Annotated in this window: 49 protein-coding genes, 1 tRNA gene and 3 pseudogenes (1 of these 53 only partly in view); 18 read left to right on the plus strand and 35 right to left on the minus strand. The window is 37.5% G+C overall.

What is annotated here, in order from left to right:
- Positions 1-213 precede the first annotated feature (213 nt).
- Positions 214-1,389, minus strand: a complete 1,176-nt coding sequence (locus tag FTU34_RS02630; protein WP_180034638.1) for a YbfB/YjiJ family MFS transporter — start codon at positions 1,387-1,389, stop codon at positions 214-216.
- Between the two features lie 231 nt (positions 1,390-1,620).
- A complete protein-coding gene (locus FTU34_RS02635; RefSeq protein WP_078189059.1) occupies positions 1,621-3,051 on the minus strand; it encodes a pyridoxal phosphate-dependent aminotransferase in 1,431 nt (476 codons plus the stop codon).
- Positions 3,052-3,279: 228 nt separating this feature from the next.
- Between FTU34_RS02635 and msrB the strand changes: the two genes are divergently transcribed.
- The 3 genes from msrB (at position 3,280) to FTU34_RS02650 (ending at position 4,806) form a co-directional block, all read left to right on the plus strand.
- The gene (gene msrB / locus FTU34_RS02640; protein ID WP_078194371.1) at positions 3,280-3,699 is read left to right on the plus strand and encodes a peptide-methionine (R)-S-oxide reductase MsrB; all 420 of its coding nucleotides are present in this window, start codon (positions 3,280-3,282) and stop codon (positions 3,697-3,699) included.
- Positions 3,696-4,184, plus strand: coding sequence for a glutathione peroxidase (locus FTU34_RS02645; protein WP_111885907.1), 489 nt, complete (start codon positions 3,696-3,698; stop codon positions 4,182-4,184). Before msrB ends, FTU34_RS02645 begins: the two co-directional genes overlap by 4 nt.
- A gap of 100 nt (positions 4,185-4,284) precedes the next feature.
- Entirely contained in the window at positions 4,285-4,806 is a 522-nt protein-coding gene (locus FTU34_RS02650) for an energy transducer TonB (protein ID WP_180034639.1), read from the plus strand.
- A gap of 366 nt (positions 4,807-5,172) precedes the next feature.
- Here FTU34_RS02650 and dapC read toward each other — a convergent pair whose 3' ends face one another.
- From dapC to FTU34_RS02680, 6 genes are all read right to left on the minus strand, one after another.
- On the minus strand, positions 5,173-6,342 hold the full coding sequence (dapC, locus tag FTU34_RS02655) for a succinyldiaminopimelate transaminase (protein WP_180034640.1): 1,170 nt from the start codon (positions 6,340-6,342) through the stop codon (positions 5,173-5,175).
- A gap of 24 nt (positions 6,343-6,366) precedes the next feature.
- Complete coding sequence (glnD, locus tag FTU34_RS02660) at positions 6,367-9,033, minus strand: [protein-PII] uridylyltransferase (RefSeq protein ID WP_180108278.1); 2,667 nt, start codon at positions 9,031-9,033, stop codon at positions 6,367-6,369.
- A gap of 29 nt (positions 9,034-9,062) precedes the next feature.
- Entirely contained in the window at positions 9,063-10,277 is a 1,215-nt protein-coding gene (gene purT / locus FTU34_RS02665; protein ID WP_180034642.1) for a formate-dependent phosphoribosylglycinamide formyltransferase, read from the minus strand.
- 158 nt (positions 10,278-10,435) lie between these two features.
- The gene (locus tag FTU34_RS02670; protein ID WP_180034643.1) at positions 10,436-11,053 is read right to left on the minus strand and encodes a hypothetical protein; all 618 of its coding nucleotides are present in this window, start codon (positions 11,051-11,053) and stop codon (positions 10,436-10,438) included.
- Between the two features lie 116 nt (positions 11,054-11,169).
- Positions 11,170-11,517 carry an L-valine transporter subunit YgaH gene (gene ygaH / locus FTU34_RS02675; protein WP_078189050.1) on the minus strand — a complete coding sequence of 116 codons (348 nt, stop codon included), beginning with the start codon at positions 11,515-11,517 and terminating at the stop codon, positions 11,170-11,172.
- A complete protein-coding gene (locus FTU34_RS02680; protein ID WP_078194362.1) occupies positions 11,514-12,266 on the minus strand; it encodes an AzlC family ABC transporter permease in 753 nt (250 codons plus the stop codon). Before FTU34_RS02680 ends, ygaH begins: the two co-directional genes overlap by 4 nt.
- Before the next feature lie 103 nt (positions 12,267-12,369).
- On the opposite strand from FTU34_RS02680, the gene FTU34_RS02685 reads away from it, so the two are divergent.
- Together FTU34_RS02685 and FTU34_RS02690 are read left to right on the plus strand one after the other, a co-directional pair.
- Positions 12,370-12,849, plus strand: coding sequence for a hypothetical protein (locus FTU34_RS02685; RefSeq protein WP_180034644.1), 480 nt, complete (start codon positions 12,370-12,372; stop codon positions 12,847-12,849).
- A gap of 436 nt (positions 12,850-13,285) precedes the next feature.
- Complete coding sequence (locus FTU34_RS02690) at positions 13,286-13,444, plus strand: hypothetical protein (RefSeq protein ID WP_180133541.1); 159 nt, start codon at positions 13,286-13,288, stop codon at positions 13,442-13,444.
- Between the two features lie 96 nt (positions 13,445-13,540).
- Here FTU34_RS02690 and FTU34_RS02695 read toward each other — a convergent pair whose 3' ends face one another.
- Positions 13,541-14,248 carry a Crp/Fnr family transcriptional regulator gene (locus tag FTU34_RS02695; protein WP_180034645.1) on the minus strand — a complete coding sequence of 236 codons (708 nt, stop codon included), beginning with the start codon at positions 14,246-14,248 and terminating at the stop codon, positions 13,541-13,543.
- Positions 14,249-14,348: 100 nt separating this feature from the next.
- Between FTU34_RS02695 and FTU34_RS02700 the strand changes: the two genes are divergently transcribed.
- The gene (locus FTU34_RS02700) at positions 14,349-14,888 is read left to right on the plus strand and encodes a DUF962 domain-containing protein (protein WP_180034646.1); all 540 of its coding nucleotides are present in this window, start codon (positions 14,349-14,351) and stop codon (positions 14,886-14,888) included.
- Positions 14,889-14,953: 65 nt separating this feature from the next.
- Here FTU34_RS02700 and FTU34_RS02705 read toward each other — a convergent pair whose 3' ends face one another.
- A complete protein-coding gene (locus FTU34_RS02705) occupies positions 14,954-15,388 on the minus strand; it encodes a hypothetical protein (protein WP_257226204.1) in 435 nt (144 codons plus the stop codon).
- A gap of 231 nt (positions 15,389-15,619) precedes the next feature.
- Positions 15,620-16,711, minus strand: a complete 1,092-nt coding sequence (ychF, locus tag FTU34_RS02710; protein ID WP_078189045.1) for a redox-regulated ATPase YchF — start codon at positions 16,709-16,711, stop codon at positions 15,620-15,622.
- 269 nt (positions 16,712-16,980) lie between these two features.
- Here ychF and FTU34_RS02715 point away from each other — a divergent pair, with 269 nt between their 5' ends.
- Positions 16,981-17,745, plus strand: coding sequence for a glutathione S-transferase family protein (locus FTU34_RS02715; protein ID WP_180034647.1), 765 nt, complete (start codon positions 16,981-16,983; stop codon positions 17,743-17,745).
- An 81-nt stretch (positions 17,746-17,826) separates the two neighbouring features.
- On the opposite strand, the gene FTU34_RS02720 is transcribed toward FTU34_RS02715, so the two are convergent.
- A complete protein-coding gene (locus FTU34_RS02720) occupies positions 17,827-19,155 on the minus strand; it encodes a hypothetical protein (protein WP_180034648.1) in 1,329 nt (442 codons plus the stop codon).
- 482 nt (positions 19,156-19,637) lie between these two features.
- On the opposite strand from FTU34_RS02720, the gene FTU34_RS02725 reads away from it, so the two are divergent.
- Positions 19,638-20,108, plus strand: coding sequence for an Lrp/AsnC family transcriptional regulator (locus FTU34_RS02725; protein ID WP_067763303.1), 471 nt, complete (start codon positions 19,638-19,640; stop codon positions 20,106-20,108).
- An 89-nt stretch (positions 20,109-20,197) separates the two neighbouring features.
- Here FTU34_RS02725 and FTU34_RS02730 read toward each other — a convergent pair whose 3' ends face one another.
- From FTU34_RS02730 to FTU34_RS02740, 3 genes and pseudogenes are all read right to left on the minus strand, one after another.
- Positions 20,198-20,950, minus strand: coding sequence for a YebC/PmpR family DNA-binding transcriptional regulator (locus FTU34_RS02730; protein ID WP_180034649.1), 753 nt, complete (start codon positions 20,948-20,950; stop codon positions 20,198-20,200).
- Positions 20,951-21,250: 300 nt separating this feature from the next.
- On the minus strand, positions 21,251-21,820 hold the full coding sequence (locus FTU34_RS02735; protein ID WP_180034650.1) for a 1-acyl-sn-glycerol-3-phosphate acyltransferase: 570 nt from the start codon (positions 21,818-21,820) through the stop codon (positions 21,251-21,253).
- Positions 21,821-22,505: 685 nt separating this feature from the next.
- Positions 22,506-23,428 (minus strand): annotated as a pseudogene (locus FTU34_RS02740) (IS5 family transposase); the annotation flags it as partial.
- Positions 23,429-23,548: 120 nt separating this feature from the next.
- Between FTU34_RS02740 and FTU34_RS02745 the strand changes: the two are divergent.
- The 4 genes and pseudogenes from FTU34_RS02745 to FTU34_RS02760 all read left to right on the plus strand — a co-directional run bounded on the left by FTU34_RS02745 (position 23,549) and on the right by FTU34_RS02760 (position 26,405).
- On the plus strand, positions 23,549-23,752 hold the full coding sequence (locus FTU34_RS02745) for a hypothetical protein (protein ID WP_180034651.1): 204 nt from the start codon (positions 23,549-23,551) through the stop codon (positions 23,750-23,752).
- 2 nt (positions 23,753-23,754) lie between these two features.
- Positions 23,755-24,505: pseudogene (locus FTU34_RS02750) on the plus strand (putative type VI secretion system effector).
- Positions 24,505-25,257, plus strand: coding sequence for a putative type VI secretion system effector (locus FTU34_RS02755; RefSeq protein WP_180034652.1), 753 nt, complete (start codon positions 24,505-24,507; stop codon positions 25,255-25,257). The pseudogene FTU34_RS02750 and the gene FTU34_RS02755 overlap by 1 nt, the downstream one beginning before the upstream one ends.
- 158 nt (positions 25,258-25,415) lie before the next feature.
- Entirely contained in the window at positions 25,416-26,405 is a 990-nt protein-coding gene (locus tag FTU34_RS02760; RefSeq protein ID WP_180034653.1) for a hypothetical protein, read from the plus strand.
- Between the two features lie 406 nt (positions 26,406-26,811).
- Here the strand turns inward: FTU34_RS02760 and FTU34_RS02765 are convergent, their stop codons facing one another.
- The gene (locus FTU34_RS02765; RefSeq protein WP_180034654.1) at positions 26,812-27,837 is read right to left on the minus strand and encodes an SUMF1/EgtB/PvdO family nonheme iron enzyme; all 1,026 of its coding nucleotides are present in this window, start codon (positions 27,835-27,837) and stop codon (positions 26,812-26,814) included.
- Between the two features lie 308 nt (positions 27,838-28,145).
- Between FTU34_RS02765 and FTU34_RS02770 the strand changes: the two are divergent.
- Positions 28,146-29,092: pseudogene (locus tag FTU34_RS02770) on the plus strand (IS5 family transposase).
- 656 nt (positions 29,093-29,748) lie between these two features.
- Here FTU34_RS02770 and FTU34_RS02775 read toward each other — a convergent pair.
- The 13 genes from FTU34_RS02775 to FTU34_RS02835 all read right to left on the minus strand — a co-directional run bounded on the left by FTU34_RS02775 (position 29,749) and on the right by FTU34_RS02835 (position 45,113).
- The gene (locus tag FTU34_RS02775) at positions 29,749-31,986 is read right to left on the minus strand and encodes a YfjI family protein (RefSeq protein ID WP_180034655.1); all 2,238 of its coding nucleotides are present in this window, start codon (positions 31,984-31,986) and stop codon (positions 29,749-29,751) included.
- Positions 31,983-32,189 (minus strand): AlpA family transcriptional regulator, encoded by a 207-nt coding sequence (locus FTU34_RS02780; protein ID WP_104500627.1) that lies wholly within the window; start codon positions 32,187-32,189, stop codon positions 31,983-31,985. The genes FTU34_RS02775 and FTU34_RS02780 overlap by 4 nt, the downstream gene beginning before the upstream one ends.
- Before the next feature lie 107 nt (positions 32,190-32,296).
- Positions 32,297-33,271, minus strand: coding sequence for a hypothetical protein (locus FTU34_RS02785; protein WP_168398649.1), 975 nt, complete (start codon positions 33,269-33,271; stop codon positions 32,297-32,299).
- A 35-nt stretch (positions 33,272-33,306) separates the two neighbouring features.
- Complete coding sequence (locus FTU34_RS02790) at positions 33,307-36,183, minus strand: type I restriction endonuclease subunit R (RefSeq protein ID WP_180034656.1); 2,877 nt, start codon at positions 36,181-36,183, stop codon at positions 33,307-33,309.
- 32 nt (positions 36,184-36,215) lie between these two features.
- The gene (locus tag FTU34_RS02795; protein WP_180034657.1) at positions 36,216-37,349 is read right to left on the minus strand and encodes a PD-(D/E)XK nuclease family protein; all 1,134 of its coding nucleotides are present in this window, start codon (positions 37,347-37,349) and stop codon (positions 36,216-36,218) included.
- A 16-nt stretch (positions 37,350-37,365) separates the two neighbouring features.
- Positions 37,366-37,734: a DUF4431 domain-containing protein gene (locus FTU34_RS02800; protein ID WP_180034658.1), complete on the minus strand. Its 369-nt coding sequence runs from the start codon at positions 37,732-37,734 to the stop codon at positions 37,366-37,368.
- A gap of 30 nt (positions 37,735-37,764) precedes the next feature.
- The gene (locus FTU34_RS02805; protein WP_180034659.1) at positions 37,765-38,616 is read right to left on the minus strand and encodes a hypothetical protein; all 852 of its coding nucleotides are present in this window, start codon (positions 38,614-38,616) and stop codon (positions 37,765-37,767) included.
- 61 nt (positions 38,617-38,677) lie between these two features.
- Entirely contained in the window at positions 38,678-39,910 is a 1,233-nt protein-coding gene (locus tag FTU34_RS02810) for a restriction endonuclease subunit S (RefSeq protein ID WP_180034660.1), read from the minus strand.
- Positions 39,910-41,478: a type I restriction-modification system subunit M gene (locus tag FTU34_RS02815; RefSeq protein WP_180034661.1), complete on the minus strand. Its 1,569-nt coding sequence runs from the start codon at positions 41,476-41,478 to the stop codon at positions 39,910-39,912. Before FTU34_RS02815 ends, FTU34_RS02810 begins: the two co-directional genes overlap by 1 nt.
- Before the next feature lie 909 nt (positions 41,479-42,387).
- Positions 42,388-42,945: a hypothetical protein gene (locus FTU34_RS02820; RefSeq protein WP_180034662.1), complete on the minus strand. Its 558-nt coding sequence runs from the start codon at positions 42,943-42,945 to the stop codon at positions 42,388-42,390.
- Between the two features lie 54 nt (positions 42,946-42,999).
- The gene (locus FTU34_RS02825) at positions 43,000-43,497 is read right to left on the minus strand and encodes a hypothetical protein (RefSeq protein WP_180034663.1); all 498 of its coding nucleotides are present in this window, start codon (positions 43,495-43,497) and stop codon (positions 43,000-43,002) included.
- Between the two features lie 11 nt (positions 43,498-43,508).
- Positions 43,509-44,135, minus strand: a complete 627-nt coding sequence (locus tag FTU34_RS02830; RefSeq protein ID WP_257226206.1) for a hypothetical protein — start codon at positions 44,133-44,135, stop codon at positions 43,509-43,511.
- A gap of 255 nt (positions 44,136-44,390) precedes the next feature.
- A complete protein-coding gene (locus tag FTU34_RS02835; RefSeq protein ID WP_180034665.1) occupies positions 44,391-45,113 on the minus strand; it encodes a hypothetical protein in 723 nt (240 codons plus the stop codon).
- A 127-nt stretch (positions 45,114-45,240) separates the two neighbouring features.
- On the opposite strand from FTU34_RS02835, the gene FTU34_RS02840 reads away from it, so the two are divergent.
- Positions 45,241-45,579, plus strand: a complete 339-nt coding sequence (locus FTU34_RS02840) for a helix-turn-helix transcriptional regulator (protein ID WP_180034666.1) — start codon at positions 45,241-45,243, stop codon at positions 45,577-45,579.
- 31 nt (positions 45,580-45,610) lie between these two features.
- Here the strand turns inward: FTU34_RS02840 and FTU34_RS02845 are convergent, their stop codons facing one another.
- The 3 genes from FTU34_RS02845 to FTU34_RS02855 form a co-directional block, all read right to left on the minus strand.
- Positions 45,611-46,609 carry a hypothetical protein gene (locus FTU34_RS02845; protein WP_180034667.1) on the minus strand — a complete coding sequence of 333 codons (999 nt, stop codon included), beginning with the start codon at positions 46,607-46,609 and terminating at the stop codon, positions 45,611-45,613.
- A gap of 1,679 nt (positions 46,610-48,288) precedes the next feature.
- Positions 48,289-49,509, minus strand: coding sequence for a tyrosine-type recombinase/integrase (locus FTU34_RS02850; RefSeq protein ID WP_180034668.1), 1,221 nt, complete (start codon positions 49,507-49,509; stop codon positions 48,289-48,291).
- 194 nt (positions 49,510-49,703) lie between these two features.
- Positions 49,704-49,780, minus strand: a tRNA-Ile gene (locus FTU34_RS02855).
- A gap of 368 nt (positions 49,781-50,148) precedes the next feature.
- Between FTU34_RS02855 and FTU34_RS02860 the strand changes: the two genes are divergently transcribed.
- Positions 50,149-52,353, plus strand: a complete 2,205-nt coding sequence (locus FTU34_RS02860; protein WP_180034669.1) for an OsmC domain/YcaO domain-containing protein — start codon at positions 50,149-50,151, stop codon at positions 52,351-52,353.
- Positions 52,354-52,890: 537 nt separating this feature from the next.
- Complete coding sequence (locus tag FTU34_RS02865) at positions 52,891-53,115, plus strand: hypothetical protein (RefSeq protein WP_180034670.1); 225 nt, start codon at positions 52,891-52,893, stop codon at positions 53,113-53,115.
- A gap of 125 nt (positions 53,116-53,240) precedes the next feature.
- Here the strand turns inward: FTU34_RS02865 and bioB are convergent, their stop codons facing one another.
- Positions 53,241-54,233, minus strand: a complete 993-nt coding sequence (gene bioB / locus FTU34_RS02870; protein ID WP_168379635.1) for a biotin synthase BioB — start codon at positions 54,231-54,233, stop codon at positions 53,241-53,243.
- A gap of 277 nt (positions 54,234-54,510) precedes the next feature.
- A complete protein-coding gene (gene queG, locus FTU34_RS02875) occupies positions 54,511-55,605 on the minus strand; it encodes a tRNA epoxyqueuosine(34) reductase QueG (protein WP_111885754.1) in 1,095 nt (364 codons plus the stop codon).
- Between the two features lie 20 nt (positions 55,606-55,625).
- Between queG and FTU34_RS02880 the strand changes: the two genes are divergently transcribed.
- Together FTU34_RS02880 and FTU34_RS02885 are read left to right on the plus strand one after the other, a co-directional pair.
- Positions 55,626-57,113, plus strand: a complete 1,488-nt coding sequence (locus FTU34_RS02880; RefSeq protein ID WP_180034671.1) for an NAD(P)H-hydrate dehydratase — start codon at positions 55,626-55,628, stop codon at positions 57,111-57,113.
- Position 57,114: 1 nt separating this feature from the next.
- Entirely contained in the window at positions 57,115-57,390 is a 276-nt protein-coding gene (locus tag FTU34_RS02885) for an acylphosphatase (RefSeq protein WP_180034841.1), read from the plus strand.
- Positions 57,391-57,419: 29 nt separating this feature from the next.
- Here the strand turns inward: FTU34_RS02885 and ruvC are convergent, their stop codons facing one another.
- A protein-coding gene (ruvC, locus tag FTU34_RS02890) for a crossover junction endodeoxyribonuclease RuvC (protein WP_078189034.1) crosses the window boundary here: on the minus strand, positions 57,420-57,671 show its final stretch. The gene runs 294 nt beyond the window's last position; 252 of the gene's 546 nt are visible here — the last part of the coding sequence; its start codon lies off the right edge, out of view; the stop codon is at positions 57,420-57,422.

Raw genomic sequence — 57,671 nt, forward strand, 5'->3', positions numbered from 1 at the left:
GATGAATTTGTCTAAGAAAACCAAATCACTTAAAAAGGAAATTAAAGCGAGGTTGAACAAAATTTCAAAGCATAATTCTGCTTTGAAAAAGTTAAAGAAAAAGCTGAAAAAAGCTTAGTCCATTCACGATTTATCAAAAAGAAAAGACCTATTTAAATAGGTCTTTTCTTTATATACATGATTGGTGATGTAGTTGAATGTCTTGTGATCTACCTAGACGAGATGCTTACTTAATTTTGCAGTGCGAGTAAACCAAAAGAGTTGTAGTGTTCCAATGCAGAGCAAGCATGCGGCCAAAATAAATTGCTGTGAATAATCAATACCAATTCGCTGTAAAAAACTAAAGCTTATACCGCCAATCAATTGAATAGATGCAAAGCACAGGGTTGCAATACTCCAGAGCTTTTTATAGGCGCTACCATAGATTTGCAGAATGGTATAAGAGGTGAGAAAAACCACTGCCGGATTGAGCAAGCCTGTAGCAAAAGAAGATAAAAAAGTAAAAAGTGGATGGATATTAATGATCGCTATAAAAATCGCGAAGACATAGCAGCTATATAAAATTTTAAGAGCGCTGATATTTCCCAGTTTTTGTGCTAGGCAGTAAGCAGCAAATGCCCCTAAAGCACTCCCCAGACCATATAAAATCCAATTGAAATTGATCCCGATCGGGCTTAGGTGTAGGGTGTGAGTTAAATAGTCAATCCAAAATAATGAATGGGGCACGTAAGCAAAAGCACTGGTGCTATACACAATTAAGAGACAATAGAAAATTCCATCGACTTTATGTTCTACTGCTGGAACCGCGGTGAGTGTTGTGAGCTGTAATTTAAAACTCTTCAAAAGGACGCTGAGTAACATACAAATCAGGCTTGAAAAAGCAAACAAAATCAACCAAGCCCACATTGTCGAAATTTGTTGGATGTAAGGCAAAAATAGCGTTGCCATTAACACCCCTAAGCCAATACCACTGAAACCAATAAAGTTGATTTTAAAGCGGTCTTGAAGCTGTGAACATTGGGCCACGACACTTGGGGAGAGGATCATTAGTAAGCCGCCGCTGATCCCTGAAATAACGCGCCAAGTGCTATACCAAAGTTCTGAAAAACCTGAAAATGCACAACTGAGTAAACTGAGTGTCCCTGCAATAGCTGCGAGTTGGATATAATTCACCATGCTTTTATTTTGGGGTAATTTCATGGCCCAAAATGCACCGATCAAGTAGCCGAGCAAATTGGCACTGCCTAAGATGCTGGCAAAACTTGGGCTCCAACCAAATGCTTCACGGGTTGAAGGGAGTAGTGCGGTATAGGAAAAACGTAAGATCCCGATGCCAAGGCACATACTTAGACAGAGAAATAAGCTCAGTTTAATTTTGTTTGAGAACATCCTGTACTCATGTATTTTTATGATTGGTTAAAAAATAACATGAATATGCTGTAGAAAAATCAACAGATCTTAAAGTTTTGACTAAGGTCTAAGCTAAAAATTAATTCTTAAAAATTTAACTATTCAAAAAGATAGCTGTGGTGTGCGTACAGTAAGAAATCAAATTTAAAGATACAGTAATAAAAAAACCGTACATGGCGTACGGTTTTTTATTTTTAAAGCACTTATGAATTAACGCATTTTCGCCAAGAAACGACCTAAACGAGTGAGTGCTTCACGTAGTTCATTTTCAGCAGGCAAGAACACCACACGGAAATGATCAGGTGTCGGCCAGTTAAAGCCCGTACCTTGAACCAAAAGCACTTTTTCAGCACGGAGGAAATCTAGCATGAATTTCTCATCGTCTTGAATTGGGTAAATTTCAGGGTCCAGTTTAGGGAAGCAGTACATAGCACCCTCTGGTTTCACACAAGACACACCTGGAATATCATTCAACATTTCCCAAGCAATGTTACGTTGTTCATATAAACGGCCGCCCGGACGGATGAGATCATTAATTGATTGATAACCGCCTAAAGCTGTTTGAATCGCATATTGCGCTTGGTGGTTGGCACAGAGACGCATCGACGCCAACATGTCTAAACCTTCAATGTAATCTAGCGCGCGTGATTTATCGCCTGTAATTGCCATCCAGCCTGAACGGTAACCGGCAATTCGATACGCTTTAGATAAGCCATTGAAAGAAATACACAGCTGATCGCCCGCCAATGACGCAACAGAAACATGTTCAATACCGTCATAAACGATCTTGTCGTAAATTTCATCAGCAAACAAAATTAAGTCGTATTTCTTCGCAAGAGCCACAATTTGCTCAAGCACATGACGTGGGTAAACTGCACCTGTTGGGTTGTTCGGGTTAATCACCACGATACCGCGAGTATTCGGAGTGATTTTACTTTCCATGTCGGCAATATCTGGATACCAGAAATTTTCTTCATCACATTTATAGTGAATAGCTGTACCGCCAGAAAGGTTAACTGCTGCTGTCCAAAGCGGATAATCTGGCATAGGCACTAGCATTTCGTCGCCATCGTCGAGCAAGCCTTGCATTGCCATCACGATCAGTTCAGATACGCCATTACCGACATACACGTCGTTCACGTGCATGTTTAAGATGCCTTTTTGTTGATAATACTGACAAATCGCTTTACGCGCAGGGAAGATGCCTTTTGAGTCGGTATAACCAATTGCATTAGGCAGGTTGAGTGCCACGTCGTTAATAATTTCTTGAGGTGCTTCAAAACCAAAAGGAGCAGGGTTACCAATATTTAATTTAATAATTTTATGGCCAGCTTCTTCCATCTCATTGGCCGCTCGTAACACAGGTCCGCGAATGTCGTAGCAAACATGCTCGAGCTTAGACGATTTCTTAATTTCGCGGGGGGTGTTAAACGTATTCGGCATTTTTATATTCTCGGAAAGAGTGGAGGTCACTTTTGCATAACGGTATAAATAGCTTTTAAATGTCTCGGTCGTTACTAAATCGAGATGATGTTCGTCTCTGAGTAAAGCAACTATTTTTTCATGCGTAAACCCTGCCTGTTGATATTGTTTGATCACGGGCAGCAGATTTTTAAAAATTACGCTCTTTTTCTGCGACATTTTTTTATCCTGAGCAAGAGTAGCGCTAAGATTATCACTAAAGGTGCTCACAAAAAAGCATTTAATTTTGTATTTTGCTCACCACGATTTTATGTTTGCTTACTTTTTGCTTTTTGGGTCATTATATAGATTTTGTAAATTGTTGAATAAAGACTAGAAATTTAAGATTGAATGACGTAAATATAGGATTATCCTATTTTAAATACCACGATATAAAGGGACGTCATCATGGGAAAACTCAATAAAACAGAAAGAGAATGGCAAAGAGAATTGTCACCAGAAGAGTTTCGCATAACGCGTCAGAAAGGCACGGAGCAAGCTTTCACTGGAAAATATTGGAATACGAAACAAGCTGGCACGTATGTATGTCGATGTTGCGGGGAGCCGCTTTTTTCTTCTGAAACCAAATATGATAGCGGTTGTGGTTGGCCAAGCTTTTATAAGCCGATTGAACCTGCTGCAGTAGAAGAAAATGTAGATACGACACACGGTATGGTCAGAACAGAAATTGTTTGTCATCATTGTGACGCACATTTAGGGCATGTTTTTACTGATGGCCCACAGCCGACTGGATTACGTTATTGTATTAATTCGGCATCCTTAGAATTAGAAACAAAAGAAAAAAATGATGAGGAAACTTATCCATGACCACCATTCACCAGTTTGAAGCAGAATTACTGGACGGAAGTAATAAATCCTTTGCAGATTATGAAGGCAAGGTTTTATTAATTGTAAATACCGCTAGTAAATGTGGGTTTACTCCTCAATTTGCTGGTTTGGAGAAAATTTACGAACAATATAAAGATCAAGGTTTTGAGGTTTTAGGTTTTCCATGCAACCAATTTGGCGGACAAGATCCGGGTTCAAATGATCAAATTGGCGCATTTTGTCAAAAAAACTATGGCGTATCTTTCCCGATGTTTGCCAAAGTGAATGTAAAAGGCCCTGAAGCGCATGTGATTTTCCGTTATTTAACCAATAACTCGAAAGGCGTATTGGGTAATGGTATTAAATGGAACTTCACCAAGTTTTTAATTGGCAAAAATGGGCAAGTTATTAACCGCTATGCACCTACGACCAAGCCTGAAACATTGAATGAAGATATTGAAAAAGCTTTAGCTCAGTCAAAATGAAGTGAATTATTGGCCGAACTGAGGTTGATATAAAGGCGCGGAAGCGTCTTTATTTTTTGGATGTTTTATACTGAAGTGTCTTTATTTGAAGGTCATAACATTGTTTAAGCAGATGGTTAAACGTCGAATTTGTGTTTTAACGTTTTTTTTACTCGTATGTGTGGGCTTAGCTTGGGCAGATAACGCTCCAAGTGCATCTGAACCTACAAAAATGTCTGTTGTTGCAAGCAATCTAGACCGTACTACAGATGCTCGGGTCAACGCATTATTGCAATTGTTAAAAACACCTATAGAAGAATACCAACCTACGCGTGTTGCAGATGTAATTGATCCACATGTAAAACCGAAAATGTATGAAGTTTCTTGGGTAAATGCACCGCAATATGTGCTGTCTGCGTCTGAGATGAAAACATATAAACAACCTGTCAAACTACAGCTCACTGTGATTGCTGCAACAGGCTATATTGGTGGCTCAAAACTCATTGCAAGTTCAGGCTCTAAAAACTTTGATCAAAAAGTACAAAAATCCTTATTAGTTGCGCGACTTGAACCTATTCCGATGGTCGATAAAAATCTCAGTTATACCGTTGAACATGAATTTTCTCTTCATCCACCTCAATAAGCTCATAGCAGAAGGCAAATTTTGAGTTCCATAAATGATCTGTTATTAATGGTAGATCTAATTGATAATGAAAGATATTACTTTGCAACTAGCTAAAACCTTTCAGATGTCTGCTTATCTATTCGCTTTACAACAATCTGTTATGACCATACTTATTTTTTATACAGCGTTTAACAGTGAGAGAACCTCGAACATTTAAATTGAGTGCTACATTTGATTTCTAATGGTTTTCAATGATTTCTCAATGATTGTTTATAAGTAATTATTGCTAGATGATTAGCTCTGAATGATTGTTAAGAAATGACTTAAATAAAAATGCCCCAAATCTGGGGCATTTTTTGTTTTAAGCAGAACGCTTTAAATCAATTAAAGTACTGCTTTTAAGCGACGAATCACTTCTTCACATTGGGCAATATCGGCAACGAGGGCTAAACGGACATGGTTTTCACCCGGATTCCCTTGTGCTGTATCACGTGATAAATAACGGCCTGGAAGCACTTTAACGTGTGCTTTTTCCATCAGCATTTTGGCAAAAGTTTCATCATTATCCACTTTTAACCAGTAGTAGAACCCTGCATCAGGTTTTTGTAATGGTAGTAGGTGACCCAGTTCGCGTTGGAATAATTCAAATTTTGCACGGTACTGGACGCGGTTTTCTTCGACGTGTGCTTCGTCATCCCAAGCTGCAATTGAAGCCAACTGGTGTTGAACAGGCATCGCAGCGCCATGATAAGTACGGTATTGTAAATAGGGTTTTAAAAGCGCAGCATCACCTGCCACAAAGCCAGAGCGCATACCCGGTAGGTTAGAACGTTTAGACAGTGAGTGGAATACCACGCAGTTTTTATAGTCATCACGGCCCATTTCAGCACAAACTTCAAGCAGACCAACAGGCGCTTCATCAAACCAAAGCTCTGAGTAGCATTCATCAGATGCAATCACAAAATTATATTGGTCAGACAGAGCAATCAGTTTTTTAAACTGTTCTTTAGTAAGTACCGCACCTGTAGGATTACCCGGTGTGCAGACAAACAATAAAGCGGTTTTTTCCCAAACTTCAGCTGGCACAGCGTCAAAGTCGCCAAGGTAGTTATTTTCTTCTGTACAGTTGATGAAGTAAGGTTCTGCACCCGCAAGTAAAGTTGCGCCTTCATAGATTTGGTAGAACGGATTTGGCATCACCACATAAGGGGCATCTTCACGTTTAACCAAAGCTTGTACAAACGAGAAGATCGCTTCACGCGTGCCTGACACCGGCAGGACGTTGGTCTCTGCACTGATGTTATTGAGTTTAAAGCGACGGGTTAACCAATTTGCAATACTTGTGCGAAGCTCAGGTAAACCCTTGCTGTTTGGGTAAGTGGATAAATGCTGAAAATTATCAATAATGGCCTGTTTCACAAACTCCGGTGCAGGATGCTTTGGTTCACCAATCGATAGGGGAATCAAAGGCAAATCTGCGGGTTTCACATCCTGAAATAGCTTATTTAGCTTTTCAAATGGATAAGGGTGCAATAATGACAAACTGGAGTTCATGGAATGGATACCGATCAATTTAAGTTAATGATGACTACAAACCTGATTCGAAGCTTCATCGAGTGCTGACTTTAACTGTGCAGCAAACGTTTCCGCTTCTGAATCACTCATAGGTGAGCCATCTTTTTTAGTGACATAGAAAATATCTTCAGCACGTTCACCGAGCGTCGCAATTTTCGCAGAGTGAATATCTAGGCCTTGCATCATAAATAAACCACCGACTTTAGCAAGTAAGCCCGGATGGTCAAGTGTCGCAATTTCAACCATATTTTGTTGAAGTGCTTCATTAAAAGAAATACTCACGGTATTTTCAATATCAAAATGACGCAGTTGACGTGGAATACGACGCTGCATTAGGCCTGGGTATTTGTCAGATTGGCTTAAGGCTTTTTTGAGCGCTTCAATAACGGTTTGCTCACGCTCTGGATCTGTCAATAAGGTGCCAAAACGGTCAAGTACAACATAGGTGTCCAAACTAAATGCAGTGGATGCAGTAATAATCCGAGCATCCTGAACGTCTAAGTTCATTCTGTCCAAAATTGCCACTGTGGTCGCAAACAAGTTAGGCTGATCTTGTGTGTAAATAAAGATCTGTACCGCATCTTGTGCAAATTTACGATGTGCTCGCATCATCACCAATGGTTCTGCATTATTGCCATGTTTTAAAATGGCGCGCGTATGCCATGCGATTTCATCGGCAGATTCTTTTAGGAAATATTCATCACCGAGTTCTTGCCAAACAGTTTCTACATCGTAGAGCGAAAAATCGTTGACTAATAGTTCACTGGCCGCAAATTTAGTGTCTTCGATCAGCATTGGATAATCTACAGGACGCCCCAAACCTGAACGAATCACATCACGTGCTTGTGTATACAGTTGACGCATGAGTGATGCACGCCATGTATTCCAAAGCGTCGGATTGGTTGCGTTGATATCGGCAACTGTTAAGGTGTAGAGATAGTCGAGATGCTCCATATCGCCCATTTTCTCAGCAAATTCTTTCACCACATCTGGATCGGAAATGTCCTTTTTCTGAGAAGTGACAGACATCAGGAGATGGTTTTGAATCAACCATGCGACAAGGTTACATTCGCGTTCGGTAAACCCATGGGTACGGCAGAAATCAATTGCATCCGCTGCACCAAGTTCACTGTGGTCACCACCACGACCTTTGGCGATATCATGGAAAATTGCCGCTAAATAAACAATGTCACGGCGCGCCAGTCGTTGGAATACAGAGCTAACGACAGGGAAGTCCTTAGCAAATTCAGGCTCTTTAAAACGGTTTAAATTACGCAGTAATAATAGGGTATGGGCATCGACAGTATAAATATGGAACAAGTCGTATTGCATGAGTCCCATGATTTGCCCAAAGGCAGGAATATAGTTGCCGAGCACACCATACCGTTTCATCGCCACCATGGTGTCATATAAACGGTAGGGTGAGCGAATGATCGCCATAAATAAGGCTTGATGTGCAGGATTGTCACGGAAGTTTTGATCAATACGTTTTGCCGCAAGAGACAATAGACGTAAAGTTCGGGCACGAATCCCTTCAATTTCAGGACGATTCGCCAAGAGGTAGAAAATTTCTAAAATAGCACTTGGATTTTCAGAGAAAATTTTATGATGCTGCACAGCCAATTTACCATCAACTAATTTGAAATTGGCATTGATCTCTTCAATCTTACGTTCATAGTCAGGTAAGCGTGGCGTAATGACAGATTCATTAAAATAAGCCAAGAGCATTTCATTTAACGTCGTCACTTGCTGAGCGCTACGATAGTAACGTTTCATGAACTGTTCGATTGGATAATTCGGTGATTTACCTTCTTCGCGCTGATAGCCAAATTTAGCAGCAATGTCACGTTGATAATCAAACAATAATCGGTTTTCGTCGCGCTTGGTTAAGCGATGTAAATGATGACGAATTTCCCAAAGAAAGCTTTCTGTTTCTTCAAGAACACCCAGTTCAAACTCTGAAATAAAACCTAAATGTACAAGGTCATAAATGCGATTGACACGGAAATGACGCTTAGCAATCCATCCGATTTGGTTGATATCACGGATCCCGCCGGGCGCATTTTTAATATCGGGTTCTAAGTTGCTTTCGGTATTGTTATGTTGAGCATAGCGTTTGGCTTGCTCTTGCATTTTGGCATCATAGAAGGTTTTATCCGTCCATGTCTGTGACACGATACGGCGTGGCCATTTAGCTAGGTGTTCATTGCCCACAATCAAACGTGCTTCGATCAGGGCTGTTGCCACGGTTAAATCATTGGTGGCTTGAGCAACACAATCGTTAATAGTACGTACACTGATGCCCGGTTTGAAATTACCAACATCCCAAAGAGTTGAAATAAAGCTGGAGATGAGTTTTTCTTGTTCTGGGCTGATTTCATCTTCGGACAAAATCATGATATCGACGTCGGAGTAAGGCAGCATTTCGCGGCGACCATAGCCACCGACAGCAAATAAACCGAGATCGGTTTGGTCGAGTTCAGCATGTGTCCATAAGAACTTTAAGGCTTCATCGATTAGATTCGAACGAGCCAAAATTACATCACGAATCGACTGTCCATTTTCAAAGCATTCCTGTAACTGATTTTCAACATCTGAGCGCCATTGGTTAATCGCCTGAATGTCGTGGTTACTTTTAATGTAATTCAGCAGAGGAAGCGTATTGATCATGAACAGTGGTCCGTTAAGGTGTTACAAACTTAGTTTTGTTGAACACTGACTTGTTGTGCAGCATGTTGAGCAAGTTCACGCGCGTGATCTGTGGTTTCAGCGCGTGCTGTTGCTACGCCCATACGGCGACGTTTAAAGCCTTCTGGTTTACCAAAGAGGCGTAAATCGGTGTTTGGATTAGCCAAAGCAAGATTTAAGCCAGTAAATGATAAATTGGTATCATCCACGCCTGCATAGATGACTGCGCTTGCAGCAGTACTGTGTCGAGCAGTATTCACAGGCAGACCAAGAATGGCACGTGCATGCAGTTCGAATTCGCTTTGGAATTGCGATGCAAGAGTGACAAGGCCTGTATCGTGTGGACGAGGTGATACCTCACTAAACCATACTTTATCGCCTTTGACAAACAGTTCCACCCCAAAAATGCCACATCCACCTAATGCAATGGTTACTTTATTGGCAATACGCTTGGCTTCTTCTAAAGCAAGAGCAGTCATGAGTTGTGGTTGCCAACTTTCTACATAGTCACCAGCGTCTTGGCGGTGGCCAATTGGATCGCAAAATGATGTTTCAATTTCACCTGTTTCTGCATTTTTAGCACGAACAGTCAGCAGGGTGATTTCAAAGTCAAAGTCAATTTGTGATTCTACGATCACTGTACCTTGATTTACACGTCCACCTGTTTGTGCATATTCCCAAGCAGCATCGACTTCATCAAAGCTTTTTACACGTGACTGTCCTTTACCCGAAGACGACATGACAGGCTTAACAAAGTTTGGATAACCAATGTCATCGCATGCAGCACGGAACGCTTCAAGGGTATTGGCAAAGCGGTAGGCTGAAGTCGGGAGTCCAAGCTCTTCGGCAGCTAGACGGCGAATCCCTTCACGATTCATTGTCAGGTTGACAGCTTTTGCAGAAGGAATGACAGTGGCAATATTTTGTTCTTCAATCTCGACTAAAACTTGAGTCGCAATAGCTTCAATTTCAGGAACAATCAAATGAGGCTTCACTTGAGAAATTAAAGCTTTAAGTGCCTCAGGATCTGCCATATTTAAAGTATGAGAAAAATGTGCAACTTGCATGGCAGGAGCATGGTCATAACGATCGGCAGCATGAACTTCTACACCCAAACGTTGCAATGAAATCACAACTTCTTTACCGAGTTCACCAGAACCTAACAGTAAGACTTTATACGCTGAAGACTGAAGTGGAGTACCAATAGTGACGCTCATGTAAATCATCCATGCTTGATTTTATGGGAATTTAAGCATAGCAGAACTTGTTCGAGAGATAAGAGAGTGTTCACATAAATAAATGATATTGTCCAACAATTTTTTTTATATCTTTATGGGGGCGTTCGCTTAATTATGTACCTGCGAAAATCTTTAAATAGTGGTGTTTATTTGTTTTTATTTAAATTCACTTTAAATATGCCAGCATTTTTTACAGATGCAGGGAATGGCTCAATATCCAAATTTGCACATTGAAGCGCACGAAGCTGCACAGATGTTTGACGGAAGTTGGGCCAGTACAGCAATCCGAGCAGTGGTACGGCGCATATGCATAAAATCAATATTAAGCTAATTAAAATGGCAGTGAAATAGAGCGCGTCTGCAGCTACCGATAGAAGGTGAAATGATGAATTGAGCCATGCGCCAATGCTGAAAATACACAATAGAAAAATCAATAAGAAGTCGGTCAGCTGCAGAAAATTGCTAAACAAGCGGGGTATTGATATGTGTGAAAACATCAGGCGACGCGGATGTAAGTGCAGAATCTGCTGTGTGTAGTTATATAAGCCCACAATCGTCTTTTGCTGATTTTTCTCTATATAAATGGCGCGGATCTGATCTGCAGTTTGGTAATGTACAGCGCAGAAATTACCACTGAACAGCTGGCTTTGAATGAAGCATTGAAAATATACGCTTTCGATGGGTTTTTGCAGTCCCCAGCTTAATTCAGATGGTTGTCTAGAATGAATATAAATTTTGCCTTGAATACAATGGTGCTTTGCCATCTATTGGTTTTCGCTAGATTTTTTATGTTATGCGTTGACTATCTCATAAATATTGCTAATTAAAAGGCACAGGCTGAAGAAGCTTGTGCTTGAGGGGGATTGTCGCTGTCTCGGCTTTAGAGATGAAAAGGTATATAGGTATAGACTAAGCCGTAAGTCAGTGCCGCAGTCAGTGTAGCAGGGACAATTTTTTTAAACTTAAAATACAAGCCTGCAAGCACCGCAAATCCAACCAACATGGCAAAGCTTTTATTTGGGGTTTCAAGCAGAGGCGGTAAGGTTGCAACCACCAACATTGAACTAATTGCGGCAATGCCAATCGAGCCCAAAGCGATTTTGAGCCATAAAGAACCACGCTGTTGTGAACCTTGCTGAAATTTTTGAATAACAAAAAATGGCCCAAACCGTGATGCAAAATTCGCAATTCCGACCAAGATCCCGACCAAGATAATTTCTAGATTCATGATGCTTCACCCATATGTTCAGGATCAGGTTTTTTTAAGACATAATGTTTGAATAAACCGGCAAAAATACCAGAAGAAATACCGATAAAAATCGCAGCAGACAAGTCGATAAAGTAACAAGCAATCGCAGAAACAATAATTGTAACCGTGACCACAAATGTATGTTTTTTCTCAAATGCTGCGAGTAAAAAGCTTAAAAACAATGCAGGCAGTAGGAAGTCGAGTGCAGCTTGTAAAAATTGTGGAAGGTTGCTGACTTGATCGGCAAATAAACCGCCTAAAAATGAGCCTGTTGCCCAAGACAGCCAACTAAATAAGCTGAGTCCTAACATCCAAGATTCTGACCATTCTTGACGACGTTGCGACAGTTTGATCATACCTGATGCAAAAACTTCGTCGGTTAAACCCCAAGCCCAAACTGCCGTTTTCTTTAAATTGAGTCGGTCTTGAATCAGGTTTTGTAAAGCAGGACCGTAGAGCAAATGGCGTATATCGAGAGCAATCACAGTGAGTGCAGTCATCCAAATGGATGTTCCACTTCCCAGTAACGCAACGACGAGAAACTGACTGGCACCGGCATACATAGAGCAAGATAAAAATAAGGCTTCCCACGCAGTGAAACCAAATTGAGTCGCAGAAACCCCAAATGCAAAAGAAACAGGAAGATAGGTAAAGATAATGGCTTGACTATCTTTAGCACCTTGCCAAAAACCCGCAGGCTGAACTGTAGGAAGTTTGTGCTCAGACACGACACACCTTTGAAAGAGTTGAACAACAGGTCAAATGATGATTGAGTATTGTACTCGAATTCACTAGCATATTGCCGAATATGTTTGCTGAAATGAGCTGGATATGCAGAGGTTAAAGATGCGTGGGATACTGATTGTTTCATTATTGAGCAGCACGGTGTTGTTGCAGGCCTGTGGTAATGATGGAGCTGAACAAGCTCAAGTCGAAATTAAAGCAGCACCTAAATTAACCAATGATGCAACGGAGTATGCTGCCAAAGCTTGGGCGTTTATCAATGAAGCCGATCCGATTGTTTATGCAAAGCAAGTCGATCAGATGGAAGAGAAAGTTCGTATTCCAGCGCGTAAATTGAGTACGGAATGGCGGATCAATGTCAAAATGACCGATTCTGTGACTGAAGGGAAATATGCACTATGTCGTAAGGCATTAACAAGTCTGGAAATTTGGGCACGTGAAAGTATTGATCAGAGTTCGACTGTTGCACAGAAGCAAGCAGATTATGAGCGTGATAAAAATCAATGCAAAGGTGCGATTGAAAACCCTGAACTCGGAAATACCGATCCGAAAAAAGTAGGCATTTAACCCGATCAAAGCAGTGAATTTTCACTGCTTTTTTTTTGGAAAATATCAAAAAACAAGAATAAATCTATAATAGAAGATTGGAAAATCCTCCTAAAATCATCGCTATTTCATATAAAAAATTAAATCAGTGCGCTGCCGTAGTATTGAGCTAAATTCCAAATTGCATGGTTGTTTTCTGAAGTTAAATAGATAAAAAGCATTGATTATTAAGTACATAATTATTTTTTATAAAGATTCATTGATAAAAAACACTCCATTTTAGAATGCTAATCGTCTGTCTTTTTCTTTAATTAATATCTTTAAAATATTAATAATATAAAGTATGAATAATGTGATAAAAAATTAAAATTATCATTATTTGATAAAATATGTAAAAATTAATGCGTAAAAGATGAAGTATGTAAGTTAAATTAAAGATGTTGAATAGGTGATTAAGATGAAAAAAACATTAATGATGTTATCGGTTTTGGCTGTTTTGACTACAGCGGTCAATGTACAAGCAGCGACTGAAGACAAATCAGAAGCATCAACTCAAGAAGTTGCAGCATGTACAAATGGTTTTGACAGTGTAAATGTTTGCCAATTATTGTCGTGATCAAAACTCGATAAAGCGAAGTGCCACAAATAAAAGCAAAATAACTATAAAGAATCATTCTGGTGCAATTAAATGCACTTATTTAAATCACAAATGTCAGACATCATGCACAGGAAGTGCATGAGCAATCTGATGTAACTGCGCTAGATCTAAAATTTCAATTTGTTTAAACGCTACACGAAGAACCTGCATTTTTTCCAACTGCTGAAGCTCTTGATTGACTGATTGTCTTGAGCAATTCATCAGTTGCGCGAGTTGTTCCTGTGAGATGTGTATGGTGTGTTGCTCAATTTCCAAATGATTTCCATATCCATTTAAAATAAACAGCAGACGCTGTGCGAGACGTTGACTTAAACTTTGCGTTTGTAAGGCAATGAGTTCCATAAAGGCATAGCGAAGTTTTTGACTGGTGAGCTGGGCAATATGAAACCAAAACTCAGGGTGTCGTTGTAATAATTGCTGAATTGCTTGAGTCGGTAAGTGTAATAAGGTGGATTTTTTGATACAGATGGCATCGTGAGAGCGTGGTAATTGGTCAACCAAGGATATTTCGCCAAACCACATAATCGGCTCAGCAATGGCGGCAATCGCTTCTTTGCCATGAATATCAATATAGCCTAAGCGAACTGCGCCTTCTAAGACAGCATACATACCATTAAAACGCTGTCCTGATAAAAAAACACGTGCGTCTTTTTCGAAAGTTAAGGTTAGGGCATGGCGGCAGATAAAGTCTTGGAAGGAAACTTTTAAGCCTGAATACCATACATTTTTATTGAGTTGATGCACATATTGAGCGTCCAGCACAGCATATCCTTATTTTATGGTCTAACTTGTCTATTAGCTGACAACTTTATTGATGCATTTTTTATATAGTGAAATGAGTGAATGAACAAGGAGTAAGTTAATGAGCAAACTTGAAAGATTGCTAAGCCAATATGCAGCATATCATTTAGATCGAAAAAATGTGCTAACGCATTTTGTGGGTATTCCGCTTATTGTGTTTTCGATTATGTGTCTAACCGCACGAGCAGGGCTGATGATTTCAGGTTTTGAACTGACCCTTGCATTGTTGTTGATTATTGCCAGTGTCATCTATTACCTGAGTTTAGATAAAATTTTCGGTTTGATCATGCTTTTGGTGTTTGCAATCACATATCCCTTAGCCTTAATGATCGCAAAAATGAGCCTTATGTCTTGGCTGATCTGGAGTGTGGGGATCTTTGTAGTGGGTTGGATCATCCAGTTTATCGGTCATTATTATGAAAAGAAAAAGCCTGCGTTTATGGATGATGTCATTGGCTTGGCAATAGGGCCTTTATTTGTTCTAGCTGAGTTTGTGTTTCTACTAGGCTTTCGTAAAGAGCTTGAACAACGCATGCTGACAGAAGCAAGAAGACAGCGCGCAGAGATGGATGCAAAAGCATTACATACTGCTCACCCATAAATGATTTAAATAAAAAAGCCGAATAATTCCAGCTTTTTTTTTACGATGTGTTAATTCTCAACTGTTTAGGATTTAACAGCTGCTTTATGTTGTTCCGCAGCGACCTTTTGTGCAGCGATTTTTGCTTTTGCGTCAGTATTTGCAGCTTTGGCAGCATGGGCTGAAGTTTTAGCTTCTGATTTTGCTTGTGTTGCAAGATGCTGTGCTTGAGCTGCATCATGTTTTGCTAATTTTTGATTATGTTTCACTTTACTCTGAGCCAATTGGCTGGCTTGTTTTGCATCGTGTCGAGCGACTTTTGCATCATGCTGCGCAACTTGTGCTGCATGTGTAGCAGTACGTTCCTGATGTTTTGCATCTTTAGCAATGGAAACACAAGTACCACCTTTATGGTTTGCACCTGTACCACCTGTAAGTGTGGTGCCTTGTGGACATGCAAACGCAGTTGCACTAAGCATTGTAAAGATACCTGCTGTTAGAATTGTGCTGATTTTTTTCATTGCTATTGTTCTATGAAAATAGGCATTAGTGCCTATGGGTAAATTTATAGCAGAACGGTAGAGATTTAAGTCGTTGCACTGTGGTGACTCAGCAACCAAATCATGTATTCGTGTCGATATAATTTTGTTTTTAAGCAGGTTTTAAGTTTTTAAATATGCTTATTTTTTGGCTTGGGCTTTTGCCTAAAATTAAAAAAGCCAGCAAATTGCTGGCTTCTTATGAGTACTGTCTTATACGTTAAAACGGAAGTGTAGAACATCGCCATCTTGAACGATGTATGTTTTACCTTCTAAACGCCATTTACCTGCTTCTTTAGCACCAGCTTCACCGTTGTATTGAACGAAGTCGTTGTAGGCAACACATTCAGCACGAATAAAGCCTTTTTCGAAGTCAGTGTGAATCACACCAGCAGCTTGAGGTGCAGTTGCACCAATTTTCACTGTCCAAGCACGAACTTCTTGTACACCCGCTGTGAAGTATGTTTGAAGGCCGAGTAAGCCATAACCTGCACGAATAACTACGTTTAGACCAGGTTCTTCCATGCCTAAAGCTTCAAGGAATTCCGCACGATCTTCATCTTCAAGTAATGAAATTTCTGCTTCGATTTGGTTGCAAAGTGGAACCACAATCGCATTTTCTTCAGCAGCTAATTTTTGCACTGCTTCTAAGTGAGGGTTATTTTCGAAACCATCTTCTGCAACGTTGGCAATATACATGGTTGGTTTAAGGGTTAAGAACCCATAACCACGCACCAATTTACGTTCATCTTCATCAAGGTCAGCTGCACGCGCAGGTTTACCTTCATCCAGTAAAGGTAAGATTTTGTCTAAAACAGCTTTGGTCGCAATCGCTTCTTTATCGCCACCTTTTGCAGATTTTGCTAGACGTGTAATTGCTTTAGAAACAGCTTCTAAGTCAGCAAGTGCAAGTTCAGTGTTGATTGTTGCGATATCGTCAAGTGGATCAATTTTGCCATTTACGTGAATGACATTCTCGTCTTCAAAACAACGTACAACATGTGCAATAGCATCCGTTTCACGAATGTTGGCTAAGAATTGGTTACCAAGGCCTTCACCTTTAGATGCACCAGCAACGAGACCTGCGATATCCACAAATTCCATCGTGGTTGGGACAACACGTTGTGGGTTTACAATTTCAGCAAGTTTATCCATACGTGGGTCAGGTACAGGTACGATCCCAGTATTTGGCTCAATTGTACAGAATGGGAAGTTTTCAGCAGCAATCGCAGCTTTGGTTAATGCGTTGAAAAGCGTTGATTTACCAACGTTCGGCAGGCCGACAATACCACAGTTAAAACCCATGAAATAACTCACAAAGTATTATAAAAAAATTGTGGATGATTTTACATGAAAGCCATAATAAAGTCAGGTGATATGGGAAGGAGAATGTATAACTTATTGAATCGCGCTGAGATCGAGATGAATTCACGTCTGAATAAAGCTTGAGTTGCACTACGGATGCAGAATAGGTGCAAAAATGACATTGTGTTTCAATAACACAGTGACTAAAGTATCCCTATAAAATTACTGGGTTTTATAAACCACAGTTACAACAAAAACTTGGAGCATTTATGCGAACTCTCTACCAGTTTCCACTCTCACATTTTTGTGAAAAGGCGCGCTGGTTACTCGATCATAAAGAGTTGGATTATGTGGCTCATAATTTAATGCCGGGTGTACATCGTGCATTTGCACAGCTTAAAACAGGGCAAAACAAATTACCGATTTTACGTGATCAAGATCATTGGGTTGCAGATTCAACTCAAATCGCCTTTTACTTGGATGCGACCTACCCCGAACATAGTCTGATCCGTCCAGATGTCAAACTGCGTGAAGACGCTTTAGAAATTAATGAACTCTCCATTGAGTTAGGCCAACATGTGCGCCGTTGGGGGTTGGCACATGTATTAAATGAAAGTGAAGAATCACTTGATATTTTAATTGGTGAAAAGGGATATTTACGTCAGTTTGAAAAATATTCCAAGCCCATTATAAAGGCACTGGTTTCTAAAGGTTATCAATTAGATACGGATAAGGTTGCGGCATCGCGTGAACGATTGGAGGAAATTGTGGTTGATTTAAATCAACGTCTGATCGAACAAGGTGGGCGTTATTTTGTAGGCGACCGATTAGGTTTGGCTGATATTGCTGTGTGTTCAATGTTGGCGCCGATATTGGAGATTGTCGGAACGCCGTGGGAAAAAGAGCATGGCGAAACCTTGTCAGAAGAGTTTAAAGCTTACAAAGCCTATTTGAGCGATTTGCCTTTAGGTCAATATGTGCAACGTATATACCAAACAGAACGTAACGCACGGGTAGATTGGCGTGGTGTATAAGCTCTTTATATGAAAACTTTGCGTCATACTGCTTTAAAAAAGCGCGCCTAACAGCGCGCTTTTTCATCAGACATTCAATCCTTAAATATAGCTTTGTTGTTGAATATCCAAAATATTCAGTACTGGACTGATACTATCGGCTTGTAAAGTATTCAGCGGCATAACAGGGTAGAAGATATTGCCTAGCGCATCCTTAATACTTGGGATGATGGTGGAGATATCAAAATCACCTTGAGCAGAACCTAAATTTTCCAATAGGTCATTAATATTCGGTAATTGGCCCGTGAGGTTTTCAGTCAATTGGTTGAACTGATCCGTGATAGAACCAAGATCAATTTTTTCAGGAGCAAGATTGCCAAGTAAATCGCCAAGATCTGGAATGGTCAGTTGATCGAGGAACTGAGTCGCTTCACCATTACTGTCCATCAGAGCAATGACTGGTTTCAATGAATCAATCACTTGATTTAATTCAGTTGAAAGCGTCAGTAAGGATGGATTGTTGACCACATCCAAAATGGTGCTCACGCTATTTAATACATCATAAATCGCTTTGACGGTTTGAGCCTGATCCGTATCGATGACATCGCTTTTTGCCAGTAAATCTAGAAGCGGATTAAGTCCTTTGATCACCCCTGAAATGGTCTCAGGGACATTCCCTTGGTTGGCTGATGAAATGGCGGTCACTAGATTGGTCACACTTCCAATCACTGTCGGTAAAGCATGACTCAACTGTTCCATATCAATAGTTGAGTTATCTTTATTGATTGAGGCTAATAAAGGCAGGAGGGCAGTCGTTGCACCTTGTGCAATTTGCCCAAAGTCGATGTTTCCAGAAGACGAGCTCCCAATCATCTGAATAATGGGTTGCGCATATTCTAAAACTTGGCTGAGTGTATTGATAATTTGTGTTGCATCCGTTGACCCTGTTGCGCTTCCAAGCATAGCAAGCAGTGGTTTGATGGCATTTACAGCGCTACTAATATTGTCAGGAAGATTGGCTTGATTATTGGTGCTACTCAGTAAACTTTGCAAGCTGTTGACAATGGTAGGTAAGGATTGAACCAACTGATTCATCTCTGTCGAGCCAGCGTTGCTACCTAAGTTTTGTAGGAGTGGTTGCAGAGTTGTCATCAATGTCTTGAGTGCATCCGAATTTGAACCGTTATTAGATGTTAGACTTTGAATCGTGCTAATCAGTTGGGGCAGCGTTTTAGTCAGTGCGCTAAAATCAAAAGACTTTGTCCCACCTAAATTATCTAATAATCCTGTCAGCGTATCCGTGATGTTTGTTGTAGGTTTAAGCGGGCTAAGTAGGTTACTGACCGTGCTGCTAATTGTACTGAGCTGTAGGGAAGGACTAAGTACAGAACTTAATTTTGAGCTGAGTGAACTCAGTGATTTAATTGCCATGTTTATTCTTCCGTTTTTGTTTTTTTGTATATTTATGAACCGCCGCTATTTTTTAATGTAATTACCAAACCAAGTAAATAAGTGAAAAAAATGAAATGTGACATAGAGCGCACATTGAAAAATAAAGTAAAAATAAAAAATTGAAAAATATAAATAAAATATCTTTCCCTTTTATCAGAAATTGATTTATTCAGATCAATGGAATGCATCGAGAAGCTTTATTGGTAGGTTGTCTAAAGACGTTATTTAGAATATAAAAACTAAACTTTGATGAAAAAACATTCATTTAAACACGATATTTATGCAAATTATTATGTTCATAATGCATATGAGCTTTATTATTTTTAATAAATCATGCTATACATGAGAAAACTTGCACATAAATGCTGATTTTAAAATTTAAAATAACATTGAAAATGACAACAGGTGTTTGATGAATCTGGATCATCAGCACTGTTTTCAAAAATGGCTGGAGTAGACTGATGGAACTAGACCGTTTTGATAAACAAATTTTAGAAATTTTGACCCATGAAGATGTCAATTTAAATGAACTGTCAGAGCGGGTGAATTTATCGGTCAGTTCAGTTCATCGTCGGATCAAACAATTGATTGATCACAATATTATCAGTGGTCTAAAACGTGAAATTAATTATCAAAAATTGGGCTTTAGTTTGCATGTGCTGCTACAGGTGTCCTTAAGCAAACATGATACAGATACTTTTGCTAAATTTTTAGAAGAATTAGAAAGTATTCCAGAAGTCATTAATGCATTTTTAGTGACAGGGCAGTCGGCAGATTTTATTGTTGAAGTCGTTGCGCGTGATATGGAGAATTATAGTGAAATTTTACTCAAACGTATTGGTAAAATTGAACATGTGGTTGCATTACATTCAAGTTTTGTAATTAAGCAATATAACGTTTTTAACTGTAATGGATTGTTAAATAAGGTTTAAATACAGCTCTCATATATAAACTCAAACAGTTGAAAGCTAGGCAATAAAAAACGCACCGATGGGTGCGTTTTATACTTCAGTCGATTGAATTATAGAGCTTCTAACTCAGCCATTACTTCATCGGTGAATTCAACGTTGGTATACACGTTTTGAACGTCGTCTAGATCTTCAAACATATCAATCATTTTGATGATTTTTTTCGCTTGTTCGATATCTGAAATCAACGCTTTAGTTGAAGGGTTCATGACCACTTCGGCGTTATCAGATTTTAGACCTGCTGCAGCAAGTGCATCCTGAACTTCACCGAAAGTTTCTGGTGTAGTGATAACTAGAATTTCTTCTTCGTCCACTTCGATGTCTTCAGCACCTGCTTCTAAAGCGATGTCCATGATTTGATCTTCTAAAGAAACATCTTCAAAAGTAATCTCACCACGTTTGGTAAACATATAAGCCACTGAACCTGCAGTACCTAAATTACCATCAGTTTTCGAGAAGCAATGACGAACGTCAGGAACAGTACGGTTTAAGTTATCCGTCATTGTTTCAATGATGACTGCAACACCACCAACGCCATATCCTTCGTAGGTTACTTCTTTTAGATCGGTATTTTCTTCACCGCCCACACCACGTTGGATCGCACGGTTAATGGTGTCACGTGTCATGTTTGCAACTAATGCTTTTTCAACAACAGCACGTAAACGTGGGTTAGACGCTACATCACCGCCGCCTAAGCGTGCAGCTGTCACGATTTCACGGATAAATTTTGTGAATACTTTAGCGCGGCTTGCATCTTGTTTTGCTTTACGATGCTTAGTATTAGCCCACTTGGAATGACCCGCCATGCGAAATATGCTCCTTGTAGATTGGCCTTATGCCTATCAAATTGAGCAAATTCTACCATAATGGCTTTTTTGTGTGAAAGTACTGGATTTCATGAATTGAGTAGTTGAAAAAAAAATATCCAAATTTGAGAAAATAATGCGAAATGTCTAAACGCCCGTACTGTAATTTTTCTTATGATGAGAATCGGGCTAAAAGGGGGAGTCTGATCCTGTTATAACAGGAAGATATAAATGTACAATGCGTGGAGCACGATACATTTATATCTTTAAATACGTAGTTCGTTAAAACGTGAATTGCGCTTAGTGTTTATTTTTAGGTTCAGGGATCACGATATCTAAACCTACTTTATCTTTATAGAGCTGCTTGATTAAGGCTAAATCGTGATCGAGCTCAGTCGGGTAAATCTTACCGAAAATACCACCTTGTTTGGTTTTTGAGTTGGCATACATTAATACAATCGGCACACCTGCTGCTTTAGCAATATACCAAAAGCCTGTACGAATTGGTTTTCGTGCTTCACCACGTACTGCACGGGTCGCTTCTGGAGCAATGACTAAATTAAATTTTTCGCTAGCTTCAAAATGCTTAACCATTTGAGTCACTATGTCTTTATTGGCTTTACGGTCTACAGGAATACCGCCAATCGCTTCAAGAACAGGTTTAAATGGACCTTTAAAGAGTTCTTTTTTAATCAGCGTGTGAATTTTGATGTCGTAAATTTGGCAAAGGGCCAATGAAAGAACAGCATCCATCATTGAGGTGTGTTCAAAGCCGACGATCACTTGTTTATTTTCTAAAACATCAGGTTCTACGTGGTATTTCCAGCCTGCCAATTTAAATGCAGATTCGCCAATAAACTTTTTCAACATAGTCGGTGATACGGTGATTTTAAAAAGGTGTAATTTCTGCTTGTTTGGATCATGAGTCAAGAGGATTTAAGTGAGCTTTGATCTGAATTGTGCATATATTACAAATCGGAATAAGAAGGGGGATTGAAGACTGATACTTTTTAGCAATAAATCGGCTAAATTTTATATGGTAAAGCTATCATCATAGATAAAAATACTCTTAAAAATTTGCTAAATATGGCTAGGCACCGTCAGAAATTCTTATTAGACTTTTGTCGTAGGTTAAAACTTTTAACCTGTTGGTCTTAACTCGTTTTCTAACGGAGAACTCAAGCATGATTTATTTAACTGCTGTGTTATTCGCTGTTGCAATGTTTGCTTTGATTGTTATTTGGTCAATTATTGAGTTTTATTTGGACTTAAGAAAGCCTGAACAGGTTGAGTCTTAATATTGGCCGAAATTTATAGGCCCCGTAGTTGATTTATTAATACCATATATTTTATATAATAATTATGTTTAATTAATAGTAAAAAGATATTAATGTGGTTTTGTTATTGAGTCTTGAGCTTGTATCTCAATAGATATTTTTTAGATTTTCAATATTAGATATTCTTGAGCAGGTTTCAGAAATGGCTATTCCTTGTTGTAAAAGGCTTTGATGCATAAACCTTCAAAGGGTGAGTTATCCCCAATCCATTTAAATTTAGTGACAACTTGGGTGTGAGGTCTACCTAATTCCGTAAACCTATTCAGAACTGCCACTCGCGCATAAATTTCATTAACCTGACTTTGAAAATGTCTTGCCGTCAGCTTATCTCCTAATTATTTGATGCAATGCATCTTGGTTTCCACCAAACTGCGACGGTGATAGCCTGACAGTTTTCCATAGAGTTCTGCCTAAATGTTTAACCGTTTGAAGTAACTTATTTGCTCTAACGAGCTAGCTTTTTATCTTTCCATAGCTTTGCATTTTTCTTAGGTGGAATCACTGCATGTGCTTGACGATCTAAATTCACTTGTCTGCAGCACTTCGTGTCGTACGCCCCATTGGTATAGACAGAATCTATTCCCTCATCTAGTGGTATTTGTTCCAGAAAATCACTAAGTACTTGTGAATCACTGACATTATTTTTCGTAAGCTGAACAGCACGTCTTTGAAGCGTTTCAGCATCAATACCAATATGCAGTTTATGCCATTGCCGACGTTATTCAGGCTGATGCTTTTTACGCTTCCATTCGCCTTCACCTAAAAATTTTAAACCCGTAGAGTCGACAAGTAAGTGTAACCCACTACGACTTTTCTGATAGCTTATTACAATATCCATATGCTTTAGTCGTCTACAAAGGGTAGAGTACGAATATCACTGATATTCGGGGCTGCTCAGCCACAGAGTTTAATCAGGCTATAGCAAAGCCTGTGACCATGCGTAAAGTAAGGTGGAATAGAGATTTGATCATTAAAACAGCATTGAATCGCTGTATCGGAATAAGTTTGATTTCGTCCGTGCTAACTTTGTGGTTACGCATACCATTGGGTCTTAGGATCAAACCAGATTGAAATATTTCTTCGCTTGATGAAAGCTTTGTTATATGCGGACCAATTTAGTTGTCAGGTAGATTTTTATCAAGTTAGCACTTACCGTTGGACAGATTGGTCTTCTTGTTAGTGCTGTTGCGCCACATCTGGGTTCAGCTGTACTTAAAAATGTGACAACAAAACTTTCGCAACATGCAGTCATGGCTTTTTAATGAGTGTACGTGTGATTGCTGGTTTGAATGTAATAACATTAAGTCTGGTTGCTGTTGAAATAGAACTAAAAAATGGGTCTGACGATGCTTTAGAAGATTGGTGTCAAAAAACACCTTTCAGGAAAGCGAATAGTAAAGAGACCCCTTTTAAAAATGAAGATGAAGAATATCAAGAATTTGTAAAAGCGGTAGTGAGTGTTTGATTATGCATGATTTGGTGAAATTTGAAGGTCGTATTGAAGCGCTAGAAATCCATAATGGTGTGTTAAATACTTTGGGGGGAGCAGGGGATAACTTAATCAAGTCTTCAGCGATTTTAAGTACAGTGGCTGGTAGTGTTTCATTGGGTGCACAAACGGTTTTTTTAGCCACACAGAGCCGTTTACATATACAAACTGTGGTGATGAACATAGAAGGCAAAGTCTGTGTAGGTCAGTTTCACCGTGCATTGTTAGCAGCAAATGAATATGTCATTTGTATTGCTAAGCAAATTGAACCCAATGTATATGAGTTATGTTCAGTGCTTAGTCCAAAAACAGGTTTACTGCATATGCAAATGGGTATGGGTGCAGCCGATAAACCTGCATATAAGTCAATGATGAAAGGTGGAATAGTCTGGTATGCAATTAGTGTTATTGGAGTTTTTTTAATTTTTATATTTAATGGTGATCTTACCCAGGAAATGTTTTTAATTTTAGCTGTAGCTAGTATTTTATTTTATTTTTATGTTTATTGTTAAAAATGCATTTAATTCATTACGCCATATGAATGAAAAGTCAGAACAAGTTTTTAAGATGTATGGATTTAAAAATCCAAAAGAGATTTATTTGCTGACGGCTCGACATCAAGATGATAATGCAAAATTAATATTAGAATCGGTTTATGAATACCGTAGAGCGATTGATGATGATCCTTACCCTGAAGTTTATATAGCAGAACAAGAAAAGAAAAATTAATGTATTTATATGATTTGGTGAAATTTGAAGGTCGTATTGAAGCGTTAGAAATCCATAATGGTGTGTTAAATACTTTGGGGGGAGCAGGAGATAATTTAATTAAGTCTTCAGCGATTTTAAGTACAGTTGCGGGTAGTGTTTCATTGGGGGCACAAACAGTTTTTTTAGCCACGCAAAGCCGTTTACATATCCAAACTGTGGTGATGAACATAGAGGGCAAAGTCTGTGTGGGTCAGTTTCACCGTGCATTGTTAGCAGCAAATGAATATGTCATTTGTATTGCTAAGCAAATTGAACCCAATGTATATGAATTATATTCAGTACTTAGTCCAAAAACAGGTTTACTGCATATGCAGATTGGAATGGGGTCATCTGTGAAAAAGTTTCATTCGTCGGTTAAGAAAGGAGGCTATATTTGGTTCGCCTTAGCTGTTTTGACTACTATTTTTATTTGGATTATTTTACCTGGAGATTATTCAGTTGAAAATATCTCAATTTGGTTTTTTGGGTATTTTATCTTATATTTTATTTTTATATACATTATAAAAAGTTCTGCAAATTCATTAATATATCTCAGTGAAAACTCAGAACAAATTTTTGACTTGTATGGCTTTAAACATCCTCAAGAAATATATCTATTTACTGCACGACATGAAGATACATCAGAGAAATTAATTTTAGAATCTATTTATGATTATCGAAAAGTTATTAAAGATGATCCTTATCCTGAGGATTATTCTGATAAGAAATGAAAAAGTCTATTTTATCTTTAATTACATATTCTGCCCAAGCAAGATAATGATATCCAAAAATGGATTTGTAAATTTTTGCTGATCTACAGATCAGAGTATATCAAGATTCCAAACGATTGAAGAACAAATATTAGGTTTAAAGTTGGTATTTCGTAAGTATGAAAAGTAAAATCAAAAAACATGTCTTTGGCTATGATGTATTTAAACAAGATGTTCCTTTTTCTCAATTAGAAGAAGGAGATATTTTAATGACGACAGATAATGATTCTAAAAGAAATCATAATTGGTCATTCTTAAAAATGAATGATGATTTTATTGAATTGATTGATCAATCCTATGCACGACTTGGAAAGGCCATCAGCCCATTATTTCTCTCATTGCCAATTATTTTATTGGCTTTATATTTAGGGATATCTCCATTTTTTGATGATTATATTAATTTTGCTGAAACAGCTTTATTTGTGTTAATTGCTGTATTTATGATTTTTTTAATTCTCTACGCTTTTCTTAGCCCATATTTTAAATACGATCATAAACAACCTATTTGTAAGCCTGTTCTTTTTAATAGAAAAACAGGTAAAGTTTTTTTCTATATTAATGATCAAGAATATATAGAAAAGAAATGGACAGATGTAGTTTATATTATGGGCAGTAGTTTTGGGTTGTCTGGCATTCCATTACGAGAGCTTCGGGCACATATCATCGAAGACGGCATCCTAAAACATACCTTTGTGATTGGCTTTCCAATGATTGGAATATTTCGTACTCAAGGTTTATGGACTTTTATTTGTCATTTTATGATGAAAGGACCAGAGGAGCTTTACCCCAAACCGCATCCTATGTACGGTACCATCGATCCGTTTACCCAACTAACCTATTGTCAAAAGGTCGTGGGTGCAAAAGAAAGTTGGAGAGATACATGGAAATCATTTCGAATCATTTATCATTATAATTGGGTTCCAGCATTGTTTTCTTATCCCTTTGATGTGTGTAACTTTGTGGCGCGAAGAATTTTATTGCATATCAAACCATTGCCTGTTTGGCATGATGATGTGATAAGAAAAAATAAAATGAATTTACAGCGGCCAGAAGAAATCAGTGCAAAAGATAATTTTGAATTTACGATGTTTAAAATGATGGATAAATAAAAAGCTCTTTCGATTTTTCAATATAAATTAAGGGAATAGGCTGAAGAGGATTACCACCTAACGCCTACATCAAAGTCACGTAAGCATTGTATTAGCTTATTATTTATTGATTTCAATTTGATGCGAAAAAATAAAGCATTATGTCTGTGAGCCGCAGAGTTTTGTACCGTTGTTGCAAACGGGCTATAGATGTTTTATCAAGCTTTCAGAAACGCCTGACTATACTCAATTTTAGCATGAACATTATTGGGTTTATAAAGATCCGATATGGAAAGCCGAAACACGAAAAAATAAAGCTGAATTGGAGCGGGTCCTTTTGATAGAGATACACTGTTGGTAAGCAATATTGAGATGATTGATACTTCACTAGAATCAAATAACCAAAATGGAACGTATAAAGTTTAAATTAATTTATACAACGAAATGCGGTATCTTGGCTTCCATCAATAGTATTGCCATGCTCTTTGAACATAGCGGATGGAGGGGCTTTTTGACGGTAAATATTCATGCCATCACCACCAGCAGCATTATCACCACCTTGTGGAAAGGAGCTGCGCAAGACTTTTTCTGTGCCATCTTTAGGGCCTTGTGGATTCTTAACAGGTGACTCTGCATAGTAGTTTTCGCTATACCAATCTCTGACCCATTCAGTATTATTTGTCACCATATCGTAGATTCCCAAAGGATTTGGTGATACTTTTCCTAATATAGGAAGATGTCCATAATTATTATACCCATATTTAACAGAATTGGTTTTGAGTTGTTCATAGCTTGCAATATTTACCCCATTTTTCATGGTGCCATCATTGGTTGCATAGAGAAGGTATTGTCCACGGTTTCGGGCAGCATATTCCCATTGTGCTTCTGTCGGTAAATCCATTTTTTGCCCCATTTGATTGCCTAACCACTGACAATACTTTTGTGCATTGTACCAATTTGCACCTGCTGGGAGTTTATGAAAAATTTCCTTTGGATAGTCTTCTAAATAATCTGGTTGTACTTGATTGGTGGCCTTGAGATAGATCAAATAATCTTGCAAAGTAATTTTATTATTGGTCATCTTTAAGCTGTCTAAGACCACTTTATGCGGTGGTTTATTATCTTTATCAGATGAATAACCTACATAGCTATTGTAGGGAGGTGTCTCGACATTGCCTTTGGGATTCGTTACTGCCACACTATCTGGAGCTGTTTTTTCTAGTTCTTTGGTGATGGTGCCGAAATCCCCCATAATAAATGAACCACCTTGTACATTCACCATATTTTTCTTTGTGCGCTCGACAAGCTCATGAATTTCACTCTGTAAACTTGGATCAGTTACTTTCTGATTGGCTTGCTTTTGATAAGATTCAGGTGGCTCTGATGGCGTTTTAGCACAAGCCGTTAATGTCAGGCTCGAGAGGAAAATAAAAGCGAATTTTCGATTAATCATATTTTTTAAAATTATAGAGTTGTTTAAATATTATCAAAGAATAAAACAAATTTAATATCTCAAAAAGTAAGTTTTTATATTTATTGAGTCAACTCTAAATATGGCTACCAGCTAAGATTTACATCAAGGTCATGCAAGCATTATCTTAATTTTACTTAACCCGAAGCAAGATTAATTGATCCATGGCGTAACACACTGGTCAACTCGTACAGCCTCTTTGTTTGATATGACAATTTGCATGAATGGTTTAGATGGGCTTTGTTGCTCAAATCTACCGTTAAAGGCTTATTCAGCATTATAATTCTCAAATGAATAAGTCCACATCTAAAATCTATCGCACAACCAATTGGCCTTCTTATAACAGAGCATTAATCAATCGAGGAAATATCTCTATTTGGTTTGATCCCAAAACTCAATGGTACGCTCAACCAAAGGGCAAGCATGGTCGAAATCAAACCTATTCTGATGCTGCTATCCAATGCTGTCTGATGATTAAATCTCTATTCCGTTTGTCTTTACGTATGGTCACTGGCTCTGTTGAAAGTTTTATTCATCTTTGTAGATTAGATTGGACAGCCCCGAATATCAGTGATATTCGTATTCCACCATTTGTAGAAGACAAAAGCATATTGATATTGCAATCAGCTACCAAAAAAAAGTAGCGATGGGCTGCATCTACTCGTAGACTCTACAGGCATGAGGTTTCTAGGTGAGGGCGAATGGAAACGCAAGAAACATGGACCTGAATATCGTCGCCAATGTCGTAAACTACATATTGGTATAGATGCTAAAACCCTACAAATACGCGCTATTCAGCTCACAACCAATAATGTCAGTGATTCACAGGTGCTTGGTGATTTACTTAATCAGATTCCACAACATGAGCAAATTGACTCTGTTTATACCGATGGAGCTTGACACCAAGCAATGCCGTCAGGTCATTGCAGATCGGCAAGCGCATGCGGTGATTGCACCTAGAAAAAATGCGAAACCATGGAAAGATACAAAGAGTAGCTCGCTAGAGCGAAATGAATTATTTCGAACAATTAAACGTTTAGGCAGGACACTATGGAAAAATGGTCAGGCTATCATCGGTGAAGTTTGGTTGAAACTAAGATGCACTGTATTAAATTATTAGGAGATAAACTCAGTGCAAGGAGTTTTGATAGCCAAGTGAAATGCGATACATACACGTGTAGCAGTCCTCAACAGATTTACGGAATTAGGTCGACCACTTACCCAAGTTACGCCTTAAATTTGGCTCAGTTAGGGGCGCTTTGCATTTCAAATCTTTGTGCAACAAAGCCCTTTTGATACACAACCTAAATGGCTTCAGAGTGTGGAGTATGAATGTCAAGTCGCGGAAGATGACCCGTACATCGTTGATGCATTTACGACTTATCGGTTAGATACTTATTTTCGTGTTATTAAATCTTGATTTTTATACTTAATTTTTAGCCATTTAAAAGTAAAGTGAAGTTAAATTATATAGATCACAAATCCTATAAAGAAAAGCTTTCTATATTACAGTGCAGCATATTGAAAAAAAGAAATAAAAAACCCATGAATCATTATAATTCATGGGTTTATATATTAAATCATTGCAAAGTTGAGCATATGATTACAAAAAATTGGTGGGCCCACACATTACCATACTCTAACTTAAATCATTGTTTTAAAGAAAAATTATTTCAATAAAGTAAAAAAGATACAAACTTGGATACATAGGTTATTTTTGTTGTTTTTTGTAAAAAATTAATTTCACCTAGATCAATAATACCTTGAATCAATTCCATTCTGCTAATAATTGCATATATAGAAATTTTTTAGTTTTATGATTTATATAATTGCTTAATATCCTAACTGACAAAACTGACAAAACTATGTTCTGTCAGTTTTGTCAGTGCCATTTCAGCTCATTTCGTAAATTTTTGGATTTATCCAATAGCGTTTTGTTGGTCGTCCACCTTTTACTGTCGCCTCAACCTCTTCAACGTGTACCCAACATGCATCATTTAAGATATCTACGGCTTCATATATATTCTGCATGTCTGTTAATGATTTCCAATTTTTACGAAATAGCTCTCTTGCACTAAAACCGTCTGTACGCCATTTATCTGACTCTGGAAGTTTTTTCAATTTGTTAGCTAATGTACTTGCTCTAAAGTTAGAAGAATGTAGTACAAGTCCATAAATTCTTCTTGCATGACTTTCTAAATATTCACACCACTCTATTGCCATTTCAATAGCTCTCTTACTAACTCCGCCGACACTACCTAAATTAATAGCATCGATAACATGAAACAGTAATGCTAACCCTGCCAAAAGTTTTGGATATTTAGATAAATGCTCTTGGATTATCGGATGATCTTCTTTAGGTATTTTTTCCTTATGAAGTAAAGTCATCCATTCCTTGAAAATATTTTGAGCTTCGTCTGAAAATATAAAATAAGGTCTCTTGTTTTCATTATCCGAACTATTAGCACCAATACCACAAAGAGAAACTTCATTAAGTTTATCCATACTTTCAAATATTGTATAAACCGCGCTTCGTGCATCTTTATCTGGTATTCGGTCAACATACTCCCAAGTTTCAGCATCAGGGTACACAAGCAATTGGAAGCGCTGTATAAACCCATCATTGCCCAAGCCTTTTATTGCAGGTTCTAGATATTTAATTAATTTATCAGGTTGAATTCCTCCCATGACGGTTAAGCAATGATTTGGAATAAATTGCGGTCCTCTCCCAATTCGATCAACTTGATATGATCCCGTCCCATTCCAGCCTTCGAGAAAGAAAGGTTTGCATAATCCACCATCTTTTTCAAGAAATGCAAATAATCCAACAAGCTCATCACGGAATACTAAAATTCCATTTGGATTATTTACTTCCAAGTCTGATAAAGCTTCTATTGTTGTATCATCAGTTTTATACCGCTTTTCTGGTATATCCTCATTATTAGCTACTTCATTTTTTTTATTGGCTTCAATTCTAAGCTCTTGCTTAGCAATTTTTAAAAATAGCTCTTCTCGCTCAATTTCATCTTTTATTTTGGTAAGTTCTTTTTTTAGCTCTTTAAGTTCCTGCTCCGCAGATAATTTTTCAGCTCGCATCTTAATAATTAAATCTTCAGTTAAGTCTTTAAATTCTTGATTTATCAATCTTATATCTGATTTCTTATCAGAATCTTTGCACTTACTATTTTCTTTTGCCTTATCTATTAGTTGTGAAATTGGACGAAGTCCTGCTTCATAAGCTGGAGATTTCTTCATACTAGGTGTGCCGACTACAGCACTCCATAGATTTGTCATCACACTCCAATCTCCGAGAGGCTTGGGTTTAATTGTCACTTTTGTACCTAGCACCGAACCTAGTGATGACAATAACGAGACTGCAACAAAATCTACTGGCATTTTATCTGCACGCTCTGCCTCGTCAAAAACATAATCAGCAAGATCCATTGGCAACATACTTTTAGTAAGCTTTTTTACAGGTAGTAATTCTGCTCTGATTGGTTGTGGAACTTTCCAATCTATTAATTGAGTGCTAAGAATAAGATTATTTATTTCATTCTCTAATTCTTTGGTACATGTAAAAGAGTCTACAGGTAGAGATAAACCAATAATTTTAATATTTAAACTAACAAGACGCCTTTTTAGATCCCTCACATGATCACAAGTAGTAACAATACAAACCTCATTAAATTTTTCTTTAATCTGCTGAGCTTTATTTTGACTTAAATTATTTACTAATAATATTTTGTATTTTGAGTCTGATAGTTTATAAGCAGTTTGGCTATCTTCCGTTACTAAAAGCACTGACTTACTTTTTTCATTAAAAATGATATTACCATTCCCAATATTTATTTCATTACCTTTAATTAAATTTATGAATCGTAATCCAATAATTTCACCATTTAAATTTCTCAACGGTATAACTGGCATGTCCTCAAGATTCGGATAGTTCTCTAAATTTCTAGTAGCCCTTTTGAATTCTTTAGGCAGTAGGCCATAAATCCTATTCATAGCATTTGCTGTTTCAGTCCCCTCCTGAATTACCATTGAATCATATTCAAAGTAATCAGCAGCATTTGTGCTTTCTGCTTCTTCAACAGCTATGCTTGTATTGTTTGAATATTTTGAATTCATTTTCCGCCCTCCAGCTCAGAATCTGAAGGATTCAAACTTAAAACCCATTCTTTAATTTCGATTTCACGATAAAAAACACGAGCTTGTTTTTTATCTCCAAATTTTATTGGCTTTGGAAATGAAGAATCTTTTTGTTGCAAGTTATATAGCGTATTTCTACTAATTTTTAGAATACGGCAAACATCTTTAATCTTCAAAAGCATTTGTGAGCTCCAATAACAATGCTAGAGCCATCATGGTTTTTTTGAATTTATAAGCCCTTATGTTTTTTTAATATTTTTCCAAAAAAAACCTAAATAATTGAAATAAATTATTTTATTTTTAATATTTCTTTAACTTTAGCCTTTGCGGCATCATCACTTAGTACATCTAAGTCGGTGTAAAAAATTTGAATTAATTTAGAAATTATATTTATATTGTATGGTCTCTTATCTGGGGAAATCTCTGCCTTTCCATCAATATCCCACATGCTTTTAATAAAGAATGTTCTATGCGATGTATTATCAACTCGTGGAGATTTCATATTTAATATTTCTGTTTCTATTTTCTTGTAAAAAAAATCAAGCAGATCACTATCCACAAATTCAATATAATCAATTAATTTATTATATATTTTTTCACTTAGTAAAATATCATTATATTTTCTTAAAAACTTATATTCTGGTATTTTTATATCATCTTCCATACCACTTAAAGGAGAAATATAATTATTATTTTTCATATACTCCAAAAAATCTTCAATATCTTTATTATCATATTTTTTTGCATATTCTTTTAGTTCATGAAATCTTACATCTATCATTTCCATATCTATAACAGCAATTATTTTTTCTTCTCTCAAATAATTCAAAATCTTATTAACATAGCTTGAACTTAAATAAAAAACTGTTGTCTTAGTTTTCGATAGAGGCGATGCATTTAATAAATTTGTCATTTTATTTTTTGCTGACTCAAGTTTATTGAGCCAATTTTTCAATTCAGTGCCACTATATACCAAACCACTATCTAGTTTTTCCTTATATTTTATTGAGAAATAATATTTTTTAGAAAAAAGAATTAAATCACTTAGCTTTAACTCACACTCCAATATTTTTTTAAAAGACTTATCCTCCAACAATAAATAAATTTTCTCAACATGGAAATCCTTTTCCTCATTACTAAGGTAAGTTTTAAATTTTAGATTATTACTTATAAATTTAATTTTAATAAATTTATTATTAATTTTGCTATATTCTTTTAGAAATATAGCTACTTCCTCTTTGTCTTCTTGTGTAACTCTTTCCATTTAATTATCTCAAATTGAAATTCTGCGTTACTGATTTATAAACCAGTATAAAACTTCTCAATCAACTGGCGTGTCTTGACCAGCAAATTGCTAAAAATGCTCTCCCGTTCAAACAGCTTAACCTTATAGTTTGGTAAGTCCTTCAACTCTTCTTTACGTGGTAGGCGTTTGGTGAACTCATAATGCTCCAGAACCTGTTTCATGGCTTCTGGTTTCAGGTTTTCTTCTTTACAAAGATGCTGATAGGCCTGTTCTTTTTCAGCATCCCAGAACTGAGCAAAAGCCGTTTGGACGCTTTGGCCGTTGATCATCTTCGGCATGTTTTCTTCAATGAATTTTTGAATGAGGTCTTGCTTATCGTGCAAGCTAATATCACTACTGATTAAATCGTAAATTTGCGCTTGGTACTTCTGACGCTTGTCCTCTGAGTCCGTATCAACAACAAGCTGTAGGAGGTTGATGATATAACCAACATTAATGCGATCACTATGCAGTAAATCCAGTTGAAAATCGACATCATCAAGTACCGATACTTTGTCTTTCTTGGTGGTCTTTCTAACGGCACGGCATAGGTCAGCATACTTAGAGGCGAAGTTTGCAAAGTGCTGCTTATCAAGTTGTGTTTGGTCTTGATCGTATTCAATAAAAGTTTGTAATTGCGCGTTATAGCGCATCACTTCACGGAAAGCTTTAATAAATTCGAGTTGCTGTTCTTCAGTGACAAGATCATCGACTGATTGGTAATTGGGCGTTAAGGCAAACAATTTGCTCACCGCTGCTTGGTAATCCTGTTCGATTTCCGCATAGCTGGGAACAAGTACAATCTTGGTCGTTTCTTTATTGGAAAATAGTGCCAGTGCTTCATCTGTTGCACGTTTTAGGTTGCGGAAACAGATGATATTGCCAAATGGTTTTTTATCGTTATAGACACGGTTGGTGCGTGAGAATGCTTGAATCAAGCCATGATATTTTAGGTTTTTATCGACATACAAGGTATTTAACGGCTTAGAGTCAAAGCCCGTGAGGAACATATTGACCACGATTAGAATATCAATCTGTCTGTTTTTTACGCGCTGTGCAATGTCGCGGTAGTACGCATAAAATTGATCACCAGAATTGTAGTTGGTTTTAAACTGTCGATTGTAATTCGCTATGTAGCGATCTAGCTTATCCCGACTGGATGAATTGACCTGACTTGGAATATCTGCGGCTTCTTCATGAATTAAGCCATTTAAGTCATCAGTCGGTACAGCCTCATTTGCAGCATAGGAAAAGATAGTGGCAATGGTCAACGGTTTAAATATCCGACCTTGTGCTTCATCTTCAATTTGCTTTTCAGCCTGCACCTTTTCAAAGAGGTCGTAATATTGGGTCAGTGTTTCGACCGAACTGACACAGAACATTGCGGTAAATTCACGATTACGAGTTTTGGTATCGTGAATATTGACAATGTAGCGGGCAATCATTTCTAGGCGTTGTGGGTTGTCATACAGTTCTTTGGTATCGATGCCTTCTACGTCTTCCTCATAACTTTCATTCGTCGCCATGCCTTTGGCGGTGTATTTGCCACGATAATCAATCTGGAACTGCAAGACGTTACGATCACGGATGGCATCCACAATCACGTATTTATGCAAACATTCATTAAACAGGTAATCTGTGGTCAGTTTTAAACCTGCTTTGCTTTGGCTGTTCTTTTCAAAAATAGGCGTACCGGTAAAACCAAACATTTGAGCATTGCTGAAGAATTTTTTGATGTTCTGATGGGTCTCACCAAATTGACTGCGATGACATTCATCAAAAATAAAGACCACTTTTTTATTTTTAAGATAATCAATCGATTCTAAATAACGTTCAGTGCTTATTGCCCGATTGAGCTTTTGTATGGTGGTCACAATCAGTTTGTCATGACGTTGATCGAGCTGTTTTACCAAGGTCGATGTGTTATCGGTGCTGTCGACGCTGTCGGCTTTAAAAGCATTAAATTCGCGTGAGGTTTGCGTATCGAGGTCGTTACGATCGACCACAAACAAGACCTTTTCAACATCGGGCATTTGCATGATGATCTGACTGGCTTTAAATGAGGTCAGGGTTTTGCCTGAACCTGTAGTGTGCCAGATATAGCCGTTCTGATCGGAGTGTTGCACTTGCTCCACAATTTTATGTACTGCATAAATCTGATAGGGACGCAGCACCATCAGGCTTTTGGTGGTTTCTAGCAGCACCATGTACTGAGTCAGCATTTGGGTCAGATGCTGCTGATTGAAAAAAGCTTCGGCAAAGTCGACAATTTCATTGATGTGTTTGTTATGGACATCCGCCCATGGAAAGGCAAACTCGATACCTGTGGTGCCGTTGGAGTAATAACGGGTATTGGCACCGTTACTAATCACAAACAGCTGAATAAAACCAAACAGCCCTTGTCCTGCCCAATAGGCTTCTCGGGTATAGCGTTGTGTCTGATTAAATGCCTCTGCAATCTCCATACCACGCTTTTTAAGTTCAATCTGTACCAATGGCAAGCCATTGACCAAAAGCGTGACATCAAAGCGACTGGTACGCCCATTGTGATCACGATGGTCGATGGTGATTTGATTGGTGACTTGGTATTTGTTCTTGGTTGCGTCATCAGATAAAAAAAAGATATGACCACTAGAACCATCGTCAAATTTGACAGGGAATAAGTCACGTAAATTTTTAGCCCGTTCAAAGACTGTGCCAGTATTCAAATGGCTAATGACTTGCTTCCATTCAGCATTTGATAGGGGAGGAAGTGCATTGGCACGTTCAATTTGTGCTTTTAGGTTTGACAGTAAAGCGGCTTCATCTTTAATGGTGACATTGGCATAGCCCAAGCCATTGAGCTGTGTAATAAGTTCATTTTCAAGTTGTGCTTCGCTTTGTACTGTCATTTTTTGCTCTGATACGCATTAGATATAAAGAATTATTTCCACTCAGTTTCGACACGATTTAAAATTTTTTGAGTGAACACAATGAGTTTTGTTACATCATGTAGATCGAATAAGTTAAATTTCCAAGATATTCCCCAGTATTGATTATTTTTTCCTTCGTACCATTCTTTTTCGATAGGGTAAGGGTTTTTCTTAAGCTGTATTTTTACGTTTTTCATAATTTCATCTGTTGGATTTTGAATATACATATTGATACTGCAACCCATTGGTGATGTATTGATATGTAGATTTAAAACCGTATCTGACCAATCCTTCCAATTATTTCCAATGAATCTAAGAGCAGGTGTACCATTCCAAGTATGTCTTCTTACATAAGGCTCATATTCTTCGCCTAAAGCTATCTGTAAGGCATTATTTACATGGTCAATGATTTCTTGATAAACATTTTCTCGTAGATCAACGAGTTCTTGTATTTTTTGCATGTTATCAATAACAAATTTTAAGCTTTCCATATCTGTTTCCAATGATTCATTAAAACTATCTAAATGTAGTAAAAAATCTCGTGCAAAAACTCCCCATTTATTTAAAGGATTATTAATAATTTGCATTCCTAGTGTTTGTTTTAATTGGGTTGTAAAATCTGAATATGACAGCCCAAGCCAACCTTCTATATTTGTGTAGCCATTTGGACTAAAAACTAAAGGAACAAGTTTCTTTTCAATACCTGTTTCTTGTTTTATTTTATTGATATCTTTAAGTTTTTTATTTGCCCAACTTAAATACTCTTTAAATGGGTTATTTTGTGTGTGATAAACTTTAACTTCTACTACGATTAAAGCTGTATCCGTTTCTAACCATAGATCAATAAATTTTCCTTTATCTGTGATTTGTTGAGTGACGATCTCTAATACTTCACCAAATTCAAACTCAGAATATTTTTCATTTTGTTTGATAGCTTCGATAAACCCATCATAAAAACCTGAATTTAGGCTGTGTTTTTCATTTGGATCTAGAAAGAATGCAATCAGTTCTGTAATCGGATTTTCATGATGACTTTTTAAGGCTGTATCAAAAATTGTCATCTCTCTTTCAGGAGTTTTATACTGTTGTGCTTTTAGTAAGATATTTTCATATTTTTGAATAAGTTGTTCTTCAAGCTCTACCATATTTTTAATATCTCTATTATTTATATTTCACTGAATCCACAACACATAAAACTTTTGTGGTGTGATGACCTGTATGACTTCTAAATAACTCACTACATTTAATTTGCACCGATTTTCCTTCTTTTCTAAACAACGAGGAATAGCGTGGATCATTATCAACTAATTGAATGAGTTTAGTTTTAACCAAACCTTCTTCACCATCAACATTAATCTGCTGATTTAAAGTCACCGCAATCTGATTACCTCCAAATGCCTCTTGATTTGGGTGCAGGCTTTTAATTCGAAGCAATTTGCCTGAAATAGTTGCAGGCTCACCATAATAAAATGTCTGTGCAAAACTTAAACTAGGTACTATAAGTAATAAGAAAATACATAATTTTTTCATAATTAACGCTCTAAATTTAATGATTACCAATCACTTATATTCTTTCTTGATAGGATTAAATTCAATCTGCTTACTATATTTAACCTTACGGATATGCTCATAATCTTCTGTAGGTTTTTCACCAGAATAAGTCACTTTAATAGGAAAATAAGCATCCCCATTATTCACCACTTCAATAAGCCCTTCATAAGCATAATGTAAAGGGGAGTCTTCATCATAGCTGCCGCTATTGTCTGCTCCTGCATCTGCAATACTGTAGCTATTGATAAAATCATTTTCAGGAAGATGCAATGCTTCCCACCATGTTTCTGTTGTTCCAGTGCTGGTATATCCATTTTTGAAAATACTACCTACTAAGTTTTTCCCTAAAGGTTTAATATTTTCAGAAATCTCATTTAAATCAATACCAACTCGCCCCCAACTACCTGAAAATTCAGCATCCTCTTTACTTCGACTGACTAACTGATACTGACCACTATTTAGCTTTTTAAAGCTAAATAAATCAGCTCCACCTGTACAGGCATGACACGTCACAACAATCCCATCGTCACTTACTTTAATTTTTTCGATCATGACCAAATAACGTGTTTGATTAGCATTATTTTTATATTCAAGCACTGGGTGCATGAGAGCGACAGTTGTATTTTCATCTTCACCAGCCTGCCCCAATGCAACATATGGCATTTTACTAATTTCTTCATCATCAATATAGCCACGAGTCATTTGACCACTGTAAAACTGGCGCATAAGTTCTTTAAAGCTCAAAGTATCTAATTGCACCTTTGTCATCTCAGCGACTGAGAATTTTGTATTTGCGACTGCCATTGGTACAGTAAATAATGTACTGCTACAAAGTATTAAATTTATGAATAGCTTTTTCATTTTCCACCCTCTATAAAATACAAAAAAGCCAAACCTCCCTATAAGATTTGGCTTTAAAAAATTAAACAAACATCTGCTGCAACAAGCCTTTTTTCCAAGTTTTAGCTTGTTCTATTTGCTGTGCCACGACTTCAATTTTTTGGTCAATCGCAGAGAGGAAATTGGCGATTTTGATTTGTTCTTCTAAACATGGGGCGCATAATTCTGTCTTTTTCAAAGCAGTTTGATTGATACTTGCCTGATTTACAGCTTTATTAGCGATTGATTCAAAATGCTGTTTAAATGTTTTTTGAGACAGTTCATAAAACATAAATTTTTTATCTAAATTTTTCTTGAACTGAATTCTCAACAAATTCATTCCATGATAAATATCATAGTCTTTATCTATATATACCACCTTACCAATATGCGCTATGCTATTAATATTACTAAATAAAATATCACCAATTTCCAATCTGTATGATGAAATATCAGATTGTGTATCGACATATCCAACTCGGCTCAAATCAATATTAAAATTTGAGATCGTTTCTATACGAGTTACTTTAAAACCATTTCCATTCATATTTTGATCTAATGAAAGTCCGTTAGTTAAAATATCAACACAATCGCCTAAAAGAACTTTATTCCACTCCCCAAATTCATTCCCATCATCCGCTTTAAAACGAAGCTGCTGACTAAACAGCTTTTGCATCATGCCTTGTTTATATTGGCTGAGCAGCGCATGTTTTTGCGTGAGTTGACTAATCTTTTCATCCACTGCGGAAAGAAAAGAAGCGATTTTGGTTTGTTCTTCTTTTGGAGGAACAATTAACTCAAAGTTTCTAATAGTTCCAAGATTTAATCCTGCTTTTGCGCCTGAGTCATTTAAGCTATTAAGCTTATTATTATATTTTTCAGTCGAAAGACTATAAGCAATGAATTTAGAATCAACGCTGTCTTTCATTCTCACCAAGGCAGTATGTTGATTAATATAAGCTGTTCCTAAACCTTCGGGAATCCAACCTAATTTACCCAATTCAGCGGTAATAGAAATTAAAATATCGCCAAATTTTAAACTTGTTCTTTTTCCTTCATTTGAATCTTTAGGCAACTGAACAAATTTTAAATCTGATAAATCCAAGTAAATTCCATCTCGTACAAGATTGGTCATACGAATGAATTTATCACCAGATTCAGAATAATATTGAGCCCAATCACGTGAGCCACTTGTAACAGTTTGGGCTTGATCGTTAATCTTTATTTTATCCCATTGATTATCAAACTCTTTAAACCTTAATTTTGGCGCAGCCATTACTTCACCTCCGCAAAAGGCGAAACAATGCCTAGCTCGGCACAGAAACCATTAATCACGGCATCGGTCTTTTGGCTGTCTTGTTCCAAAGCTTGAAGCTGTTTTGCAATGGCATCTAAATCAATCTCGGCTTCCGCTTCAAAGGTATCCACATAACGCGGAATATTCAGGTTGTAGTCGTTATCTTTCACTTCTTGCAAAGTCGCCACATGCGCATATTTTTCAATATTTTCACGCTTTTCAAATGCTGCAACAATCTTATCCAAATGCTCAGGCAATAACTTGTTTTGGTTCTTCTGCTTTTCAAACTCATTGCTGGCATCAATAAACAGAATATTGCCGCTCTGCTCACGGTTTTTCTTCAACACCAAAATACAGGTCGGAATCGAAGTGCCATAGAAAATATTGGCGGGTAGACCAATAATGGCATCCACCACATTCAACTGTTCAATCAAATACTGACGAATCACGCCTTCACTCGAACCACGGAATAATACGCCATGCGGTAACACCACCGCCATGGTGCCATTGTCATCCAGTTGATACAGCATGTGCTGCACAAAAGCCATATCGGCTTTGGAACTTGGCGCCAGTTTACCGAAAGCTGCAAAGCGTTCATCCTGTAAAAATAATGGATCGGCTGACCATTTTGCAGAAAATGGCGGATTAGCCACCACCGCATCAAACTTTTTATCTAAATGCTGCGGACGGGTTAAAGTATTTTCCTGCTTGATGTCGAACTTGGCAAAATGCACGTCATGCAGAATCATGTTCATGCGCGCCAAGTTGTAGGTGGTACGGTTCATTTCCTGACCGTAAATCATATCGACATCTTTTACTTCACGTTTTACCCGTAGCAATAACGAACCTGAACCACAAGTCGGGTCATACACCGAACGTAAACGCTCCTTGCCTTGGGTGACGATTTTGGCAAGTAGGGTAGACACCGTTTGAGGCGTATAAAATTCTCCAGCTTTTTTACCTGCGCCTGAAGCAAACTCACCAATCAGATATTCATACGCATCACCCAATACATCCGACTCAGTATTGGAAATATCAAAATCAATCTTGTCTAAATGACTGAGAATTTTGGCAACCAGTTCATTACGGTCATTCGCCGTGTTACCTAGCTTGGTCGAGTTTAAATCGAGGTCTTCAAACAGATTGGCAAAGTCATCGGCAGAGTCAGAACCTAAAGTGCTTTGTTCAATGGCTTTTAAAGTCGCTGTAATGTCATCAAGGATGAATTCACCCTGACGACCACGTTCCGCGATGGTATGGAACAATTGCTTAGGGGATAGGGCATAGCCCACTTCATTAATCGAGTTCTTTTTAATTTCTTCGATATATGGCACATGCTTATTATTACTTTCATCAAGCTCAAGGAAAGTAATATCTTCGCCATCCAACAGCTCATTGGCAAAATTAACAGACTTTTCAGACAAATATTTAAAGAAAATAAAGCCCAGCATGTAATCACGGAATTCATCTGCACCCATTTTGCCACGGAGGTCATTGGCAATATTCCACAGTTGTTTTTGTAGTTGTTGAAGTTGTGCTTGGGTCATTGTTATATAAGTCCGATGAAAAGAATAAAACATGACTAGTGTACCGATAAATAAAAATTTTTCAGCAAATTTGAAGGGAAGAAGACAGGATTTGTCGTACTAAATACATATCAGTATTATTGATTATATTGGTTTTATTTTAATATAAAAGTGATAAATGGACTCATACATCATAAGTTAAATTAAGCCTTATATCAAAACTATAGATAATTAAACCAAGAAAAATAAGTAAAACAAATAATAAGATTATTTGTTAAAGTTGGTCATATTCAGCATCAATATATGCATTAATTAATTTCCAATCCTCAGTTTTTGAGATATGACGTGGAAACTGGCAAGCTCCTCCCTAAAAAATAAAAGGATTTTAAAAAGAATAAATTTTAAGGCTCTAGACTAGCAGACTAGTTATATTAGTCTGTAATCATCATACTTAAAGGGCTTTGTTGCATAAATACATAAAACACTGATTTTATTATGTTTTAATTTAGGTTGAATTTTAATCAAAACCTTTAAAATCATATAATTATGCAATCTTTATGCAACAAATCCTACTTAAAGTAAGAAAAAGTGGAATCAAAATAACTATAAAACTGACAAGTAAATTTCTAAATAACCAAGATTTAATATCGGTATCATTTCTAAATTGATAAATATTCAAAAATGGGAAAAAAACCACTGGAAAGAAATATATATAAGTCAGTTTGAATGAATCCGTCTTTTCAGTCTTAATCATGAATGGTCAAAGTTCCTGCTAAAGAGGCTAATTTCACTGATTACTAAGTAGAGTTAAAATCACATCTTGAAGCTAAGCGAGCTGTGCAAGACCTGCTATGTTAATCTTAATTGTTCATAAAATAACACCAATGTGTATATGGAAATAAGGAAACATACTCAACAATAAGTCTTCATTTAAAATGCAGATCCCTGTTGTTGAACTTTCTGTTGAAGTTGTCGTTTTTGTTCAGCTTTTATTTCAGTGTTCATTTTTGAATAATTTATTTTATCTGTGTAATTCAAATACGTTGTAGTATCAGGCCAACCACGATATGCCGTAATACTCATACCATTTTTAAAATTCCAGGTAAAACTTGCTTCTCCAAGACTAGGATTTCCTGAGCGTTGGCTCGGTTTTCCATATTTTGATGAAACAAAATTTGCAACCTCTATAATTTTTCCTGAGTCCATAAATACGGGAAATTTATATTCTGCATAAGCAAATTTTCCATTGGATGTATATCCAAAATTTAATTCTGTAGTACCTTCTAATACAGCATTGGAATTGTATTTATCTATCCAGTAGTTGTTGTCTTCACGAACTACTTTAACATTGGTATTTTGCAATGCTGAGCGAATTTGATCACGTGTTGCACCTTTTAGCTCTACATTAAATAGTTGTGGGGCTGCCATTACAGATGAAGATGCTACTGTTACACACAATGTTAAAGCCGTATTAATAAAATGATACATAAAAAAATATCCTAGAGCACATTAATTTAAAATAAGATTCTGAAAGTAATAGATTTAATTTATTTTACTAGAAATTAATTTCCCATCTTTAACGGTAAGATCAAATTTAGTTAAACGACTAGGACAGCAATGTCCGTCATCCTCAAAATAATCATATTGATGAACGTTAATATTTCCCTTCTTATCTTTTTGAATACTCGCTGTCACAGCAAAATATTTTGAGTCTAAGAAGTTAAATTTTTGATCTTTTTTACCAATAAAAACGGCTACTTCTGAACTCATTGTTGTTGGATGACAAGTCGTTTCTTCACAAAAATTAAGCACTATAATTCTATCTTTAATTCCATCGTTATTAATATCAGCAGTGGTAACTTCCTTAGATTTTAGAGAAAACTTAAAATAGTCTGAATCAATAGCATATTTTTTGCTTTCTAAATTCAAATTTTTTATAGATACTTGTACATGGTTATTAATCTGCTGCTGAAGAGTTGTTGCCTCTGCTCTTACAGTAAAAAATATGAAAAATGCAGTGAATAGTATTGATTTTTTCACACATGTACTCCTTAAAAATTAGCCGCTTCTGACTGGTTTTTTTTCTGTTGACTTTCTTGATTTATTTGAGTTCTTTGCTGTTCAAATTCTTGAGTAACATATTCAATATTTACTTTAAAGCCCCCCATATGTGGAGCACTAACTGTAATCATTTCATTGTTTGGAGTAAGAAATACTTTTTCTTGATCGCCAACAAAAGGTGCTTTTTCACGAATAATTTTGTAATTATTTTTCTGCACATAACTCACAATTTTTTTGTATGTCTCTTTTGACATATGGTTATTTTCACTTAGTGTCATCCCCACATAAACTAAATTTTGATTTTTATCAAAACCAAACTGAGTAAATAGCAGACCATCTATATCAAAACCAGTACCATCATTTTCTAAAACTGGTCCTCCAGCATAGGACTCACCATTTATTTTATAATTATTTAATCGCTTCTTTACTGAATCAAAGGTCGAATCCCTTAACTTAAAGCCTAAAACAGGTGTACCTTTTAAAGTAGGATCATCTTCTGGGGCTATTTTTTCAGCTACTTTCTCAATAGCTCTATTTTCGTTACTCTGACTTTGTGATTGAACATGGGGATTACTATCCTTTGAGCAACTGACTATTAAAAGAGTTGAAGTAAGCATTAATAATGTCGATCTAATTTTAAGCATAATTAAAAATTCTCTTATAAATATTAAAAAGTTAAGGTGTTTAACTCAAAATCCGCAGAAGATTATTAACTCTAGAAGGATTTGTTGCATAATTATATGATTTTAAAGGTTTTGATTAAAATTTAACCTAAATTAAAACATAATAAAATCAGTGTTTTATGTATTTATACAACAAAGCCACTCTAGAAAGAAAAAGCAATGACATAATCTATTTATAAAAAGTTTTTTCTATTTATATACACGAATGAAAGAGTCTTCTAAATAACGATTTGAAAAATTATTTTCAAACCAACGCAAAGCATCTTGAGCAAAATAAATATTAGTGTATATGCGGCTATCGACACCGATAGCTGAAATTGTTTGCCATGAACGCGTCATAATCGCTACAGGACTACCATTTTTATCAAACTCTACAAAGGCAGGGTCGACATCATAGCGATTAGCAGCACCATTAAACTCGCTAATGGATTGTACTAATCCATTGTTCAAATCTTTATTAATGTTCTTTTTATACATACGGACTTGATGTCCTTTTGCTAATGCTTGTTCAATAAACATTTTTGAGGCTAAATCTTTTTCTGAAATATAAATACCATTGTTAATTTTTCGATTAGCTTCGCTAAAGTTTGCTTCATGATTAATATATTTTTCTAAATGAATTGAACCCATTGTACGTTTTTCTAATTTAAATTTATCATTGATCAATGATGGGTTTAGAACAATTACATTATTATTAGAGTTATTTGAAAGGACTAAAAATTTGTTTCGTATTTCTGTATTTGACATTTCATCCCATACGCGTTGAGTACCTTTACTTACCCAGCCATCATAGGCGTTTACTCCTTTCGATATGGCACCTACCGTACTGTCTGCTGCTGTTTGGATATGTTGACAGCCTGTTGTGTTAATTAAGACGAAAGAAATCGCTAAAAATAAAAAATTCTTATTCATTTTACCCTCTGAGTGTTTAATCAATATTATAAAAGTATAGCTATGCTGATCATAATACTAAGCAATCCTTAGTAATTTATCAATTCAAAACTAAGAGAATCTTAGTTTTGAATTGATTATTAAACATATGGAAAGCAAAAAATCCAATGTATTTTCAATGCGTTTAAAGGTTGCTCGCAAAGCGAAGAAGCTTTCTCAAGAACGATTAGGCATACTTGCCGGCATTGATGAAGCTTCGGCTAGTGCTCGAATGAATCAATATGAAACAGGAAAGTATGCACCTGATCTTCTGATGGCTATAAAAATAGCTGAAGTTTTAGAAGTACCCGTAGCTTACTTCTTTATTGAAGATAATTTAATGGCAGAACTTGTTACAAAACTCCATTTTTTAACTGAATTACAGCAGAAGGAAGTATTAGATTTTATTAATCAAACAGCCCTAAATATCAAAAAAACAAATATATAATATTTGAAATATAAGCATATTTGATACTTTTTCATAAATCCTGCATTTCAATGTATTCATTGATTAACTGCCAATTTTCCGTTGTTGAAATCTCTCGTGGAAGTTCAACTTCAAACGATTCATAAAAATATCTACGCATACAATACTCAGTATAAGAATCCGCATAGGTTTCATACCGCGCGATGATTGTTAAGTCCATCACCGGCATTTGCGCCTGATCCCACCGTTGTCTTTTCCGACTGAAAAAGAACAGTTTCCCGAAGGTATATAAACGTCCCGCCTGTTGTCGATTGCCTCTGAATACTGCATAAACTTTGAAATAATGCTGCCATGCAAGAAGATCATTTACCGCTTTGGTCTGATCTTTCTGTGAAATCACTCGATTGAGAATTTGGGTTAATTCTCTTTTTTGTTTTTCTATTTCAGTTTTCTTAAATCGCCACGTCCATGAGAAATTCTTATTACTTTTACGGTAAAACTTAGTTTGATGTTCAGCATATTTTTTATGGCTTAACCGTACTAATTCAGCCTCATATTTTCCAAAATCTAAGCATAGATAAGGTTTATTCAATATGAAATTAAATTGTTCATTGTCTTTATAGTATTGACGGATAAAAGTTAATTCTTGCCCGACTGTAATTTTGTCCCAGATGACAGGTTCAAGTTCAGCAATTTTATCTTTTGATGTATATGCCGAACTAGTTGTTGAAGTCACTTTGCCTATGGTTTCTTTGCTGTGACGATGGCTATTAGGGGTTTTGACCAACAAGATAAATAACCACTCATCTTTATAAAGAATGTCTTGAACAATGAGATCAGCAACAGGTAATCCTTGTTTTAGTCGATATGTTCTTTGCCGACTGGTTAAATTTAATGAATAGCGTTCGGTTAATTTATGAATAATCTTTTCAATATCAATTTTACCTAACTCAGTTTGCACTATAAATTTGCAATAAAAATATGATCCTCTTGTGACCTTATCTTGAATTTTTTGTGCGGTGTATTTTGTGTGGGGGCTGTAATCAATCATTTTATGTCATCCAACTATGCACTTTTCATGTCAATCAACAATCCACTTAAGTCGAAATTTCTTCATCCATTTTTGAATTGTTCATCAACAATAATTTTCTCTACATTTCCCATTTTGCTGAGTGCGTCAGCCATCAGCATTAACCAAATTGCGCTAGCACTGTCACCTCACGTTGTAAGGTGACAATAAAGTAGTTCCTAGTGCGCATTACGAAACTTGATCAGCAAATCTTATACTTGTTTAAATAATATATCAATATTATTGATATATTAGATTAACTTTGATAATATGGCTGCATATCAATCGAATTGTGGATTGACCATCCATTCCAACTTTCTTTTTTTGAAGTGGTTTGAATGGCTGACCACCATTCAAAAACTTTGATACATATTGCCCTGAATATAAGACTAACCATCTTCATATTGTCGATGTAGCGGACTGCTGGGGAAACCTCGCTCGGTACGTTGCAACGGGGGCTAGAGGATTGCAATATCCTTTTTCTATCCGTTCATTCACTTTTTAAGAGTTCCAAGCAAATAAAAAGTGGTTGGGCGACAAGGAAACGGGAGCCTATAAGCGATTTATCGTGAAATGGTCATTTGGTTAGTAATAGCCAAGTTAGGTGTGAAATTATGAAAATAGTGGAACATTGAAACCCTGTTCAAAGTGATACAGTCAGGAGCAGCATAGGATGTGCGATAGTCTCCGTTAATAGCTGAATGTGTATGCTTGATCGAACAAGTTTTTTACTTGGAAAAGTATGCTCATTTCCAATCACGATGGCTGCTGAGAGTGCCGTAAGGTACTAGGGCTTTGAGGCTAACGCTGGAAAAGCTGGCACCATTCTGCGCAAGCTGAATGGGTCGTTGGATAGCTTAAACGTGTAACGGCATTAATCGATAGATGCTGATTGGAGTGTAAGAGTTTTACCCTTTACAAAGTTATGTATACATCATATCCCGATATTTTTTAAGGAACTACGGTCGGGGGAAACAGGAAGCATGTATACAGGCGAGAGGATAAGCGGTCTGCACATTAAGACACTTTGAAATAACTTGGGAAGCACTGAATAAAAAGGCTTAAATTGGTTAAAAGTCTGCTGTATTTTTTTCAGTGTGGGAGCGATGGTGAGTAGCGCATATAAAGCAAGTATTTACTTGCGGAAATTGTGATACCAATCTTCATAGTAAGATTTGTATTAAATGAGATAGCTAGCTTAAAGCGAATCCTAAAACATTTCGATTTTTTTCAGTCGGGATGCTCATTGCTAAAACTTGAGTCGGCACATGTGTGAGCATGTTGGACAATATGTAGAAAAGAAAGGTTAATGGAACACTGGTCGTGTTTCTCAGTCGGGGATTGGTCTCCTTGACTAGGCCGAGATTGGTACAGTGTAAGTATTCTGAAGTTTGGTCACTGATGAAAATAAACTTATACGGGTTTGCCTGAGACATAAATCGGGATAATGCTACACCAGCATGAAAAAATCGTGGCTTGTTCTTCCAAATTAGACAAGCATAAAACTATTGCCTAGCAGTAGAAATATGAAATGGAATATGGCCTCAGTCGGCATGAAAAAATTGAACCGCCAGAACAGGCGTAATCATCTGCTCAACAAAGAGCGTTAACAAATGCATTAGGCTCGATCCCTTAGGGACGAGCCTTGTCTTATTAAAAAATTATGCTACGGCTTTAATGTTATCAGTAACATTACTGAGATAGTCGGCCCACCATTGCATAATTTCAATTCGTTCTTCTAAATGTGTAGCTTTGTCATAAACAGCTTTTACACCCTGTTTTTTATGCGCTAAACAAGCTTCAATAACCTGTTCTTTATCACTGAATTGATTATTTAAGGCAGTACTTGCAATATGTCTAAATCCATGTGGACTTTGACGGCCTCGATAACCAAGATTTTTTAAAGCATTATTTAAAGTTGCTTCACTCATTGGCTGTGCAAGGCTATCTCGACTTGGAAATAAGAAGTCAGATACTGATCTAATATTTTTCAACTCTAATAACAATTGAATTGCTTGCCGTGGTAATGGTACTACATGGCTAATACCACATTTCATAGTTACGGCAGGCTTTATCCATATTTTTTTCTCAAAATCAAAATCTTGCCATTTCGCATAGCGTAATTCTTGGGGTCGTGGGAATAGAATAACGAGTAACTCCAAAGCAATCGCGGTACGGGCATTCTTATAGCCTCGAATAGACTGCACCAACTCGGGTAATTCCTGAAGACTGACATGCTTCATATTCCCTTTACTGCCTTTATCAAGATACTTTAAAATTCCATCCAAAGGGTTCGACTCTATTTGTCCATGAAACTTTGCAAGATCATAGGCATTGCGACAATGTGAAACTAGTTTCTCTACACGATTGTAAATACTTTCACTTCTAAGCATATCCTGAAAAAATGTCAGCCATTGTTGAGGTGAAATTTTGGTGAAATCCAATTCACCAAAAACAGATAAGATACGTTTTTCAATTGATTGAGTTTCTTTCTTTATTGTTATTGCAGCCCAAGTTGTTTTCTTAGTATCAAGCCAGTCATACATCAAGCTTTTTAAATTAAGTTGTTGTTCCTCAATCTTTTGCAATTCAATTTCTTTTTTTGTTAATACTTTTTCATTTTGCTGTAACTTGAGAAAAATAGTTGAAGCTTCAAGTTTAGCTGCTACAAGCGATAACTGCGGATAACTTCCAATACTATGCCACTTCCACTTCCCAACCTCATCCTTGAAACGGACTTGCCAAGTTTTTTTCCCTTTTGGTGATACACGAAAATAAAGCCCAGCATCACATGAAATACGATACTCCTTATCCTCAGGTTCAAGATTAAGAAGATGGGTATCTTTGATTTGTTTGATGTTATCTAAAGCCGTTCTTTTCATAGCAGAATCTCTTGTATCCGAGTAATGCAGAAAGAGTATCGGATACAAGATTGGATACACAAGAGGGCCAAATAAAGCTGTGCATAGCCAAACATAGTTGTGCAAAAAGCAGAAATAAAAAACCCATGAATCATTATAATTCATGGGTTTATATATTAAATCATTACAAAACTGTGCATATGATTACAAAAAACTGGTGGGCCCACACAGACTTGAACTGTGGACCAACGGATTATGAGTCCGCTGCTCTAACCAACTGAGCTATAGGCCCTATATTCTGAATGTGTTATTTATCAACAAGTTCAGACGCAAAGCATACTAGCGAAGATTTTTTTAAAAGACAAGCCTTTTTCTTCACGGCTGCACACTAACACAACAAATTGGCTGTAGTTGCAGCAGTTGAGCTTGGATTCGACCAAAATGCACAAAGTGTCGAATCCTATTGTGATGTAAATCACGACAAAAGTTATCAAACAGTCAAAATAACCTTATAATAATGCCCATTCTTGTCAGTACCGTGCCCAACAGCGCTTAGATTGGTACTGGCCTCACATTTTTAAGTCAATGTCCTACAGTTATTCGGCTTATGTTTTCATTTTTATGTGTTGCACTGACACATAAGAATATTTAGGTGCCCACATGGAAATTAAGGTTAATTATCTCGATAACCTTCGACAAGAAGCCAAATTTGATGACTTCACGGTAATTGCCGACCAACCTATTCGCTATAAAGGTGATGGTTCTGCTCCCGGACCATTCGACTACTTTTTGGCGTCGTCAGCATTATGTGCAGCGTATTTTGTAAAAGTGTATTGTGCAGCACGAGACATTCCGACAGAGAATATCCGCCTATCACAAAACAATATTGTTGATCCTGAAAACCGCTACAAGCAAATTTTCAAAATCCAAGTTGAACTGCCTGCGGATATTTCTGAAAAGGACCGTCAAGGTATTTTGCGTTCAATTGACCGCTGTACGGTTAAAAAAGTGATTCAGAATGGTCCTGAATTTGTCATTGAAGAAGTAGAAAGCATTGATGCAGATGCACAAGCTTTACTTATGCCAAATTTAGCGTCAGACAGTACCACGTTTATACCGGGTAAAGATCTGCCATTAGAAGAAACCATTGCCAATATGTCAGGTATTTTGGCAGGTTTAGGCATGAAGATTGAAATCGCATCATGGCGTAATATCGTACCGAATGTTTGGTCACTACATATTCGTGATGCACAATCGCCAATGTGTTTTACCAATGGTAAAGGCTCAACCAAAGAAAGTGCATTAGCTTCGGCTTTGGGTGAATTTATTGAACGTCTCAATTGCAACTTCTTCTATAACGACCAGTTCTGGGGTGAAGAGATTGCCAATGCTGACTTTGTGCATTACCCAGATGAAAAATGGTTCCAACCCGGCCCAGAAGGCGAGTTACCTACTGAAATCTTAGATGACTATACACGTGAAATTTATAACCCAGAAGATGAGTTATTAGGTACACATCTATATGACACCAATTCAGGAAATATAGCACGCGGTATTTGCTCTCTTCCATTTGTCCGTCAGTCCGACGGTGAAACAGTGTATTTCCCATCAAACTTGATTGAAAATTTATACTTGTCAAACGGGATGAGTGCAGGGAATACCTTGGCAGAAGCACAGGTTCAATGCTTATCTGAAATCTTTGAACGTGCAGTAAAACGTGAGATTTTAGAAGGTGAATTGGCTCTACCAGATGTCCCTGAAGAGGTTTTAGCCAAATATCCAAGTATTGTTGCGGGTATTCAAGGCTTAGAAGAACAAGGTTTTCCTGTATTGGTAAAAGATGCTTCACTTGGTGGTCAGTACCCTGTGATGTGTGTAACCTTAATGAACCCACGTACTGGTGGGGTTTTTGCATCTTTTGGTGCGCACCCTAAACTCGAAGTGGCTTTAGAGCGTAGCTTAACCGAGCTTCTACAAGGTCGTAGCTTTGAAGGTCTAAACGATCTACCAAAACCAACTTTTAGTTCAAATGCAGTTACTGAGCCAAATAACTTTGTAGAACACTTTATTGACTCAAGTGGTTTGGTATCTTGGAAATTCTTTAGCGCACAATCAGACTATGATTTTGTAGAGTGGGATTTCACATCTGAAGGTGAAAATGCCAATGCGGAAGAAGCCGCAGCGATGTTCGCGATTCTAAAAGATATGGGCAAAGAAGCGTATATGGCGGTCTACCAGCATCTTGGTGCTACGGCATGTCGTATTTTAGTTCCGGGTTATTCTGAAGTGTATTTGGTTGAAGACTTGGTTTGGGATAATACCAACAAAGCTTTGGACTTCCGTGAGGATATTTTAAATATTCATCGCCTAGATGAAGACGAGTTAGTGTCATTGGTTGAGCGCTTAGAAGAGCTTGAAGTGGATGACTACACGGATATTGTGACGCTCATCGGGATTGAGTTTGATGATAATACCGTATGGGGTCAATTAACGGTTCTTGAGCTCAAACTACTGATCTATATTGCGCTACAAGAGTTTGAAGAAGCAAAAGAGTTGGTCGAAACCTTCCTTCAATACAACACCAATACGGTCGAACGTGGTTTGTTCTATCAATGTATGAATGTGGTTTTAGAAGTTGAATTGGACGATGACTTAGATCTCAATGACTATGAACATAATTTCCGTCGTATGTTTGGTGACGAACGTATGGATGCGGTGATTGGTTCAATGGATGGCAGTCTTCGCTTCTACGGTTTAACTGAAACCAATATGCAACTTGAAGGTTTAGATCGTCATTTACGTCTGATTGATAGCTATAAAAAATTGCATGCTGCACGTGCGAAGTTTGCCAGTCAGAACGTTTAAATCTGGGCTTGTGAATAACGTTACTCATGTGATCATCTATTTGAAAAAACTCTCCTAAGGGGGAGTTTTTTTGTGCAAAATTTGCTGAAAAATAATCTATATCTGTGATGCTGATATTAATAAAAAACCTTAGAACTCAGGTGAATATAAGGAAGGCTTAAAAATAACCGATTATCCGAAATTGTGTCATTTTAAAGTAAAGATATTTGACTCATTGGAAAAATATGCTAATAAATTAGCTATGGCGTGTTTAGGCATGATCATAATATTTCAGGACGAAATATTCAGAAGCACATTAATAAATAAACGGGAGTTTTAACAACATGCTTCACTTATTCAGAAAACTATTTTGCATGCATATTTACGAATACGAGCAAATGGAAGAAATCGGTTCACACAAGGAATGTCGTAAGTGCGGTGTGACAAAGTAATGCAGAGTCTCAGCCGAAAAAAAAAGTGAGCGAAAGCTCACTTTTTTAATGCCGGTCAATATTGAAATCATTAAAATAGAAATACATTCACAGTTTTCATGCAGATATGAGTAAAGATTTTCAAGCCGAGCGTTATACCGTCGATGCCAATATGGCAGATACCATTGCATGGTTATTACAACATCAAGATTGCTTTGAATCTTTTCATTATGATGCGATTCAGCAGCAATTGGTGGTTCAACATGCTAATGGTCAAGACATTATTCGTGAAGGGGATTATTTAAATGCAGGCTATGGAATTTTAATAACAGCACATAACTTTGTTAAGTAAACGATATATTTTCCCTACTCATGGTGATTTAGCCATTTCATTTGTTCGCACCATCTCTTGCATTGCACTTTGATACCTATCACTGATCATTCAATAAAACTAAGCCCCGAACTTCGGGGCTTATTTTAAGCCATTTGCATGGCATCAGTTGAAAGCTGTGCAGCATTTGGTTTGGGCTGTTCAGCCACTAAACCGAGTTTGCTAAATAAAAGCTGATCTTTGCCTTCGCCTGCATTTGGCGTGGTCAGTAGTTTTTCACCAGAAAAGAGTGAATTTGCACCTGCCATAAATGCCAAAGCTTGTTCTGAATCACTCAGGGATTCACGACCTGCAGAGAGTCGAATATAGCTTTTTGGCATAATGATCCGTGCGACTGCAATGGTGCGAATCCATTCGATCACATCAAGTTTCTCAACCTCTGCAAGTGGGGTACCTTGAATAGGGACAAGGAGATTAATCGGCACGGATTCAGGATGAATCGGCAGCGTTGCCAACTCCATCAAAAAGGCGATACGGTCATCACGGCTTTCACCTAAGCCCACAATTCCGCCGCTACAGATTTTCATTCCAGATTGGCGAACATAGTCTAGCGTCGTTAAACGGTCATCATAGCTACGCGTGCTAATGACATTGGGATAATACTCACGAGAGGTATCGAGGTTATGGTTGTAATAATCTAAGCCTGCCTCGTGTAGGCGCTCTGCTTGAGATTGATTCAGCATGCCAAGGGTCATACAGGTTTCAAGTCCAAGCGCTTTGACTTCACGCACCATTTCTAACACATAGGGCATGTCCCGTTCATGTGGATTGCGCCATGCAGCGCCCATACAAAAACGCGAAGAACCTGAGGCAAGCGCAGCTTTCGCTTCATTGATGACTTTTTCCACAGCCAGACGTTTTTCAGCCTCTAATCCAGAGTCATAATGTGCGGACTGTGAGCAATATTTACAGTCTTCAGGGCACTTACCGGTTTTAATCGAAAGTAAGGTGCTGACTTGAATATGATTGGCTTGGAAATATTCACGGTGAATGGTCTGTGCTTGGAATAATAAATCCATCAATGGTTGTTGATACAACTCTTGTATTTCTGGATGTGTCCAGTCATTTCGGTAGCTCATAAATGATCCATATTTTCTGCCTAATGCAGATCATCATACGTAAAATTTGCAGACTTCCAAGACTATTTTGTAACATTGAAATTTAGCTAAAATACATTGAAATGACTTTTTCAAAGAACTTTTGATATTTAAGATACTTACAAAGTTATGCTAAATGACAGCACAATCGCTGCAATGTTTATTTTGAGCTAAAAAATTAATTTTCTTGGATTACGTCACTAAGTTTTAGCTTAAATGAAAACTTAGTAAGGATCTGGAAAATAGAGAATAAAAACCCTTAAAGCATTTTTGAGTTTTGTTCTGCAATTGCCCAATCAATATGAACTTGCACAATCGCGTCATGTTTTTCGCGAGAATTTTTTAATGATTGAACAATATTTGAACTGTATGGTGCATTGCCTAAGCCTATCGCGATATTTCGCATAAAGCTTTGATAGCCTGTTCGTCGTATAGGACTGCCTTCAGTACAGCTTAAAAAAGTGGCTTCATCCCATTGCCAAAGATCTAATAAACTCACTTGGTCGAGGCCATGACGTGGATAAAAGTCCTCAATTTGAGTTTTATGCGCAAAGCTATTCCATGGACAGATGAGCTGACAGTCATCACAACCAAACACACGGTTGCCAATGCCACGGCGTAATTCTTCAGGAATGATGCCTTTGTATTCGATGGTTAAGTAGGCAATGCATTTACGTGCATCTAACATATAGGGTTCAACGATGGCCTGAGTTGGACAGATATCAATACAGGCTGTGCATGAACCACAATGTTTGGTTGCCGGAGAATCAAAAGGCAAATCGAGTGATGTAAACAGCTCACCTAATACAAAAAATGAGCCTGATTTTTTATGGATCAGTAAGGTGTGTTTGCCTGTCCAGCCCATGCCTGCATTTTCAGCTAAGGATTTTTCAAACACTGGTGCAGAGTCGGCAAAGGGTCTAGATTCAAAATCTCCAATTTTTTCACGGATGATATTCGACAAGGTTTTTAAACGACCACGCATGACTTTGTGGTAGTCACGACCTCGTGCATAGCGTGCAATGATGGCTGCATTTGGTTCATCAGGAACATAACGTGGTTTTGGGGTTTCGACCAAATAATCCATGCGGACACAAATGATACTGCGGGTGCCGGGGACTAAAAGTGCAGGATTGGCACGTTTTTCAAGGTTTTCCTCTAGGAATTTCATATCGCCATGATAACCACGTTCTAAATATTCTTTAAAACGAGGGAGTTCCTCTTGAGCATCTGGCTTTGCGATGACACAATCAGAAAAACCTAAATTTAAGGCTTGTGCTTTAATCCATGCTTTTAGGGTTTCTGGATCATATTGATCGACAGGAATTTTTTGTGCAGGAGTTGAAGCGGCCATAATCATAACAAGGAAAAACAATGCGTCTGCAAGTTTACCATAGCCCTGTTTATCTTAGCCAAAGTATTCAAGCTTGGGAGCAGCGTTGGTTTGCTCAGCACAATAGCAGTTATGGTCTGATGCAGCAGGTCGCATGGTCGATTTCTCAGCAACTCATTCCAATGTTAAAGCAGCAAAATTTAAAAAATATTGCCGTATGTTGTGGGCAGGGCAACAACGCAGGTGATGGATATCTTACAGCGCAATACCTACAGCAAGCAGGCTTTCAAGTCGATATTTACGCCGCTGAAATTGGAGCATCGAAAGATTTACATTCTGCAGTACAAGAAGCGATAGATCACAAGCTCAAGATCTATTCACAGTTTGATTTTCAGCATGACTATGATGTCTATATCGACGCATTATTTGGTATAGGGCTCAATCGTGAACTTTCTAGCGAATGGCAAGCCATTATTCAACGATTGAATGCATGCACGGGACTTAAAGTTGCGATTGATATTCCAAGCGGATTACATGCCAATACAGGGCAGCCTTTACCCATCGCATTTCAAGCCGATTATACCTTTACGGCATTGGGTCTAAAAGCAGGGCTATTTACAGGTCAAGCGAAGGAATATGCAGGTGAAGTTTCGGTGATGGCATGTATACCGACTGATGCAGAGCTAGAGCCACTCGCTTATTTGTCTCCGCAGAAAATCACTTTACCTGAGCGACAAGCTTTTGGTCATAAAGGCAGTTATGGCCATGTTTTGGTTGTTGGTGGGCATGCTGAAATGGGTGGGGCGGTGATAATGGCTGCTGAGGCTGCATTCCATGCAGGTGCAGGAAAGGTCACCGTTGTTTGTGATGCACGACATCACACCGCTATTTTGGCGCGCGCACCGAATATTATGCTACGCGATATCAATGCATTAAATGTAAAAGCGATTCAGCAACTGATCGATCAAGTCGATGCGATTAGCTTTGGCATGGGGCTTGGTCGTGACAATTGGGCACAACAGCAGTTTAAGTCATGGTTTCCATTGATTCAGCAGTCAACCTTGGAAATTGTTTTGGATGCAGATGCATTATGGTTTCTAGCTGAAACACCTGAAAAATTGAATGCACGCACCTATGCAACGCCACATCCGGGTGAAGCTGCGAAATTATTGGGTATTACTACTGCTGAAGTTGAAGCAGATCGTGTACAAGCAATTCAACATTTAAAAGAAAAATTTCAAGGTCAATGGGTGCTTAAAGGCGCAGGCAGCTTAATACTTGAAGATCAGCTTTGGATTTGCACCGCAGGTAATGCAGGAATGGGTACAGGCGGTATGGGAGATGTGCTTGCAGGGATGATTGCAAGTTTAAAAGCACAATTCCATCAGCAAATTCATCTGCATGAAATCGTAAGTCTGCATGCTTTAGCAGGTGATGTATTGGCGCAGTCGGGGATGCGTGGTTTGCAGGCACAGGATATGGCCCAAGCGGTTTATCATGTGGTCAATCATTCAGGAGATGAAGACTAAAATGCATGCGGTTAAATTGCGAATTCAAGGTAAAGTACAGGGTGTTGGCTACCGTCGTTGGTTTGAGCAGCAAGCGCTTGCACTTAGTTTGAATGGTTATGTGAAAAATCTAGCGACGGGCGAAGTTGAAGCGCTGATTATTGGAACTGAAGACGCCATTCATAAAATACTGAAACACAGTCTGGTGGGGCCTTTACGAGCAGACGTAACTAAAATCGATCAGCAAGAAATTCCAAATTTGATCACTCGATTGAGTGGGCTTTCGAAAACAGAATGAATTACTGAGCTATATGATTTGACGATTATTTATCGACGTCGAGTGCTTACACGGCTGCGGCCACGAGCCATACCACCTAAGGCATTCAGTACAGCCATTTTACTCATACTACCAGACGCATGCGCATGACAAATTGCGGCAGCCAAAGCATCGGCTGCATCCTGCTGGGGTTTGATGCTTAGGTTCAGAATGCGCATAACCATCATTTGGACTTGTTCTTTATCTGCAGCACCATAGCCGACTACAGATTGTTTGATTTGCCGCGCAGTATATTCAGCGAC

Origin of the sequence: Acinetobacter sp. YH12094 (assembly GCF_013419295.1) — a bacterium.
Taxonomy (GTDB): Bacteria; Pseudomonadota; Gammaproteobacteria; order Pseudomonadales; family Moraxellaceae; genus Acinetobacter; species Acinetobacter amyesii.

What these genes read in the sequence shown, in the direction of transcription:
- FTU34_RS02630 (WP_180034638.1), bottom strand. Translation starts at nt 1,389, where the DNA reads ATGTTCTCAAACAAAATTAAACTGAGCTTATTTCTCTGTCTAAGTATG.
- FTU34_RS02635 (WP_078189059.1), bottom strand. Translation starts at nt 3,051, where the DNA reads ATGTCGCAGAAAAAGAGCGTAATTTTTAAAAATCTGCTGCCCGTGATC.
- msrB (WP_078194371.1), top strand. Translation starts at nt 3,280, where the DNA reads ATGGGAAAACTCAATAAAACAGAAAGAGAATGGCAAAGAGAATTGTCA.
- FTU34_RS02645 (WP_111885907.1), top strand. Translation starts at nt 3,696, where the DNA reads ATGACCACCATTCACCAGTTTGAAGCAGAATTACTGGACGGAAGTAAT.
- dapC (WP_180034640.1), bottom strand. Translation starts at nt 6,342, where the DNA reads ATGAACTCCAGTTTGTCATTATTGCACCCTTATCCATTTGAAAAGCTA.
- glnD (WP_180108278.1), bottom strand. Translation starts at nt 9,033, where the DNA reads ATGATCAATACGCTTCCTCTGCTGAATTACATTAAAAGTAACCACGAC.
- purT (WP_180034642.1), bottom strand. Translation starts at nt 10,277, where the DNA reads ATGATTTACATGAGCGTCACTATTGGTACTCCACTTCAGTCTTCAGCG.
- FTU34_RS02670 (WP_180034643.1), bottom strand. Translation starts at nt 11,053, where the DNA reads ATGGCAAAGCACCATTGTATTCAAGGCAAAATTTATATTCATTCTAGA.
- ygaH (WP_078189050.1), bottom strand. Translation starts at nt 11,517, where the DNA reads ATGAATCTAGAAATTATCTTGGTCGGGATCTTGGTCGGAATTGCGAAT.
- FTU34_RS02685 (WP_180034644.1), top strand. Translation starts at nt 12,370, where the DNA reads ATGCAGAGGTTAAAGATGCGTGGGATACTGATTGTTTCATTATTGAGC.
- FTU34_RS02690 (WP_180133541.1), top strand. Translation starts at nt 13,286, where the DNA reads ATGAAAAAAACATTAATGATGTTATCGGTTTTGGCTGTTTTGACTACA.
- FTU34_RS02700 (WP_180034646.1), top strand. Translation starts at nt 14,349, where the DNA reads ATGAGCAAACTTGAAAGATTGCTAAGCCAATATGCAGCATATCATTTA.
- FTU34_RS02705 (WP_257226204.1), bottom strand. Translation starts at nt 15,388, where the DNA reads ATGAAAAAAATCAGCACAATTCTAACAGCAGGTATCTTTACAATGCTT.
- ychF (WP_078189045.1), bottom strand. Translation starts at nt 16,711, where the DNA reads ATGGGTTTTAACTGTGGTATTGTCGGCCTGCCGAACGTTGGTAAATCA.
- FTU34_RS02715 (WP_180034647.1), top strand. Translation starts at nt 16,981, where the DNA reads ATGCGAACTCTCTACCAGTTTCCACTCTCACATTTTTGTGAAAAGGCG.
- FTU34_RS02720 (WP_180034648.1), bottom strand. Translation starts at nt 19,155, where the DNA reads ATGGCAATTAAATCACTGAGTTCACTCAGCTCAAAATTAAGTTCTGTA.
- FTU34_RS02725 (WP_067763303.1), top strand. Translation starts at nt 19,638, where the DNA reads ATGGAACTAGACCGTTTTGATAAACAAATTTTAGAAATTTTGACCCAT.
- FTU34_RS02730 (WP_180034649.1), bottom strand. Translation starts at nt 20,950, where the DNA reads ATGGCGGGTCATTCCAAGTGGGCTAATACTAAGCATCGTAAAGCAAAA.
- FTU34_RS02735 (WP_180034650.1), bottom strand. Translation starts at nt 21,820, where the DNA reads ATGTTGAAAAAGTTTATTGGCGAATCTGCATTTAAATTGGCAGGCTGG.
- FTU34_RS02745 (WP_180034651.1), top strand. Translation starts at nt 23,549, where the DNA reads ATGAGTGTACGTGTGATTGCTGGTTTGAATGTAATAACATTAAGTCTG.
- FTU34_RS02755 (WP_180034652.1), top strand. Translation starts at nt 24,505, where the DNA reads ATGTATTTATATGATTTGGTGAAATTTGAAGGTCGTATTGAAGCGTTA.
- FTU34_RS02760 (WP_180034653.1), top strand. Translation starts at nt 25,416, where the DNA reads ATGAAAAGTAAAATCAAAAAACATGTCTTTGGCTATGATGTATTTAAA.
- FTU34_RS02765 (WP_180034654.1), bottom strand. Translation starts at nt 27,837, where the DNA reads ATGATTAATCGAAAATTCGCTTTTATTTTCCTCTCGAGCCTGACATTA.
- FTU34_RS02775 (WP_180034655.1), bottom strand. Translation starts at nt 31,986, where the DNA reads ATGAATTCAAAATATTCAAACAATACAAGCATAGCTGTTGAAGAAGCA.
- FTU34_RS02780 (WP_104500627.1), bottom strand. Translation starts at nt 32,189, where the DNA reads ATGCTTTTGAAGATTAAAGATGTTTGCCGTATTCTAAAAATTAGTAGA.
- FTU34_RS02785 (WP_168398649.1), bottom strand. Translation starts at nt 33,271, where the DNA reads ATGGAAAGAGTTACACAAGAAGACAAAGAGGAAGTAGCTATATTTCTA.
- FTU34_RS02790 (WP_180034656.1), bottom strand. Translation starts at nt 36,183, where the DNA reads ATGACAGTACAAAGCGAAGCACAACTTGAAAATGAACTTATTACACAG.
- FTU34_RS02795 (WP_180034657.1), bottom strand. Translation starts at nt 37,349, where the DNA reads ATGGTAGAGCTTGAAGAACAACTTATTCAAAAATATGAAAATATCTTA.
- FTU34_RS02800 (WP_180034658.1), bottom strand. Translation starts at nt 37,734, where the DNA reads ATGAAAAAATTATGTATTTTCTTATTACTTATAGTACCTAGTTTAAGT.
- FTU34_RS02805 (WP_180034659.1), bottom strand. Translation starts at nt 38,616, where the DNA reads ATGAAAAAGCTATTCATAAATTTAATACTTTGTAGCAGTACATTATTT.
- FTU34_RS02810 (WP_180034660.1), bottom strand. Translation starts at nt 39,910, where the DNA reads ATGGCTGCGCCAAAATTAAGGTTTAAAGAGTTTGATAATCAATGGGAT.
- FTU34_RS02815 (WP_180034661.1), bottom strand. Translation starts at nt 41,478, where the DNA reads ATGACCCAAGCACAACTTCAACAACTACAAAAACAACTGTGGAATATT.
- FTU34_RS02820 (WP_180034662.1), bottom strand. Translation starts at nt 42,945, where the DNA reads ATGTATCATTTTATTAATACGGCTTTAACATTGTGTGTAACAGTAGCA.
- FTU34_RS02830 (WP_257226206.1), bottom strand. Translation starts at nt 44,135, where the DNA reads ATGCTTACTTCAACTCTTTTAATAGTCAGTTGCTCAAAGGATAGTAAT.
- FTU34_RS02835 (WP_180034665.1), bottom strand. Translation starts at nt 45,113, where the DNA reads ATGAATAAGAATTTTTTATTTTTAGCGATTTCTTTCGTCTTAATTAAC.
- FTU34_RS02840 (WP_180034666.1), top strand. Translation starts at nt 45,241, where the DNA reads ATGGAAAGCAAAAAATCCAATGTATTTTCAATGCGTTTAAAGGTTGCT.
- FTU34_RS02845 (WP_180034667.1), bottom strand. Translation starts at nt 46,609, where the DNA reads ATGATTGATTACAGCCCCCACACAAAATACACCGCACAAAAAATTCAA.
- FTU34_RS02850 (WP_180034668.1), bottom strand. Translation starts at nt 49,509, where the DNA reads ATGAAAAGAACGGCTTTAGATAACATCAAACAAATCAAAGATACCCAT.
- FTU34_RS02860 (WP_180034669.1), top strand. Translation starts at nt 50,149, where the DNA reads ATGGAAATTAAGGTTAATTATCTCGATAACCTTCGACAAGAAGCCAAA.
- FTU34_RS02865 (WP_180034670.1), top strand. Translation starts at nt 52,891, where the DNA reads ATGAGTAAAGATTTTCAAGCCGAGCGTTATACCGTCGATGCCAATATG.
- bioB (WP_168379635.1), bottom strand. Translation starts at nt 54,233, where the DNA reads ATGAGCTACCGAAATGACTGGACACATCCAGAAATACAAGAGTTGTAT.
- queG (WP_111885754.1), bottom strand. Translation starts at nt 55,605, where the DNA reads ATGGCCGCTTCAACTCCTGCACAAAAAATTCCTGTCGATCAATATGAT.
- FTU34_RS02880 (WP_180034671.1), top strand. Translation starts at nt 55,626, where the DNA reads ATGCGTCTGCAAGTTTACCATAGCCCTGTTTATCTTAGCCAAAGTATT.
- FTU34_RS02885 (WP_180034841.1), top strand. Translation starts at nt 57,115, where the DNA reads ATGCATGCGGTTAAATTGCGAATTCAAGGTAAAGTACAGGGTGTTGGC.